The sequence below is a fragment of the Paenibacillus sp. P46E genome (assembly GCF_001909095.1).
In the GTDB taxonomy this organism is placed as follows: Bacteria; Bacillota; Bacilli; order Paenibacillales; family Paenibacillaceae; genus Paenibacillus_AQ; species Paenibacillus_AQ helianthi.
Genome location: NZ_LVYZ01000063.1, coordinates 1 through 54,592, shown reverse-complemented (window position 1 = coordinate 54,592; position 54,592 = coordinate 1). Strand labels below are relative to the sequence as shown.

Below are 54,592 nucleotides of genomic sequence, written 5' to 3'. Positions count from 1 at the left end.
GTCGGTGCCGCTTCCGTTAGCGGCGGTGTTCCAGCCTGCGAACGTATAGCCCGTTTTTACCAGCGTTCCGGTATTCCCTAGTACTGTCACCACATCACCCTGCGGATAGCTGTTGCTGTCGGTCGGAACCGTACCGCCGGTGCTGCCGTTTCCGTGATACGTTACGGTGTAGGTCGGATTGGCCGTCCACTTCGCATAGAGAGTGGCATTCGCCGTGCCCATGCTGAAGGTAGCATTCGCTGCGTAGTCGGTGCCGCTTCCGTTAGCAGCGGTGTTCCAGCCTGCGAACGTATAGCCCGACTTCACCAGTGTTCCGGTGTTCCCTAGTACTGTCACAGTGTTGCCCTGCGGATAGCTGTTGCTGTCGGTTGGAACTGCACCGCCGGTGTTGCCGTTTCCGTTATACGTTACGGTGTAGGTCGGATTGGCTGTCCACTTCGCATAGAGGGTGGCATTCGCCGTGCCCATGCTGAAGGTGGCATTCGCCGCGTAGTCGGTGCCGCTTCCGTTAGCGGCGGTGTTCCAGCCTGCGAATGTATAGCCCGTTTTTACCAGCGTTCCGGTGTTCCCCAGCACCGTCACGGTGTTCCCCTGCGGATAGCTGTTGCTGTCGGTCGGAACCGTACCGCCGGTGCTGCCGTTTCCGTTATACGTTACGGTGTAGGTCGGATTGGCATTCACTGTAACTGTAATTGTCCTTGTCACAGTTGACGTACCGTCACTAACTCGAACAGTAAAACTGTCAGTCCCTGCATATCCACTGGCAGGTGTGTAGGTAATGGTTCCTCCTGGTGCGATATCAGTACTGCCACTGGCTGCTGTTGCGCTTAAGAAATGGAGTGTCCCATGATTTGGCGGCGTACTTTGTGACCATGTCTCTACCTGACTGGAATCAGTATCGCTTACATGTAGCAGACCTTTGATATCTGTTGCACTTGAATCTTGAGTTACGATAAAACTGGTGGTTGCACCAATAAAAGCAGGTGCTGTGTTTATGTTTCTGAAATTAACTGCATTGATATTGTCGATTCCGAAAGCCCCGGTAACTTGATAAGAACCATCGGTCTGGATACGAAATTTATCAATTCCTACAAACTTAGTATTGGAAGACACATTAAAAGTAACGGTTTGACCTCCATAATTTGCATCGATTACAGTTAGAGACATCACTGCTCCAGAAACGACTGAGCCATTTAGATATCCTATAAGTTGAATAGTTCCACTTGATCCCATACTTGCACCAGACATTGCAATCTCTACGGACTGAAGATCAAAAATTTGTCCGCTGTTTGAAGACACTTCCATATAGGATAATGGAGTTCCATCATTGGTCGCTCCGCTTATAAGATTGGTTTGACCTGTTAGGACTTCTGCAGCAATGTAGCAATTTGTTGCGCTGCTTGACTTGAGCAGAAAATCATATCCATTAATATCAGTAGCCATTAGTCCTGAACCAGTAGACGATCCAGATATGATGATCGGTCCACTAACTGAATTGAAATCTGTATTTCCGTTTACGGGAGTATTAGCACTTGCAATCATTAACGTGTTCGTTCCAAATATAAGGACCAATACGAGGATAAAAACCTTCTTAACTACGTTTACTTGCGAACTGAGAATTCTTGCTTTTCGCCTTAAACTATTAGTCATAATTACCTCCACTGAAGTTAGTCACAGTATCACCAATTCTACGGGTGGCTTGATTTAGCCCCTATACAACATAAGACCGGACAAGGGTTTCCTTACACCCTCATCATTTGTTAGGAAGTCGGGAAACACTTAACTTTTTCAAAATTGTTCGGCAAAACTCCCTCCCTTTCCTGGTACGTATATATATATTTTGGCGTATTCCTTTCGTAGTTTTAAGTAAAACCGCCCAGCGATTCCTACAAGATGATCTAGCCCTTCCCCCATATCTCTTCATGCTGTTAACAAGATAGATCAGGCCCGATAAATTCACTATACCTATTATGGAGTATCTTCCTTCAAATAGAGCAAAAAGAATGGCAAGGAATGGATTTCCGAGGTGTTTATAGCTACGCGGAATAGCTTCGATGTGAAGTTCCTCGGCGAATGCTGTGAACTTCTTTCGTTCCATAAAAAAAATACTCCCCATACAGTAACAGGTTTTTATTATTTCACCTGTCTACTATATGGGGAGCATATCACTCACGGGACAGCTCTTTATTCACTTCTATTCCAGTATTCATTCCTTAGAGCTATTCTCCGCTGCCCTCACGAGCCCGCTCTAACGCGGCAATGTCCAGCTTGCTCATCTGGAGCATCGCCTGCATGACTCTTTGTGCTTTGACAGGATCCGGATCACTCAGCAATCTCCCCGCTTCGGCCGGGAAAATCTGCCAGGACAAACCGTATCTGTCTTTCAGCCAACCGCACGGCCCTTCCGAGCCGCCTTCGGATAGCTTCTCCCACAGCTCGTCTACCTCCTCCTGCCCTTCACAGTTGACCATCAGCGAGATCGCTTCCGTAAATTTGAACTCCGGGCCACCGTTGAGTGCAGTGTAGACCTGTCCGTCCAGTACAAACGTCACTGTCATCACCAATCCGGCAGGACGTCTGCCGCCTTCTCCATAATAAGAGGTATTCAGGATTTTGGAATTTTTAAAAATTGAGGTATAGAATTTCGCCGCTTCTTCCGCTTCCGTATCGAACCATAGATTCGTGACAATTTTCGGCATTACAGATCCCTCCTAAATGTTGTTGTGCATTGGAACGTTCTGCTGTTCTACATACCGGCAATGGGTCTCACTTCGACACTGGTCCCCTCACCGAGCAGAATCGGACAGCCCTTTGCAAGCTGAACCGCTTCCTCCATATCCACTGCGTTAACCAGGATATACCCGGCCATGGATTCTTTATGCTCAGTGTAGGGTCCATCCGTTGTTATGCCATGGGGCCGCAGCACTCTGCCTTCGGCGGATAGATGATTCCCGCCTGCTGCAAGTCTGTCCTGTGCAGCAAGACTGTTGATCCATTCTCCCCACTGCTCCATGTAACCTTGCATTTGCACGGGCGTAGGCTGCGCTTCCGGGGTGGTGATATCCATACGGAATACGAGCAGGAATTTGTTCATTGACTTGCCTCCTTGGCTTCTAGCGTTCCCCATGACCCAAATCTTAAGACGTTCCCCTTCATTATAGAACAAAGGCTGGCTTTCATTTCTTATGGATTGCTAAAATAACCCCAAAACCGTATAAGATCTAACAGAACAAAAAACGAATTGGCCTACTGGAAAGGGATGCAGGAACGTTCGACTCCACCATGTAAATCCACAACCGCATGAGATTGTGGATTTTCGCATTTCTTCCGTCTTAATCTTTAGAATTACATCTACAGGATCTTTACCCTTATACATATCGCTGACCTTTTCACCTCGCGGAGTATACGCTCAAAAAGGAACGGAGAGTCAAAAAGAAACGACCTCGCCGTCTTCAGGAACCCAAACGGAGCCCTCCAGATGTTGTTCCTTCAGAAACTTGGCAAGCTGATTTCGGCTCAATTTACTTTCTACGATAATTTCGAGTTAAAGGCACAGGTGAAAGTTCGCCCACATCACTCAACATCGGATCAATCAGTATACGTTTACCGTTTATGGTTAAAATTGATGTAGCGTGCCGGATATGTTGAACTGAAATGAGCATACTAGACAACTCCTCTAATTTAAATGCCGACCGGTCTATTTTGAAAATATCATATTAATTTCATAGTATATAGGAAGCCGTTTCCCTCGGATGGCTAAGAGGAAAATGATGACCATATGGAACAACATCAATCTCACCAAGATGTAATGGAGCAGAATAGCTTCTATCATGATCTCCCCAAATAATATGAAGCTTATACCTTGGTACTTTGGTGAAATCGCCTGGATAGTCTTTCGATAGAAAACGATTTAGCTGAAGAGTTGTATTTAAAATTCTAGGCGAAGTAAAGCTGCTGCTTACTTTTGCAATATAATGTTTCGGAATGCTCTCCGTATTTTCAAACAGACCATTACCAATTACATAACGTTCTATTGAATTAGCAGTTGCTAACTTCAATGCCCATTTGTTCATAAATTGAGGAACATTAAACGATTTAGAATTTCTTTTCGCAACAGGGGGCTGAAGTAAAGTAATAGTATTCTTCATATTTATGTACTCTCGCACTAATGCTTCCAGCAGAATAATTGCTCCGAAGGAATGGCCGATCCAATGTGCACCATCAGCAGCTTTTCCCAATAACTCTTTCACTAAATTCAAATAGAGATCTAGAAGATTTTTCTCTCGTTTAAAAGGGGAACGTCCTAAACCAGGAAGATCTGGAATCCATACGGGTTGACCAGTTTTTTCATGAAGCTCTAATCCTAAAGGAAATAAATCCTCTCCATCACTCAACAAACCGTGTAATAAAATAAATGGCTTACCCTCTCCTGGTATTTGATAAATCACAGTGTTTCCGATTAAGGTTCGTTCAAATGCATGATTATGCTGGTCATTTTGATTCATCAAGCGATAATCCAAATCCGCTACTACGACTGGGAAAAAATTCATAACCCCCGTCTTATTAAACCAATCTTCTCCCATGACTTTTTTCGATAAATCATTTGAAAACTTTCTATTTGTAATAAAGTTCAGTCCATCAGATGGAATTGTTGTTATTTTACTTATCCCACTTTTCATAAGTGCCTTCATAAAACGAATGGGCACAGAGATTTTAGGTGCTGCCATATTCATACTTTCTGACATAACGCCTAATAATTCAGATAGATCCGGATCAAGCTGTTTGTCTTGAATAAGTGTATATGTTTGAATAGACGATTGCTCCAGCTTAAAAACCTGAACAATAAATTTTGCTAGCTCATCGTTTGAAATAAGTGGTAATTTATACCCCTTGCCTCCAGGAATAACTGGCATTAGCCCTCTTCGCATACTCGCCACAAGCATGCCTAAGCCTGCTGTTTGTTCCGTACTCCCTGTTTTACTGCTGCCGACTACAGTTGGCGGATTAATCACAGAAAGCGGATAGCCTATTGCGGATGCCTGCTGGCGAATATAAAGATCTGCTAAAAATTTTGTTCTTTCATAAGGATTTTTTATTTTCAAATAGTCGTGACCCTCTTTAAACACATCAATCGCAACCTTGCTATTCTTATCATCAAAGGGGGTCATATATCCAACTACATGAATAAATTGCTGCAAACCCTTCAATTGATGGATACGTTTAGCGAATTCACTGATATGCTTGGCACCGTTTAAAAATACAGATGTTGCCTCTTGCTGTGTCGCTTGAATATCCATTTGTCCACCTGCGTGAATAATAACATCCGTGTTCGATACCCTATCCTTATCTTCATCACTTAAACCTAAATCTGTTTTCGTCAAATCACCTTCAATAAAGTGCATGGTTTCCTCGTTTAAAATATTTTTTTCCTGAAAAACACGTGTTGCTTTACCTTTCGACCGCACTAAAAGAAAAATCATAACCTCCTCTTTAAGAAGCTCCTCCACGAGTTGCCTTCCAATAAAGCCTGTTCCACCTGTTAAAAATATTGTCCTCATATCATCCGCTCTCCTTTTTAGTACTGATTGGTACTAATTTTGCGCAAAAAAAAGTGCTTCGCTTATCGAAGCAAGTTGAAAAAGTGGCTGGCTGTTTTCGTGATAACAGTTGCATCCTTCAATGTCTCTGAGAGAAACAGCGCTCCTTCAAGATTCGTTATAAAAAGTGCCGCTACCTCGTCAATATGAATCGTATTTCTAAACTCGCCTTTCTCTACTCCTTGTTTTAGTAATAGAGAGACTTTCATTTGTAATCCTGTAAAAAAGAGACCTATTTTTTCTTTTATGTGTGTAGCTTGTGCAGGACTTTGAATATAAAGAGTAATAAATGGACAGCTGCCCTTATACTCTCTTGACTGAACCCCCTGTGATAAATGCTTTAAAAACATCTGGACACGCTCTTCAACGGATAATTGGTTCTGGGAAAGGAATTCATCCATTGCATGCTCATACGTCTCAATCCAATAATCAACGACCCCTGCTAACAATTCCTCCTTATCAGCGAAGTGATAGTACACATTAGATTTTGATACTTTGCTTACACGCACTAATTCATCCATGCTGGTATAAGCAAATCCCTTTTCTAAAAATAAGGCTGCCGCGACTTCAAGCACACGTTTTTGATTCATTATTTTTCCCTTTGTCATAACTAGAACTATACAGTACTAATTTGAATGTTGCAAGTGAGAAGATAGTGCAACTGAAATTTCATGTTTCTTGAACATGTAAAATTTGGAAAAAAGGGTTAGGAATCAGGGCTAGAGATGATAAGTAAGCAAGCTTAGACCACCTCCCCAAACAATCTAATCATCACGCGGCGGCGAATTGTGGTTTTCTTTGCCCCGGCCTGGGAAGGACCCAGAGCACTAAAAAGACGGAATGCGAAAGCCAAGAAAATTCATCAAGCTTCTAGTTTTATGTAGTTTGGTCGCTGTAATTATTTTTCCTGCAGGAAACATCGAAATCGTAGCAGATAGTACTCAAGCGTTGATCCAAACCATGTCACATGGTATCGGCGGTAGTTAAATCTCATTATCACCGAAAGTCCGCTGGCTAACCAACCGACGTTCTCGATTTTTTCGAGAGCGTTTTTCATTTTCTTCCTTATAGCTATAAGCTTTCCTGAACCTCCAGTTGAACTGGGGAGGGCTTATACAAAAAGTCCGGGCCACTTCGCCCGGACTTCATAGTTAAATCTATAAGATAATTATTTGCTATCCATCCATTGAAAATGGAAGCTCCCCGGCTGATCCAGCCGTTCAAAGGTATGGGCTCCGAAGTAGTCCCGCTGCGCCTGCAGCAGGTTGGCCGGAAGACGTTCGGAACGGTAGCTGTCATAATAGGCCAGTCCGGAGGCAAACGCCGGGACCGGAATTCCTCTTTTGACGGCAATCGCAACTACATCTCTCCACGCTTCCTGGTAGTTATGAACTACACCGCTGAAGTATTCATCCAGGAACAGATTTTTGAGTTCAGGGTCGCGGTCATAGGCGTCCTTGATATTCTGCAGGAAGCCTGCACGGATGATGCAGCCTCCACGGAAGATCATCGCAATACTGCCATAGCTCAGGTTCCAGTTATACTCGTCTGAAGCCACTCTCATCTGGGCAAAGCCCTGGGCGTAGGAGGCGATTTTGCTGGCATACAGCGCTTTGCGGACCGCTTCGATGAATTCTTTGGCATCGCCGTCATAGCCCTTAACCTCAGGACCCTTCAGACGTTTGCTTGCCGCCACACGTTCTTCCTTCATCGCCGAGATGAACCGGGCAAATACGGATTCAGTAATGATGGACAACGGAACACCCAGATCGAGGGCATTTTGACTTGTCCATTTGCCTGTTCCCTTTTGTCCTGCGGAATCCAGGATCACATCAACCATCGGCTTGCCGGTATCCGGGTCAGCCTTGGCGAAAATATCAGCTGTAATCTCAATAAGATAGCTGTTTAGCTCCCCGCGGTTCCATTCCGAGAAAATCTCATGCAATTCATTGGTGTCCAGGCCCAGTACATCCTTCAGCAATTGGTATGCTTCGCCAATCAGCTGCATATCGCCGTATTCGATGCCATTATGCACCATTTTGACATAGTGTCCGGCACCGTCTTCTCCGATGTAGGTTGAACAAGGATCTCCGTCCACTTTGGCGGAAATGGCTGTCAGGATCGGCTCCACCAGCTCGTAGGCATCCTTTTGTCCGCCCGGCATAATCGCCGGTCCCTTCAGCGCTCCTTCTTCACCGCCGGATACCCCTGCACCGATAAAGCGGAAGCCTTGGGCCTGCAGCTCCTTATTCCGTCTTTGCGTATCCGGGAAAAAAGCATTCCCGCCGTCAATCAGGATATCCCCTGGAGACAAATGCGGTACCAGCTGCTGAATCGTATCATCTGTCGGCTTGCCGGCCTTGACCATAATCATGATTTTGCGCGGTGTCTCCAGAGATTGGACAAACTCTTCGATGCTGTAGGCACCGGCGAAGTTTTTACCTGCTGCTTCTGCCAACAGCTCATCCGTCTTCTCCCGCGAACGGTTGTACAGGGCTACCGAGAACCCTTTGCTCTCCATATTCAAGGCCAGATTCTTACCCATGACGGCCAAGCCGACCACACCAATCTGCTGTTTACCCATCGTTAATAGACCTCCCTATATATGTGCTGGACCAAGAATACGATTAGGGGGCTTATGCTGTGACTGCGGAGAATGTTTGGACTTCCGGCCGCTGTTGTCTGCAGATTTCTTGATTTATACTGCTGTTCGCAGTGGAAATTCGCAGACAAAGGCGGTCGCTTTCGCTCCTCCAGTTCCAAACTTCCCCTCCGTCACTTCAGCCCCTTAATCATTCTTTGATTATTTTATTAACCGTATTAGACCTGCGGTGCTTTTTTCCAGTCGGCGGCGAATTTCTCCAGTCCTTGATCGGTCAGCGGATGCTTGGAGATTTGCTCAATGACGCTGAATGGAATGGTGGCAATATGCGCACCAGCCATTGCTACGCGGGTTACGTGATCCGGATGGCGGACCGAAGCGGCGATAATCTGCGCGCCCAAGTTATGAATACGGAACAGTTCAGCGACTTTCACGATCAATTGGACTCCATCCTCCGAAATATCATCCAGGCGGCCCAGGAATGGCGATACATAGGTAGCTCCTGCACGGGCAGCGAGCAGCGCCTGGTTCACAGTGAAGATCAGGGTTACGTTAGTTTTCACGCCTTTTTTGGTGAGGTAGCGGCAGGCTTCCAGACCTGCAAGCGTCATCGGAAGCTTAATGGTAATGTTCTTGTCGTTATTGTTGATCTTGATCAGTTCGTTAGCCTGTGCGATCATCTCTTCAGCCGTAACCGCATCTGGTGTAACCTCGGCGGATACAGATTCCACCTCAGGCACGAGACGCAGAATTTCTGCAATGCGGTCTTCGAATTTCACGCCTTCTTTAGCGACCAGGGACGGGTTCGTGGTGACACCGGACAGGACGCCAATCTGGTATGCTTTTTGGATGTCTTCCACATTGGCCGTATCGATAAAAAATTTCATATTCATAAACCTCCATTTTTATTTGAATTAATTACAGTATTAAAAATTTGAAGCATCAGGCAATGGCAATTCCATTTCTTCTTCAATTGCAGAGTCGAGCCACCAGTGATGTCCATCCTTAGCCAGCAGCTGGTCCGATTCGGCGGGTCCGAACGTACCCGCAGCGTACGGATAAAGAGGAGCAGTATTTTGGGCAAAAGCATTCAGGATCGGCTGCACCCATTTCCAGGACAGCTCCACCTCATCCCAATGTGCAAAGAACGACGGATCACCGTGTAAAGCGTCATAAATCAGATTTTCATAAGCCTCCGGCACTTCAATAGAGCTGGTATGAAAATCTATGTGCATCGCCTTGAACTTCCCTTTTTGCTGGGGATCTCTTGCCTTGAGCTGCAGAGTAATGCCTTCGTTCGGGCTGATCTCGAACACCAGAAGATTGGGGATATCATCCTCGGCCGCTGACGAGTTCTGCTTGAGAGGCTCTTTGAACTCAATCACAATACGCGTCGATTTCTCTTTCATTCTTTTCCCGGTCCGGATATAGAAAGGAACACCCTTCCAGAAAGGATCATCGATCTGCAGTCTGGCTGCAATAAAAGTATCGTTCTTAGATCCTGCTGTAATTCCCGGTTCAGACGTATAGCCTGGGGCTGGTTTACCCTGGATATAGCCTGCACTGTACTGCCCACGGATCACATTGAACTGGACATCTGCTTCTTTCAGAGGCTGCAATGCTTCCATAACTTCTTTCTTTTTAAAGCGGACTTCTTCGGCAGAGCTGTCCTTCGGCAAACGGATGGCCAGCATCATGAGCAGCTGCAGCATATGATTCTGGAACATGTCTCTGAGCGCACCCACATGATCGTAATAGCCCGCTCTTTCCTCCACGCCCACAGTTTCCGCTGCGGTAATCTGCACATTGGCAATGTATCGGTTGTTCCACAGTGCATGAAGCACCGGATTCGTCTGCTGGAACACATCCAGCTCCTGCACCATCGGTTTGCCGAGATAATGGTCGATCCGGAAAATTTCATCCTCCGAAAAAGCTTCGCTCAGCTTCAAATTCAGCTCCTGCGCAGACTGCAGATCATGGCCGAAGGGCTTCTCGATCACGAGACGTTTCCAGCCTTTGGCGGCACCCAGACCACTTTCTTTAATATTTAAGGCAATCGGTTCAAAAAACTCAGGACCAACGGACAGATAGAACATCCGGTTAGGGGATTTCCCCATGCCCTCTTCCTGCTGTTCAACGCGCTGCAAGAGCTTGAGATAATCCTCTGTGTGCCCTACATCCAGCACATTATATCGGAAGGCCTTCAGGAAGCTGCGCACGGACGCAGAATCATTTACTTCCCGCCGGGAAAAGTCCCGGATCGACCGCTCCACCATAGCCTGAAAGGCTTCATCAGCCACTTCTCTTCTGCCAAGACCAATCACAGAGAATGAATGGTGCAGCTTGTGATCGAGATACAGATTATACAGCGCAGGGTAGATTTTTCTTCGGGCTAAATCTCCTGTCGCTCCAAACAAAACAAATGTGGTTGCCTCCATCTCCATTCTCCTTCTGCTCTGGTTTATCTTTCCTGGTTACACTATAATACAAATACGACCTATACAAGTAATTAATATATTTCACAGGAGCTATAGACCATGTCTATGAACAATTTTGAACTGTACAAGGTTTTTTACTGGGCTGCCAAAACCGGAAGCCTGACCCAAGCCGCCAAATCCCTGTATATTACCCAGCCGAGCGTCAGCCATGCCATTAAGCAATTGGAGGATAGCTTTGGCCTGACCCTGTTCACCCGGAATTCCAAAGGTGTCGCCCTGACACCGGAAGGAGCCACCCTGTACTCGTATATTGAGCAGTCGCACATCCTGATCACCCAGGCGGAGAAGAAGATGACCGAGCTCAAAAACCTCGACAACGGAGAGCTGCGGATCGGCGGCAGTGACTCCCTGTTCAAGCATTATCTGCTGCCCTTCATCGAAATCTTTCATCAGCGCTACCCCGGCATCCGGCTGCATCTGATCCACGGAACCACACCGGAAGTCATCTCCTACTTAAAAGAAGGGCTCGTCGACCTGGGCGTAGTACGCATGCCCATCACCGATCCCCAGCTAGAGGTGCGGCAGGGTCTGCAGTTGCAGGACTGCTTCATCGCGGGCTGCCATTATGCCGAGTTGAACCAGAAGGTGCTCTCGATCAAGGAGCTGCTTCAGTATCCCATTATCCTCTTCTCCCGCAGCAGCCGGGCACGAATGGCGATCACGGACTTGTTCCAGGGGTACGGCTATGATCTGAAGCCTGAGTTTGAGGTCGGCAGCGTTGGCCTGTTGATCGAATTCGCCCGCAAAGGGCTCGGCATCTCCTTTGTCACACGTGAATTCGTATCCAAGGAGCTGGAGGAAGGCTCTCTGTTCGAGATTAAGCTCGACGTACAGCTCCCCCCTGCCCAGGTGGGCATGATGACAATGCGCAACATGCCGCTAACGACGGCGGCTAGTAAGTTTATTGAGCTTACGAAGTAGGATGGTTGGACAACAGGAGCCTCCCTTTGGGCTTCAACAACGGCATTTCTGCCGGTGTTCCACCGCAAACCCATCCCCGGGGCTTCAATAACGGCATTTCTGCCGTTGTTCCGCCGCAAACCCATCCCCGGGGCTTCAACAACGGCATTTCTGCCGTTATTCCGCCGCAAACCTATCCCCGGGGCTCCAATAACGGCACTTCTGCCGTTATTCCCGTACGATTTCATCCTTGGACGATGAACCAGAACGAAAGAACATCATCCTTCCCTATAAGACTCTCAAAACCCGGTTCCTTCAATGTGCGCTCTTGGAAAAGCTGCCGCTTACGAAGCAGACGAAACACTCCTTCCCATTTCTTTGCAGTGTGAACATTATGGGAAAAATGTATTTTTTAATTGAAAAATACAAACAAGCGTTCTATGCTAAGGATCTACATTAATGGGGAAGGTGAATCAAGGGGATGAATATTATGAATCCATTTGAACATTGTCCAATCTATGAAACCGATCATTTAGTATTCACAAAGGTTAAAGAAGAAGATGCAAAAGAACTTTTTGATTGTTATTCCGATCCGATAACGAAAGGTCATATGAATAATGATAATTGTGGCGGCGAATGGGATTGTCCCAGTATAGATCATGTTAGACAAGGGATTAATGCATGGAATAAAGAATTCGACGCCGGATTTTTTATTCGATGGAGTGTCCGTTACAAGCAGCTGCATAAAATAATTGGCACCATTGAAATAGCACCTATCCCTAATACAACAAGGTTTCTGGATGGTGTTTGCCAATCAGGCATTCTAAGAATTGACATAATTTCATCCTTTGAGGATCGGGCTATTTTTTCCGGGATTCTACAAATAGTAACTGATCATTTTTACATGGATTTTGGGATACAAAATATTATTACCAAAGCCACAACAGATGATATCCAAAGAATTCAAGCCTTAGAGGATAACCATTTTATTAAGCTTGTGGATAACCCCTTCATACCTTTTGATCATTATTATCTAAAAAAGAATACGGATTAATATCAGCATAATAATAAAAATCGGCATTCAAACTTTATCAGTTTGAATGCCGATTTTAATATCAAGCGCCTACCCTATTATTTCAACGGAATAGAATAAAATAACCGGCTGCCCTTGTTGTTGGTATACCATACAATTGTATCACCAACAAGAATAGGATTGGTCTCCGATAAGGCGAAATGCGCGAGGGTCTGAACGCCTCCTGTAGCCTGCCCGCTTCCATCAATATATACATATTTCAGGTCGCCAGGATTCCCTTTCTTATCGAATTCCTGCCACAGTACCATCAGCTTGTCATCCGAGATTTTAACTAATTTAGGAATGGATGCGATCTTGTCTGTTCCAACATACTTAGCCAAAGTGATGTGCTGGACAGAAGCGCTGGACATACTGGACTTGGGCAGCACACTAAGCAGGATATCCCGCTGGTCTGTTTCCAGACCTACCATCTCATAAGAGGTATATTCCGTAACAGCTGAATGGTCCACGCTGTTCATCGCGACGATATAACTGCCCGAGGACATTTCAAATCCGCCGATAGATACACCGGTAGCATTCGCTCCAATCGCACCTGGAATAGCAAATAAATCCACCTTACTGTAGCTATTCCCGTCCCCTTTACTCAGCACGACCGAACGGGGATAGGCGTCCCCATGATCCACAAGAACCTGAGCACTGCCGTCGAACAATACATATTGATCGAAGGAATGGCTGACATGATTTTTCTGGAATCTCCCCAGATCATTAGTCACCTTCATGGTTGAGGTATTCACCATAATCGTAAGCTGGGACTGATGATTTAATCCATCGGGTGTGGTATATCTTTTACGTGCGGTGTGTAACACCAGGGTATCCCCGTACTCCGCCATCCGGCCGGAACCCGCTTCAAAAGGTTCAATCGTAAAGCTCTCCCCGCCTTTAATGGAGACACTGTCGATTCGGTTGAAGCTTTTATCATACCGGACAATACGAATCACTTCTTTATCGTTGTTCTCCTCCGTATTCTCTTGCCCAAAAGCGATATAGTTATATTTCACGCCGCTATAAAAACCCCCGAACAACGGAAGCTCGTACTCCAGCTTGTTGCTGGTAATCAACTCATATTTCTCATTATAGGTTTCAATCGTAATCTCTTTATTCGCCTCTATGACACTCACCGTCTGATCCTGATTATGGACCAGGTAGGAGGTTACCGGACTTTTCCATCTCGGGAAATCAGAAGTTTCTCCGTTATCCTTGGCCCCAAACGCTGTCTTCACCCGATAAGCGTTGTCAGGAATCTTCGAGAAGACCGATATTCGATTGGCTTGGTTGTCGTATTCAATATCAAATGGAATCTTGCCCGACAAATCTCTTAATTGAAAATAATTGCTGCCGTCTATTGTATAGGCTGTAATCTGCTGTTGCTTTCCATCGACCAGGATCTTGGAAGTGGAGAGTGCGGCTATGTATTTTTTACTGCGGCTGTAATAGCTGCTGTTGGGCGATGCTTCAGGCGTATAGGCTTGTCCTGTTATAATCTCTACTGCATTCTGCTGTTTGTTCCAAGTCACATCGAACTTACTGGCCGTACCCGATAATTGCTTCGCAATATCCCGCAGACTGTAATAATTGCTGCCCGCTATGTTGAAGCCGTACAGTGACTGTTCCTCTCCATTAAAGTATGTCTTGCTGTCTGTCAGCATAGCCTGGGCAGTATTGCCGGCAAGCGCTGGCCTGCTTAGTAGCGGTGCAAGCAATAACAGGACCAGCAGTAACCTCATCAACCTTTTCATTCTTCATTTCCTCCATTACTTCATTCAAAGTACAGAAGCCGCTTGGGCTTCATATAGTCTTTATCGGTTATCCGGAAGCATCCAATCACCCCACCATGGAGCCCTCCACCCTTGACAAAAAAGGTCTACTCCAATAGACTCTTAGTCAAAGGTCTATTGCAATAAACTTAAGGCTTGAGGTAAGAGAAAATGGAGCCATATAAACTGTTTGATGCGGAATATAAATTTGTATCGCTCATTTGGGAGCATGAACCGGTGAATTCAACTGAACTGGTGAAGCTGTGCCAAAGCGAATTAGGCTGGAAAAAATCCACGACCTATACCGTGCTAAGGAAGCTGTGTGAACGCGGGGTTCTGCAAAATGAAAAGACTATAGTGACAGCCCTGATCAAACGCGGGGATGCCCAAAGATATGAGAGTGAAGCCCTGCTCGACAAAGCCTTTGACGGTTCATTGCCGAAATTTCTAACCGCTTTCTTAGGTAACCGCCGGATCTCCCCCACAGAAGCAGAGCAGCTCAAACGCATCATTGAGGAGGCCACCCAATGACCGCATGGTTCACCGCCATCCTGAATATGAGCATTACCGCCAGTTATGTCGCCGTTGCAGTGATCATCGTCCGCCTGTTTTTGCGTAAAGTCCCCAGAACCTTTTCCTATGTACTATGGGCGGCTGTGCTCGTAAGGCTGATACTCCCTGTTAGCTATAGTTCCGGCCTCAGTCTTCTAAGCTTGCTGGTACCTAATGTTCAGACGGGGAGCGGGGCGATGGAATATGTCTCAGGTCAGATCGGCCTAATGAATACCCCTGTAGTCAACATCGGGACCGATATCGTCAACCAAGTAGTTAATGCTTCGCTGCCCCCTGCCACCCCTGCCGGAAGTGTGAATTCCATGCAAATCATTATGGAGCTTGCCGCCGTAGTCTGGCTGGTTGGCATCGTGCTGCTGCTGGGCTACAGTGTAGTTTCCTACCTTAAGCTCTTGGACAGGGTGAGAACGGCTACGCTTGTGGATGGACCTGTTTTTGAATCGGACCGGGTCACTACGCCTTTTGTCTATGGCTTCATCCGGCCCAGAATCGTGATTCCAGTTGGCCTCAGCGACAACGAGCTGACTTATATCCTGGAGCATGAGCTGACGCATATCCGAAGACGGGATTATCTGATTAAGCCGTTTGCGTTCCTGGTGCTTACTCTTCACTGGTTCAATCCGCTGGTGTGGATCTCTTTCATGCTGATGAGCAAGGATATGGAGATGTCCTGTGACGAAAGTGTGCTGCGCAAACTGGGTAATGGGGCAAAAGCCGGTTATTCCCGCTCGCTGCTGGCTTTTTCCGTAAAACGGAGGCGTCCGCTGTCCGGCAGTCCGCTTGCTTTTGGCGAGAGCAGCATTCATGCCAGAATTAATAATATCCTGAACTATAAAAAGCCAAAGGTTGGCGCCGTTGCCGCAGCCTGTGTGGTATCGCTGGTCTTCATGGTAGGGTTTACCGCCAACCCGGCCGGCAAGCAGGAAGGTTCAGTGGATCAGCCGGGCAAGCTCGCTTCCGTCTGGGCGAACGCCCTCGTCTCCCGTGACGGTCACCCCCGCTACGAGATGATGTCGGCTGCCATGAAGGAGCAATTCAAGCAAGAACAAATTACAAAAAGCGGCCAGGACTGGAATTACAACATTGGCGTGTCCAGCCCTTGGGTAGTCGATTACAAAATTCACATGGAGGGCCACACCGCCCGCATCACTTACCTCACCCAAACCAGCGAGCCAGCCCATTACCAAACGGAAGAGAGCCTTACCTTCACGGTTGAAGACGGGAAACTTGTGGTTACAGAGTATCACACGGTTTATGAGGATAGGCTTTTTAGTGCGGAGGCTAGTATCTCTGCTTTTAGTTCGTAGGTTAAGGGCAGATTGTGAAATGTCAAAGCGTACGGATTGATCTCCACTTCCTTGCCTTCCTCAGCCATCTTTTCAGCCAAATAGAGCAACCCTTTTAATGGACTCGTTGATTCATTCAACAGATGGACCGTTAGTTCGTCTAATAACTGCTGTTCATGGACAGTTTGGAACTGCAGCAACCCGTGAGTGCTCCGGAGCTGTAATTCATAATCACTATAGTTCTCAATGACATCCCAGTCGGGCCATATACACTGAAGCTGCCTGGATAAGTCGGAAATCACATCAGCATGCCAAAATTCCAATCGTTTCTGCGCAATATCCAGATGGAAGCCACCCAGAGGAAAGTCTTTCTTCCATTCGCTAAGCGTAAGCTTGGGATAGCCATATGCTCTATTGATCTTCTGGACCATTTCAGGGCCATGAAATAAATACTCATCTATCCCTCCCCCTAAAGGGAAAATTAGCATTTCATTTGCTGAGAAGCTTACACTGGCTATGGTTTCAACCCAGTCCCGGTATTCAGGAGGAGCTAAACTTATATCTTTTAAATCATCCTCATGATCGGTTAGCACCTTTTCCTTGGGGTAACCTACATAAGAGGCAATATCGGCAATGCCGCCGGAAGCCCATTCCACTTCCCAACCCGCCCACGTCTTCCCCAAAAGCTGTAAATATAGATTTCGAAGCGGAATGTCAAACCGTATATCTTCACCGCCGTAGATCAACAATTTCTTCATGTCTACATCAAGAACCGCACCGCCTTCAGCCCATATATCATTGAGCCACCCGGATTCATCTACCTTAGTTTGCAATTCAATAAATGGGGTAGCATACTCCGGCCCCCAGAACAGGTCACGTGGCAGCGTATTCGCACACCAATGGCTATAATACAACTCATAAGTTCGATTCCTGACAATGACGAGATTTGCCCTTTGACCCACTTGTACCCTCCGTTCAAAATAAATTCTAATACCTAGCCATTACTACTGTTAATTTGAAACTCAACCGTCTTTCCATTTCTGGAATCAAATCTGTTAATTCATCTTCATTCCCTCTACCTTCAATAACAAACCTAGCGAACCCCGCAGGCAAGTGATAGTCCAGACGGTTAAGATCTGTTCCCTGATTGCAGCAGGGCATATGTATGCTTAAGTCATCAAAATCATGGGCGAAGCTCCTTGTCATCTCTTCCTGCCACCATGCCACATCCAGTGTTTCAGAACAAAAAGGGCAGGCCACATACTCGAAATCCCCTCCTTGATCAATAAACTGTACCGAATCAAAGACATGAATATCGTAAGTGATCGCGTGGTCATCCAGAAGACTTCTCAGATTCTGAATCATGTGTGCAGCCGGTATCAATCTATAGTTCTCCTCAGGGATCAGCCTTATAATGTTCTCGGACATTTGATGCTCCCTTCGTTCAAGCCATATGATTTCTTACTAATAAGTCTTTTCCATAGGTTGCGTAGGAATTTAAGAAGCTGTTATCAATATGAAGATGCTTAATGGCCTCATGTCAGAAGAAAATAAGGCATTAGACTGAAAAATACAGTGTTAGACTGGCACGGCGCGTCAACCGGAAGAATTGTTGTGTTGGATTCTTGGATGGGGGGCAGATGCGTTAATCACTAAACCTGAATCATTCAAAACCCGAATAGTAGAAACCGAAAATTGAAAGAACGCTACTGACATACTGTTGGCAGTAGGGGGGTTATATAATCAAAACATACAAAATGAAAGTGAGGTTATTTACATGACATGTCTTTAAAAGAAACGAATGGTGCACTGAAGGCTGATGAGCGTCAATTGTACTTCCCCTGCTGGAGAGCTACAGGGTACCGCATCTTTTCGCGGATTCCATGAGAGATTTATACAAATGCTTAACAAACTCACGTTAGTTGATACTTTCGGTAATGAATGCGACTCCTTTTGTACAGGGCAGTACAAGCTAAACATTTACACACTCCGTACATTGGTCATTAATGAACACCTGTAACATAAACTACCGCATATACTAAGGAGGACACTATGTCAGTAATTGGACCCGACTTCATTTCACTTCAAGTGAGCAATCTCGAAAGCTCTGCGGAATTCTATCAAAACTATCTCGGACTTGTCCGCTCACAGGCGGGACCACCTCATGCTGTGGTCTTTGAAACAAAGCCTATTGCATTTGCTCTTCGTGACCTAATGCCAGGAGTAGAACTCGGTTCAGGTACTCAGCCTGGACTTGGTGTCGCTCTCTGGCTTCATGCCCCTGATACGCAAGAAATCCACGACAAGCTTATTGCAGCAGGCGTAAAGATTACATCCGCACCAATAGATGGACCATTCGGGCGAACCTTTACATTTGCCGACCCAGACGGTTACCTAGTTACCCTTCACAGTAAAGCCTAAATCCGTAAATGTATCGAGCAAGCTTATGATAGTGATGACTTCCTCTGTAACAGAGAGCCATATGATTATTACCAAGTTAAGATTGTTTTCCTAAAAGTGATATGCTCCCCGTACGGTAGACAGGTGAAATCATTAAACCTGTTACTGTAAGAGGAGTTTTTCCATGTCTAAGAGAAGCATAGTGCAACGGAGAAGTTAGCTATCCTTCAAGAGATTGAAAGCCGCCATAGTGGAATAAAGGAAGCATCAGTTACCGCTTGAGACTTATGTTTGTCAGATTGTATTTCTATCCTTCCAATCGAAGGTCAGGAATAACGATTATGAATACTCCAAATCACTGCCCCAGCTGAATTCACATAATCCCCATAATTAATCATCTATCAGCTTCCCTTCAGCATGTCCGTTTTTGAACCTATTATAATATGCCGTTGGTTTACAATACCAATATTTTCATGCTATATGCTCTGAAGCGAAGTGGAAAAAGTAAAACTAATTCCCTGAAATTACAGTCAAAAAAGGGATTAGTTGGATTTTGGACACCTAATTCTAGACGATTTCCGCCTTTCGGCTGGTTTCAGCAGAATTAGTGAGACTTTTTCCAACTAAGAGTCCTCCACGAATCCAATGAGTTCAATTAGTGAGACTTTTTCCACTAAGAGCGTCTGCAATTCACCCTCAAGTCCTCTCAATTCCTCAATTTCTCTCAATTCCTCTCAATTCCCCAATTCAACTCAATATACGCACTCCCAAACTATCTATACGCCAAAAGCACACAGAAAACCCGGCTACTCTCCCTCCGCGGAGATACCCGGGTTATGTGTTAATCCATAGGATCAGGATAAATATGACATATTGCTGTCACTGCTCTATGATATAACAAAAATAAAAACGAGGTGCGCAAGCTATGGCGAGCTATGAGTATTTGTCCAAGGAGGATCTGCTAGAGGCCATTCACACTAAATATATCCTTCTGGATGCAGAATTCGAGGACATCGACAATAGCCAGAAAGATGTGAGAATACCCGAAGCAGATAGAACCCCTGCCGAGGCCATTGCCTACCAGTTAGGCTGGCTTCAGCTTGTTATGGGCTGGGACAAGGATGAACGGGCAGGCCGGGCCGTGAGTATGCCCTCTCCGGGCTACAAATGGAATCAGCTTGGCGGACTATACCAGTCTTTTTACAGAACATACGCCGAATATTCCCTTCCCGAGCTGCGGGACTTATTCCGGCAGATGGAACAGCAGTGGTTAGACTGGGTGGGCACTTTAACGGAAGAAGAGCTTTTTACGCAGGGCATCCGGCATTGGACCGGCAGCAAGGAGAACTGGCCCATGGCAAGATGGATTCACATTAATTCGGTGGCACCCTTCACCAGCTTCCGGGCAAAGCTCAGAAAGTGGAAGAAACACATACACATTCACTTGGTACCCGTTGATCCGCTGGTTGATCCCCTAGTTGATCCGCCTGTCGATCCACCGGTTGATCCGCCGTCCGTCCCTTGACCGCCGTTTCTTTGCGTCCTGCCATTCATTCCAGGAAAGCCGCCGTTCCCCCGGCCTCCACCATTAAAGTTCTTGCCGCCGTTCATTCCCGGGAATCCGTTCATCCTTGAACCGGAGTCGGTACTCGGGATTTGTTGGGCAGTAATGGCGTCACAGGAGACAAGCACCATCGAACAGCTAAGCATTAGAAGCAGCACTGAGATACAGGCTCTCTTGCTCCGCATCCTATGACACCTTCTTTCTGAATATATAATCGTATATGTCCTTGAATCCCATGTATGAAAATATAATCAGCAGCGGATACACCGGATAAATATAGCGGGACTTGATCTCCCACAACAGATAGAATCCGATGAAGCCCAGAATCACCAGAATCAGAGGGGTTTCGGTATACCGTCCAGCCTTTATTCCGCCGATCAACCGAACAAGAATACCAGCGTACATCACCATATTCAGGATATACATCATCCAGATCAATCCTCTTCTGGCATCCGAATCGCCCTTGAACCAGTCCGAAGCAAACGTATGATATACATAGCTATCCATGACAAAACCCATTCTTCCGCCATTGCTGGACGAGCCGTCATTGCCTATTCCATACCGCTCCATCTGATACGTGCCTTCGGTCCAGGTCCAGATCAGCTTTTTATAATACATATTCACTAACTCGCCCGCCGTGGCCGCAGAGAACTTATTCGCGATGGATTGCTTGAACAGCTCCGTGCTTTCCGCCTTGTTATAGCCCGCATCCTGCTGATAGATGCTATAGCTCTCCCGGTTATCCCAGAAGCCGAACGTCTCCAGGTTGATGCCCATATTCAGCCACATGTAGACAGGCGCTGAGTTGGTATTGACCGGTTCTTCCACGATATGTGTTGCCTGAAGCACAGCATTTTGCGTCCAGCCCGGAACATTGAAGAGTACGACTGTGATGCCTGCTGCGATGATGAGTTTTTTGAGCCCCAGGGTCCGCATGTGAAACAGAAGGGTTAGCAGCACCGTAATCAGAAAAATAACGCCAACACTCCGGAAATAATTTCCTACTGCCAGCAGAATAGCTGCGAAGAGGATATCCCTCAGTGAATGAGTTCTTACGAACCGTATTGCAAAATATAATGCACTGGTCAGAAAAGCAGTGGCAATGACGTCGTTATAGATGAGATTACTCATAAACAATGAAGGAATGTAAGTCGCAGCAAACACCAGGACTCCATAGTCATTGCGCTTGGACTTCATGTTGAGCTCTTTGTACAGCAAGTAGATCATTAGCGTGGTCACCAGTGAAAACAGGATATTGAAACCCTTAATCACCAGATAATTATCCGGAAACAGGTACAGCAGTGTCTTCAAATACAGCACGATGGAGAACTGGAACGGAAACATATGCAGATAGCCGCTTGTGTCAAAGGAAGAATAATCATTCCGGTACAGCATATCCATAGCCAGTGAGAGCACCGTCTGGGAATCATCCGTGGGCAAGCGGGTGAACAGGAAGATGATCACGATTTGGATGGCACACGAAAAAAGCAGCGTAAGCTGAATGACAATCCCCGGACGGTACTTATCGAGCTTCAGGCACATTCTATACAGAACGATGCTTGCAGCAAGGACGACTAAGATCAGCACAATGAACATAAGCAGCTTTTGCTGTTCCAGAACCGGCGTGTCGCCGTATGCAAAATAGTTGTACTCCGCCCGGAGAAAAAAGGAGGACGCGATAAACAGGCTTATAAAAAGAGCCAGCATGACATACAATGTTCGTTGAATTCCCTTGACCATGGACAACCTCCCTAGCAGCAGTGCCTGTGCTCTAATCATCACATGCCTGGATATATAGAAGCAGTATAATGGTCTAATCTGAAAATTAGATGAAAGTCCCGCAGGTCTGAACAGGAACGGCAGAGATTGATCATACGTAAGAGATCATAGGAAACAAAATACGGTCTAGACAAGGAGTGTATCCGATGAAAGAGCCCTATTCCGCCAAGCTTGAATTATTTGCTGAGAATGCACAGCGGGTCAAAAAAGGATTTGCCTGGAAAAATGCACAGGTCAACCGCCTGGCGGCACTGCTGTATACTGCCGAGGACAAAATAGCCGACAGTGACGCGATCCATGCCAGCTATGAATTGATTAAGGAACATACCGGAAGCTTTTCTACATTTAGAGGCACTACCGCAATCAGCATTGCCGCCCTGCTCTCCCTTTCTGCTGAACAAGAGCGGCTGCTCACAGACACACTGGCTGTCTATGAAATGCTCAAGGATGTCAAATTCAGAGCTTCTGACTATCTTGTCGTAGCCGCGTATCAGATCGCTGTGAATACAGCATCGGATCAATATCAACGGACGGTGGAACGGGCAAAAGCGTTCTATGACCGCATGAAGTCCAAGCACCCTTTCCTTACGGGCCGTGACGACTATATCTTCGCTGCCATGCTCGGCCTTTCTGATATCGACGTGGAGAGCGGAGTAGAACGGATGGAACAGCTATATGCGGTGCTGAAACCCGAGTTTCTGTCCGGAAACAGCGTACAGGCACTGACACAGGTGCTGGTTCTTGGGGAAGATGCATCGGAAACTGCAGCCCACGTACTTGCCCTTCGAGAGGCGTTTCGCACAAGAGGAATCCGGATGGATAAAGAATATACCTTATCCTCTCTTGGCGTATTATCGCTGCTGCCCTGCACCCAGGGGGAGATCGTGAATGATGTTTCGGAGACTTATGAGTTTCTGCGCACCCAAAAGGGCTTCGGCAGCTGGTCGATTACGAAGCAGGAACTGCTCCTGCTGTCGGCTGCTATGGTAGCCTTCAAATACGTAGATGAGGCCAAAAACGGTGTGGTCACCACGACGCTGACCACCAGTATTACCAACATTATCATCGCGCAGCAGACCGCAATTGCCGCCGCTGCCGCCGCATCAGCAGCCAGCGCCTCTTCAGCTTCCAGTTAGTCCATTGGTTGCGCATTCAAAAGTTCAATCGATTGTAACAAGAAAATTATTCGATTCCAGTTACTGGCTGCATGTAAGTGTTATAATCACTTTGATTTATTCACTCACTCCTGTATGGCAGGGGTGAAAGAACATGCAGAAACAGGTGATCAAATGTTTGAACTGAAATGGCTGTGGCAGAATCTGCAGGGAAACCGGGCCCGGTATATTCTGGCGCTATGCCTATCGGTGGCGGGCTCAAGTCTGACGATTGTGAATCCGTACCTCAGCCAGCGTATCGTCGATACGTTCATTGCCGGAGACGATGCCGTGCAGAATCTGACGGATAAGCGCGGGCTGCTCATTATGCTATGCCTGGGGATGATCGGCTTTTCCCTGCTCCGCACAGGTCTGGCTTATTTTACGACCATGCAATATGAGCGCTCTTCGCAGAACATGCTGTACCGCATCCGTATCTATTTGTACAACAAGATTCAAGGACAGGACCGGGAGTATTACGACCATAACCGCACCGGTGATCTCATGACCAAGATGACAGGGGATCTGGACATGGTCCGGCACTCGATGGCGTGGATTTTCAAAACGATCATCGAATCGCTCACGATTTTCGCGGCCGCCGTGATCTATTTTTTCAGCATCGATACCGGCCTCACGCTGTGGATGCTCACCCTGTCACCGCTAATTTTTGTCGTAGCCTACATATTTGCTAAGCACGTACGCCCCATGTATGTGGACCTTCGCGAACGTCTGTCCCAGCTTAACACGACCACGCAGGAGAACATTTCCGGCAACCGGGTGGTCAAGGCTTTTGCCCGTGAGGCTTACGAAATCGAGAAATTCACAGAAAAGAATGTCAACTTCTCGACCGCGAATAAAAAAGCCGCACTCGTATGGCTCGATTACTTCCCGTATCTGGAAACCTTAGCACAGGGCTTCAATGTCATCCTGCTGCTGGTGGGCGGGCTCTACCTGATGGATGGCCGGATCACCTTTGGTGAATTCGCTGCCTTCTCCTCACTGGTCTGGGCCATCTCGAACCCCATGCGCAACATCGGCATCATTATCAACGATATTCAGCGCTTTTTTGCCAGCTTGACCAAGATCGTTGAGATCTACTACGCCCGGCCGGCTATTGTCAACGAGCATAAGGCTACCACCAAACGCCGCTATGATGGCCGGATCACGTTCGAGCATGTCACCTTCAAATATGACAGCGCTACAGTTCTTGATGATGTCAGCTTCACGGTGGAGCCCGGCGAAACCCTTGCAATTATGGGTTCGACAGGATCAGGCAAAACAACTCTCATCAATCTGATCCCGCGCTTCTATGATGTGTCCGGCGGGCGTGTGCTGGTAGACGAGGTTGACGTCCGTGAGCTGGAGCTTGACGAGCTGCGCGGCAATATCGGTATGGCCACTCAGGACGTTCTTCTGTTCTCCGACACCATCGACGGAAACATTGCCTATGGCGAACCCGAGCTTCCGGAGGAAGAGGTCGTAGCCTATGCCGGACTCGCAGCCGCCCATGACTTCATTGTCCGGATGCCCGAAGGGTATGATACCGTGGTCGGGGAGCGCGGTGTCGGCCTGTCCGGCGGGCAGAAGCAGCGCATTGCACTCGCCCGCGCCCTGGCCGTCCAGCGTTCCATCCTGATTCTGGATGATACCACCTCCGCTGTGGATCTGGAGACGGAGGAGCACATTCAGAACAGTCTGCGCGGGCTGGATTATCCCTGCACGAAGCTGATCATCGCGCAGCGGGTATCCACCACTGCTGAGGCTGACCGCATCCTCATCCTGGATGGCGGACGGCTGATTGAAGAAGGCACCCATGCCGAGCTGCTGGCACGCCGGGGTTATTATTATGATGTATTTATGCTGCAGAATGAGGGTATTGGAAGGCAGGTGACGGCTCATGGCCAGGAATAAATTCGACGTCGACGAGAATCTGGAGTCGCCTTTTGACATTAGGCACTTCCGCCGTGCGATGATCTATATCCGGCGGAAGAAGACGCCGATGATTGTCGCATTTATACTGAGTGCTCTCTCGGCAGCCATCGCATTGTCAGCACCGCTGATCCTGCAGCATGTCGTTGACGTAACTATCCCCGCCAAGGAGAAGCTTCACTTGCTGGGGTGGTCGCTGCTGATGCTGCTGACCATCGTGGTCAGCGTCATTCTGGCTACCATCCGCTCCCGGATCATGACGAGCGTCGGGCAGGATATTATTTTTGACATCCGCACGGATTTGTTCGCCCATTTGCAGGAACTGCCCTTCAAATATTACGACGACCGCCCGCAGGGTAAAATCCTGATCCGGGTCGTGAACTACGTCAACGCGGTTTCCGATGTGTTATCGAACGGGATCATCAACTTTATTCTGGAGATTGTCAATTTAATCTTTATCGCCGCCTTCATGTTCGCCGTGGATGTGAGGCTCTCCTTCGTCATTCTTGCAGGACTGCCTGTGTTCCTAGGCATCATGCTGCTGATCAAAACCCGGCAGCGGCGAGCATGGCAGGCCGTATCCAACAAAAGCTCTAATCTGAACGCCTATACCCAGGAGAGCATTACCGGTATCGGCGTGACACAGATCTTTTCCCGTGAGCAGCAGAATGAAGGGATTTTCACACGCCTGTCGGGCAATTTCCGCAAGGAGTGGATGCGGGCGGTATCTTACAATATGCTGATTCCATTTTCGGTAGATAACCTGTCCACCATCGTTACAGCCTTGATCTTTCTTGTAGGTCTGCTGACCCTGGACCCCAAGGATGTAACCTTTGGTGTCATTCTGGCCATGAGCAGCTACGCCGCCCGCTTCTGGCAGCCGATTCTGAATCTCTCGAACCTGTACAATAACTTCATTAATGCCGTAGCCTATCTGGAGCGTATCTTTGAAACGCTGGATGAGCCGGTTACCGTCAGTGATATTCCGGATGCCCTGGAGCTTCCACCCGTTCAAGGCCGGGTCACCTTCGATGATGTGACCTTCGCCTATGACCCGGGGCTCAACATTCTGGAGAATATCTCTTTCGACGTCAAGCCCGGAGAGAGCATTGCCCTGGTTGGACCGACAGGTGCAGGCAAAACGACCGTCGTCAATTTGATCTCGCGTTTCTATGACTTGACCGGGGGACGAATTCTGATCGACGGCCAGGATATCTCGCAGATTACGCTAAAGTCCCTGCGCAGCCAAATGGGGATTATGCTTCAGGACAGCTTCATCTTCTCCGGTACCATTCTGGACAATATCCGTTACGGGAAGCTCGATGCTACCGAAGAAGAAGTCATCGCTGCCGCCAAAGCGGTCTGCGCCGACGATTTCATCCGTGAATTTGATCAGGGCTACCTGACCGAGGTCAATGAGCGCGGCTCCAAGCTGTCGCAGGGACAGCGGCAGCTCATCTCTTTTGCCAGAACGCTGCTGGCTGATCCGCGGGTTCTCATCCTGGATGAAGCCACTTCGTCCATCGATGCGAAGACGGAACGTCTGCTGCAGAAAGGCCTGAACGAACTGCTCAAGGGACGAACCTCATTCATTATTGCGCATCGCCTCTCCACCGTTAGGAACTGCGACCGCATCATGTATGTATCCAATAAAGGTATCGCGGAGAGCGGCTCGCATGATGAATTGATTGCCCGCCGGGGTCTGTATTACCGGTTGTATTCGGCGCAAAAGATGGAAGCCTGAGACAAGTAAGGCTCCATTAGCAGAAGGAAGACCCCGGTTCCTGGAACCGGGGTCTTCTTATGTCCTTTTAAGGGATAACAGGTAATCCTTTACACGTCCGGCTGACCGCATCCGGTTTAACTGATCTCATAACCAACCGTCAGTCTGAATCCATACAGCTCGTAGCCGATCTGCGTATAGAGTCGAATGGCCTTCTGATTGTTACCATGCGTGCCCAGGGTCGCGGTGGTTTTCCCCTGCGTTTTCAGGTAATCCAGTGCAGTACAGATGATGCTCCGGGCAATACCATGCTTCTGCCATTCTGGAATGACAAATACATTCTCCGTTGCACTTCTCTCCTCTGCTATTCTCCAGGTCGAGGTATTGGCGATCAACTCGCTGCCATGAAACGCACAGAAGTTGACCATTTCCTGCGCTCCCTGCATCCAGCTTAATTGGTTCATGCTCCACGCCACACCGTCAAAGGAAGCAAGTTCCGCTTGGTGATACTTCTCCAGAGCCTCACTGTTATCCAGTACAAAGGGCTGTACCTGCACACCATCAGGTAATGGATACCTCGGAATCTCCTGCTCCAGATCATACTTGAATACCACAATCGTATCAAAGATGGTAAATCCGCGTGCGAGGTAATAGCTCAATTCTTTTAGGTTATCCGTGTCATAATAGTTAGCCATCACAATACGCTTATCCGGATACTGCGCTTTGATGTCTCTGGACCGTCCGATCAATGCAGCTGTCAGTGCATCTTTGACACGCTCATCCCCCTTATTGTCCGCAAAGATAATATCAAAAGTCAGATAGCGGACAAAGCTGCTGGCATCCGTCTGCCGGACCGCATGAAAGGTATCATGCTCCATCAGATGGGCCACGGCTATAATTTCCCCAGCTCCATTGACTGCGCAGAACATATTTCGCTTATCCAGATCGCCATGATACTTAAACAGCATGTTAAGAACAAAATCCAGACTTTCAATTTGCGCTGCATCTTCCTCTTGCGGATTGCGGATTACAAAATCATTCATTTACGAACACCGTCTCCCATCATTTGGAATCCTTTAACCTAAATAATGGGCTTACAAGCTCAATCCGGCAAGGTAGAGTTTTAATATAGGCATTTTCACCTGGATATCTTCTGGCTGCATACCTTGACCTTGAAGTATACTTCAACCTTTATACTGTAACTATCGTACTTCAAACGGAAAAGGTGGTCTGTCTATCCCATGGAAATATATAGTAAAGGGCGTTCTGTAAGGAGCTTCCTATTTGAAAAGTACATCGGATTATTAGATACGAAGAAAAATTTATCCAGCAGAGAGAACACCCTGAAGCACCTTGAGCACATGGGCGTGGAGAATATAAAGCCTTACCGGATAGGCAAAGTTAATTTATCCAGCGGTGTTGCGGAGCACTCCTTTGAGGACATGCAGGTGTTCACATTAAATGATAAGAAGTCTTCTGATCAGAAGGTGATTCTCTATATTCATGGCGGTGCCCATACCCATCAACCGTTAGCTTTTCACTTCAGGTTCATGGATTACATGGCTCAAACCTTGAATGCCAAAATCATTGCGCCCATTTATCCCAAGGTGCCTAATTTCAACTATCAGCATACCTATCCAAGACTCCTGAACTTATACAGAGAAATTCTTGAATCCACTACGAATCCTGAACAGCTAACCATCATGGGAGATTCGGCAGGCGGAAATATCTCGCTTAGCCTCGCACATTACATCCAAATGAATCATCTTCCGCAGCCCAAAGATATTATTTTATTATCTCCATGCGTGGATATGGTATTGGATAATCCGGTGCTGTTCGACTATGTGACAAGAGACCCTATGTTGGCTGTGGAAGGATATGATGTGATTCGGCGGATATGGGCGGCGGACAAGAACCTGGATGACCCCATAATTAGTCCCATACACGGAGATTTCAAAGGCCTTGGGAAAATTACGATTTTCATTGGAACACATGAAGGACTGTTTCCCGATAACATGAGGCTGGATAAAATCCTTACAGACCAAGGCATCGCTCACAACACCTTTGTGTATCCCAAAATGAATCATGTTTTCGTTCTTTTTCCTATCCCTGAAGCCCAGGATGCAAAACGTAAAATAATTGACATTATTAACAGTTGAATGAAGGAGCCTATGGTATACTCTTTACGCCAATTGGGATGAACTCCCAATCAACTAGGACTGGAGATGAAGCAATGATTATCACACCTACGTTACATTTTCACGGAGAATGCGAAGAGGCCATCGGACTATATCAGCAAGCGTTTGACATCAGAATAGACTTCATATTGCATTATACCGACGCTAACCAACAGGACTGGAATCATGAATTGACAGAAGAACAAAAAGGCTATGTCTATCATGCTGAAGCTTATCTCGGGGAACAGCGCATCATGCTCTCGGATGAACTAGCCCCGGCAGCAGCTGCAAGCACATCATTATTTCTTACGATCACCTTTGAAACCGCCACTCAAGTAAAAAAGGCCTATGAAGTTTTGAAGGCTGGAGGTACGATCATTCATCCGCTGCGCAGTACGACCTATAGCTCCTGTATGGTTTCCCTTGTCGATAAGTTTGGCATCCGCTGGGGACTCATGACGGAACAGACCGATGTATAGAATCCAGGAATACACAATGAAGGTCACTTACTGCGAAACACGCGAAAGCCCTGATCAGGGGCCATGCCACTAGCCTCGAACTTCCCCTGAAAAGTTAACTCGCTGCTGCTGACATCGCCCACCCAACCGCCGCCTTTTAGAACCCGGTAGGAGCCGCTGTTATTACTATTCAAGTCTCCGTACCAGTCCCAGCACCATTCTCTGACATTGCCCGACATATCATAGAGTCCCAGCTCGTTGGGCTTTTTGTTACCGACGGCCTTGGTTTGATTATGATTATTTTCTATCACCGGCCAGTTCCAATCACCAGATAAGTATTGATCTCCGGTGTTTCTCCAATACCATGCCACTTCATCTGCATTATTGCTGCCGCTGTATGTATAGCTCTTGCTCATCCGGCCTCCGCTGGCAGCATATTCCCACTCTATTTCTGTCGGCAACCGGTAACCATTAGCTCCTGCATTGACCGTCACTGTCCATTTGACATTATCGATATCACTCTTATTATTCGGGTCCATTGTATTCTTGTCTATATTGTAATAGGGTTCTAAGCCCTCTTGTATACTCCTTTTATTACAGTACTCCACAGCGTCATACCAGCTTACCCTCTCTACCGGCAAATTGTTGCCTCTAAAAGCTGACGGATTATTCCCCATGACCTCAGACCACTCTTTTTGAGTGACCTCATATTTCCCGACATAAAAGTCGGTTAGAGTTACATTCTTCCCGTAGTAGCTGGACTTAGTATTCATAAAGGTCCCGCCTTGAACCCATATAAAGTTTTCTGGTTGTTCTTGCGGATTGTCAGGATTCCCCTGCGACTTGTCAGGCTGTTCTTGCGAACAAGCGCTGAGAACAATCATAATCATCACTAAAAGGATACTGGATAGCTTTCTCATGGATTCAGCCCTTTCACTCAATATTGTAAAATGAAACCGCCGGCCGTGAGACCGGCAGGACTCACCTATCAGTAGTTTAATAGACTGTTACCACACCGTTACGTTAGAGCTGCCGCTGCTCTGGTATCCCTCTGTCGCCAACACCTGGTAAGCCCAGCTGCTGCCCAGATTCATTCCTTTACTCTTCCAGGCATTAACGTGGTTGCTAAATGTGATAGCGGCGTTGCTGCCCGTTGCCCGCTTAGACTGTCTTACACTCCAGAATTGGGTGAATGTTTGGTAGCCGTCAATGGAAGGCGCATTGGTTCGCAGAGTCGTATAGATGTCATAAGTGCCCCCATCACTGGTCACAGTGCCTTTATACGTTCCAGTAGGTCTATATGTGCCCCAGCTATCAACAACGTAATATTCGATGAGTGAGTTTCTCGTCCACCCGTAGAGAGTCAAATATCCATTACCGTTAGGTGCCCAGACACCGGCATTATAGTTAATGGTCCGGTTGGGAGATCCGGTAGTCCAGCCTTTGCCGATCACGAAATTGCCGGTATTGGACCAATTAACACTGTAGTTTCCGCCAGATCCATTCACAGCATTTACTGTTCCACCGCCATCGGTCCAATTTTGCCAGTAATCTGTATCTGCACTGGCAGTTGCTGCAAACAGGCCTGTCATTGAAACGGCCATCACTAACGTCAAGATTTTCTTGTTAAACTTAAACATGATTGTACCTCCCATATTTTCTGATTTGTAATTCCGTACTTAAATCCACTAGATTATCACTCTAAGTAAATCACTCCCTCTCATTGGTGAGCCATCCCCAGCTAAAAAATGTATCTAATATATGCAAGACAAGCTACGTCTTGTATATGTAAATTATAGGAAGTAAGCGCATACATTTCAAATTACCAAATTCAAGATTTACCCCCTCTTTTTTTCACTAATTTTTGGAAAGTCATCCATATCCTTTTGTCTTCTAACGCAAAAAGCCGCCCCCTTAAAGGGACGGCTAGGCATTTGGGGAACTAATCCAGCGCTGTCCAAATGTTAAGCGCATGTGAGCGAACCGCAATGTTCGTGTGATTTCTGTATAGCCTCAGACGGTCTGCGCACTCCGGACTCCACAATAGGGCACTTCCGGAAACTTCGAGCACAGAAAGCCCAATATATTGAGACTCATATCTATTACCTTCAGCTCCTAGCAGATCTACTATTTCCAATAGGGTTTCCGGATTCCAATAACCCCTACTGTCATTTAAATAATATGCGACCTGCTGATAAGCATCCCTTAACAGCTGTGGCTGATTTGAAATACAGTTAACCATCCGGTTGAGATAAGCGGCGGATTCCTCCACGACATTCCAGTCTATGGCTGCTATATATAATTTCATCACCAGCTGCTGCAAGGTCTCATCCAATGCCAGAACATCAATAATCTCCATATACAAAGGAATCAGGTTTACACGTGTGATCTTCGGCAATGACGTCAGCTGGTCTGCAAATCTCAGGAGACGCTGCCGATGAGGCAAATCTCTTGTAGCAGTTGCATTCCATTCTTCACTTATCGCTGCACTGGCCAAATTCCGACAAACACTGATTACCACCTCATTGACCTTCCCATCACGGCAGGTTTCGATCAGGGTGTTCATGGCAAATTCCCACCTGGTGCTATCCTCCAAATCCGTAATAGCCCGGGCCGTAGCAGCTGCAATGATTTCTTCATTTCCACTTATCCACTGCATCATACAACTGAATGCATACCTGCCAACAAACACATCCGGATGACCTGAAATTTCAATGATTAATGCTAAGTAGCGCGCTCTATAGTCTAGCGGAAGATCATGAGGCTGTTGAGATAATAAACTTCTCACGATGTCACTTTCTGCTGAAGAAGCCATTGCCTTTAATATAGTCCAGCCGCGTTCATCATCCAAAAGCTGTCTCGCTGCATGACCTATGGATATCATTACATCCTTGTGTACATTTGTTTTTGCGAACTCATCCATCAATAGCGGGATGCTGTCACTGCTTCTATAGGCACCCAGTAACCGGATGGCCTCTTTTCTGACTGTGATTTTCAGCTGATCCCGGTTCAACAGCTCTCTTAGCATTGCAGTCAGTAACACCGGGTTCACCCTGCGGATACATCTGGGTATAGAGTACATGGCTACACGGGCCCGGTCCCCATCCAGATGCTCCAGCAGAACAGGAAGCGCCTTTTCCGGCTCTTCCAGGAGTGAAAGGGCATGAAGTGCAGCTTCTGCTACGGTTACTTCTTCATCCTGCACAAGCTTCAGTAAGGGACCCGGACCAAGATCTGGCATACTTGCCATGATCCTGATGACGCTTGAACGTTCGGTCAGGCTGCGCTTGGCATCGAAGGCGACTTTTGTGAATAAGGAGCTTAATGATTGTTGCTGCCTTGGCAGCCACCTGTTAAACCCTTCAGCAGCCGGCAGAAGATAAATTGTTTTCCCCGATAAAAACCTGCCTTTGATCGCAGCCCCCGAAATAAAGGGGTCCAGCCACTCTTGACGTTTCCGGTGCAGATGGAGGAATACTTCATAGACTGTAATGAACGATTTATCCAAAGCCAGTAACTCTTTCACTCTTTCATCACGCGTGGTATGCGGGGCAAGCCAATGTCTGGCCGCTTGTATAGCTGTGGAATCTGTTTTTGCTCCCGTGGCTTCCTTTAACAGATTCTGAAGTCTGTTGATGCCGTAACCCCGTTTGCCGAATGAATTAGCCAGGCTAATTACCAGATTGTAGTCTTCTCTCCGGTTGGCTTGCACAGCTAATGGATAAATGGCGTCGAAGATGCCCCCTTCAATCCCCCGGGGTACATTCTTCTCTAAGGATGGCAGTGAGAGCTGACCACTCTGCTTGCCCAGTTTCCGGATCGTATCAACAGCGAATTGGAACAGCTCACCCTGAGGATCGAAGGCATGATGCCGCAGAATTGCGAATGCCATCTGTTGGACGCAGTACTTTGTACCATATGAAGTATCTCTCGCATCTATAACACTATCAACGAGCAAGGTAAGCTCTTGGACATGGGCATCCGCGAACACAGACGCAGGACTATCCGACAGCTCTTTGAACACTGCGCCCCGGACAGGGTCCTGGTCATTTTTGATCCGGCTGAGGAACAGCAGCGTCTCATCCATGCCCTGTCTCGATAGAACCGTACTCCTGATCAGCTGCATAAGCGCCGTAGCGCGTTCGTCTGCATTCGATACCTGTGTGGCTTGTTCAAGCTTCTCTCTGGAATATTGAATAGAACGGCAAGCGGTAATTCGAATCGTCCGGTCCCGGTCATCCTTGATTTCACGAAGTCCCAGCATCCGGGCAGCTTCCTTGTCACGCAACGTATGCGGCAATACATACAGTAATCCTTCCGGAAAAATACGCTCTTGGCGTCTATCCTCTGCATACACCGCATCAAAAATCACTTTGCGGCTGGAAGGGGGCATATGATGGAGCAGCTTCGCTATTTGCATAGGACGATCTGCTAGTAACTTAGCCAATTCAATCCATTGATCGATGGATAAATAATTTCTTCTTTGTAGAATCCCGTCAGGTACGCCATGAGCAAGCAGATCGCTGCGCGATTCGTTTCTTGTAAGCAGCCTATACACCGCATCAGGATGGATTCGAACTAAAATGCCGAGTTGTTTTTTCAGCACAGGATGTATGGTCCCCAGGGGTCCATGATTCATAGCACATTCTAAAAGCAAATCCGCCTTGGAATGCCCCAAAATTTCGATAGCCGATGAGAATCTCCACCACAGATATCCCTTTTCTCTAGGAGGTGTGCTCTCCAAAGTGGTTCTGAAATACTCTGCAACCACGTCTAGATGACGACTAGCCAGCTTGCGCCAATTGTGAATGACATATCCAATATCCATAAGCCATTTTCCAACTGTTTCCTTATAACATGCAGATAGCAATAGGGACGCCTCTTCCGCTCCCCACCCGGCATATACAGAAGGCAATAAGCGTTCCGCCAATTCCTGACGATTGATCAATGAAACACGGCGCAGCAGCTTCAGGCGGCAATCATGCGATAGGTTAGGAAGCTCGCGTTCAATATCCAGGTCTGAACCCACTTTGGCCAAAAGCCCCGCTGCCGTATTTCTGACACTTGCCACAGGATGCCGGAGGGCTGACAACACAACCTTGGCATCTTGAGTGACATCCGCACCGGCTAATGCAAGCTGTGCCTCATAGGCACCCCCCTCCAGTAAGGAAGACAGCAATTCGGAGTACTTCGTGGAGCCATTATGATCACGGCCTAGAATGGCTACTGTATGGATTCTGTCTGAATATTTAAGTGCATCCAGTTCTTTAAGCAAGTTCTTTTTATCCATGGGATCTTTTTTGAAAATCATAAGCCGCCTCCTCCGCTGTTCTCGTTTCATTCAACTGGATCAACTGGAATATTGGTTCTCGTTCATGGTGTTATACTGTACATTTAAATAATAACTAACTCCGGGAGTTTCCAAATATAGATTCAGAGAAGCTTGTTCGTAGGGACCCGACTCTACTTTGAACTTTCCTTCACTGTCTAGGGTTACAGTCACGTCTTCTATCTGTTTAGGATGCTTTCCCCCTGTTTGTACACGCACTTTGAGGCTTTGGCCGGCGAATTGGGTGAACTTCCCTTCAACAGTCAGCGTATGATCTTCATGGAAATCTGCAAAGAGGGTTTGATTGGTGAACGTATCCGGCTTAACGTACACTACCTTTGGGGGAAGCTCTGCTAACACTGATGTTGGTGTTGCACTCGCCGGCCGTCCCCGTAATTCAGTAAGCTTAGGCCGCAAATATTGAAGGATCTGAGCAGCCTCCGCACGGGTAATTCCCTTATCCCCCTGGTACCCTGACAAGGATAGCTCGGTAACCCCCCTCACATAATCCTTCCCTAACACGAACTTCACAGCATCATAGTTTTTGAAATTCAGCCCATCTGCTGCAGCTATGATCTCAGCGATCTTTAGCCGGGTAATCCGACTGTCCCTTGCGGGCAGTTTGGATATCCCATCCAGCGGGAAGTTCCGGTCCTTGGCGATCAGGTAAGCGGCATCTGCCCAATGCTTTATTTTGACTGGCTGATAAGCTTCAATTTTCACATTGTATGCTTTTAGGAGCATGGTCCAGAATTCAGCTTCGCTTACTGCTGCATCGGGTTTAAAGAGTCCCTTTCCCGCTTCGGTCATGATGCCTGCCTTCAGTGCCCATTCAATGGCAGGGAACGCCTTGTTCCCGGCAATATCCGTCAATTTGCCCGGGTCGGCAGCAGGGTAGATCTTTGATTTTAATTTTGGATATACTTTTACTTTAAGCTGTGAAGATAGGGCACCTAAGGATGCTGTAATGATGTATTCCCCTGATTTAACACCCATTATTGCTCCCGTGGAGGATACACTTAGACCATTTGTCTGGTTAACGGAATATTTAACCTCATCGCCCAAGAGCACATCCTTTGTTCCATCATCATAGTTGCCTTCCATTTGAAGCTGAAATGGTCCGCCTTCATTGATCACGATTTCTTTATAGGTTGGAACCAGCTGTGTCAGTACATGACCTTTTCCGGTGGTGAAAGACCATACTTTCGTCTGGGTATCCAAAGAACCTTCTACTTGATATTCCAGGGATACGGTGTACTTGTGATTCCCTTTTAATACCGACTTGGGATATATAAAAAGAGTATCATCGTTTTTAAATTCTTCATAATAAGGAACCTCCGTTCCCTTCTCATCAGTAAGTACCGTTTGGTGTGAGATCATATCCTTATCTGTAGCTGCAGATATAATATAACCCGAGTACTTGGCATCAAATTGTTCAAGTGGATTCGGTATTTCACTTCCGTAGAACCCGACAGGTACGTTGGCCTGCTGATCGTAAGGGTATACGGAGATCCCTCCATCTACAGGCTGTGTCTTTCCAGGACCGCCGGCATCCAAGACGGCAGTACCGTGAACCAGACCAATTCCAATCTCTGTATAGCGGGGGTCCAGTATAATGTCACGGTGATAGGCTGTATCGAGCCACCCTTGAATAGCTGCTTTACTGCTCTTTTGTTGGAAGTGCATGACCTCTCCAAATGCATAGCCCTGCGATCCCGACACCCAACCCGCAGCCTTCATCCGTGCCATTACCGACTGTCCCGTATAGCCGGGCTTTCCCGATATTTCGGAGTGAGCACTCAGGCCTGGGAGATCCGCTTGATTGTTATTGTAAAATTCAGCATGCGAGATTGCCGCCTTAGTAATCGCTGCATTCAGTTGAACGGGAGGAATCCCCGCCCGGGTTCTCACCTCGTTGAGGAATTGCAGACCTTCCAGCTGATCTGCGGTATACCCGGTCCCCTCACTGGCTGGATCTGCTGCGGCAATATTGCCTGCTGTACTAAATAACCCTGTACTTACAATTCCGAATACCAGTACGAAGAGGACAGTATAATGGATGAAGCGCATACGAGGACTGCGAACTGCCTGATTTCGTTTTTTTTCGACAAATAACATGATAATCCCCCTTTTTTTCTGAAGTTACCTATTCGACGTTTTTCAATATTTTTCCTCTATATGAGCAGAGGTCTCCTACTCCAGCAAAGTAAAAACGCAAAAATAAAGACGCTGGGGATGTAATTCCCGAGCGTCAGTCAATGGACGAACTGCGTTGACGATGTTTATGAAGTAGCCATGTTCAAGTATTTTTGCAGACCCTCCTTTGCACTTGGGTTACTTGTCCACGCCCCCAAATTCCAAGTCATAAAACGTAGGCCAAGATACCGCGAAGCAATCGCATACAACGGTTCAAATCGGTCAACAGGTATCTCTAATCCAAGCGAAGCCAACACATCATGATAGGCTACCGCTTGTTTCAATTCAAATCTTAAGGGGATGTCTAAGAAAAAGGACCCGTACCTGGCTTCCTCCCAGTCAATGAAAAAAACATCATCATTATTGTGCACCAATACATTTCCGGGATTAAGGTCATTATGGATTAACGTGTGCGAACGTTCATCGTTCAACACCACTTCAATGTCATTAACTATACTGCCAGACACAGCTTCGACTTCAGAAATATACTGACCGAAAGTCTCAATAAACTGTTCATTCTGTTTAGCTTCTTCCCATACAGGTTTCCATCGCCCGTAGATCATTTGTTCGATATGGTCATGATTAGCTAAGGGAAGCCACGATAACTCCTCTTTTAATCCGTGATTCATTTTGTGAATATAAGCCAAGGCATGCATTTCCTTTTTTTGAAGCATCTCCACATTAAGGTTCTGGTAATTAGTCTTATAATCCACATCCTGAATACAGAGAAGGGCCCGGTCATCTGAATCGAGGTCATGCGTTCTACTGTAGGGTACGTTAGCTGACTGCAATAATAACCGGTGGAGGATTCGGCGTTCCGCTTTATTCGCCATCTTCGTGATCAATGAAATGTATTCCTTGGTGCCTTGGTCTTCAATAAGAACTTTATGCCGGGACAGGTTGACCGCTTGATATCCCATATTTAGCGGAGTGCTTTCCATTTCAAGAACTGTTGCCGTACTGGAAATGAATTGCTTCGCCGTTTCCTGTATCAACTCTACAATTTCGTTATCTTCGTGCTTCATATATTGGTTATATAATTGCTCAAAGGTATCGTATCGCTCGACCTTTCTCCCTACCCTGTTGTATTCTTCCAGATATTCATCCATGGCCTGCAGGAACTGATCTTTAAATAAATTAAGATGATCCGAATCAAAATACTGCATTAACTCAAACTTTTTTGTCCCTCTCGTTTCTGTCATTTCATCAAGAAAATTTTGTGTACTCATTGCTGTAAGATAAGCATAGGATTTATCACCTAATTCTACACTTACTATAATCTTATTGCGCAGGTTACACCATAACTCCTCATAGGTACCAGCCAGATTATCATAGCCCGGGACAGGTTGCACTACGAAATCCTTATCCATTTTATGATATAAATCATTCATGCTCTTAAGAATGTTATAGGATGCATTTCTGATTTCCTGGGGAGTCTTCGCATCTATCACAGCCATATATATCATTTCAAAATCCCCAGGAATATAACGGTATGTACCTATTTCCTCCAGATATCTCTTAAGCCCCCGTTTGAAATAGGTATTGTTCAAATTCGTTAGAGCATTTACCAAATTGAATAAAACTCCGCATGAAGCATACCTTATTGCTCCTAAATCTTCAGATAGTAGGGTATTCGTATATTCCTGTTTTGCTACGTCTAAGTACTTTTTCGCTCTACGGATACATTCTCTTCCTATGGGCTTGGCTAAAGCATCGAGTGCTCTCTGTTTATATAGGTTAAACTTATCCATGTATTCGGGTTTTGCACAATATAATATCTGTAAATCTACCAGATGTGAAATCATGGGACTCTCGAGATTCGCTTCATCCTCTATTCTTGTTTCCCACGGCGTACAATAGATGTCATATCCAACATCCTCCAGGATAAAACAAGAAGAGATCCCCCAGCCCCGGTCCGTGTTATTAATGATAATTAGATCTAGGTCGCTTTTTTCATGAAAATCTCCGGTACTAAAAGAACCTGTAAGCCCAATGATTGCAATATCCTCAGGAAAATCTCTCTTCGCACGTTCAATAACCATGTTAATCAGTTTTTCATTTTTAATTAAAATCTTCTGTTTATTCCCATCATCCATATTCCATGTCCCCTCTCAGTCAGGTCCAACGATTGATTGTATTGTATCAACCTGCCTGAATAAGGGATATCCCGACTTTAGCTATAAATCAATCTATACCAAAGGCTACGGGATGCAGTTCCCGGGCAGCTATGGACTAATTCATCAGCTCCTGGTACGCATAATTCAATTCCACGTCCTGCCCTTCGATAAATTTCATTTTAAAGGTCTGCTCGTTCATGGGAACTGTAATGTCGGGAATTGCTCCTCCTTGTCCGTGTTCATCGCTATCCCCTTGAATCTTTTGGTCTTGATTAAGGGACCTGCCATCCGGGAACTGTACGACATATCCTCCCGGCATCTTCATCTCTATAGGAGCGGATACGACACCGAACGAACCATTCGTAGGCGTAAAGCCGATAATCTTAACATTAGGCATTCCTTTTAAGAACAGAGGTAATCCTTCCCCCGAGCTCGCGGTGTTATGATTAATAAGGACAGCTATTTTCCCTGAAAAGTAAATGCGCGAAGTTTGAACGGTTCTGGTCTCGGCACGGTTGAGCTCGAAGCGTCCTGTGTTCCGGTTATAGTAACTGACGTATTCAAAGATCCTTTTCCCGTTCACGAAATGTCCTGCCATTTGGGCAACCAGGTCATCATCCCCGCCCGGATTATCCCGTAGATCAATGATTATTCCTTTTACTTGTTTCTCCTGAAACTCTTTTATTGTATCTTCCAGCACTTTCGCGGGATCAGATTGCGTTGTACCGGGAAGGAAATATCTGATTTTTATATAGCCGTAATTGTCCTTAAGGATCTGACCCTCCACTGGCGGATCTTCTTTCTTCAGCTTTACCTTTGTTTTCTTCAAGGTTTCGAACTGATCATCATAAGCTGTAAGCGTTGCAGTTATGGCCGCCGGATCGTCCGGATTCTGAAATTTGACTTGGATGTCTTGGCCGACCGGGGCCCTTGCTAAGAACCGTCCTTGATTCTGAATCCGGACTCCTTCCGTTGCCGGCGGGTTCTCACTCCAGAACGTCTGGTCCAATGCCTTGTGAACGTCCTTTCCATCCCAGGTAATGATTTCGGCTCCGAGCTTGATGCCGCATTTGTCAGCCGGGCTGCCCGGTACCAGCAAGCTAACCAACACCTTGCCGTTATCCAATTGAGTCACGCTGATTCCGACTCCGCCGCCAGCTTCTTTCTTAAAAGTGCTATTCCCGTCATACAGATGTTCGTTCACGATTTGGATATGACCGTCACGGAAAGAAAAGAGGTAATCCCTTAAAGTTTTATAGTAGAGGCTGGAATTCCGGTTGATCTCTGCTTGGAGGATTAATGGCTCGTATTTATTCCGCTTAGCTTCCCAATCGACTTTTTTCCAGTCTCCGAAAGGATATTCGGCGGATAATCTTTCGTTCATCGCAATGAAGGCCTGGGTATAGCCCTTATGGCTGAAATCGCTCACTGGATTATATCGGACTTCGCCCGCAATGGTTAATGCCAATAGCGTTGGCAGGGAACCGAGGACGAAACCGATAACCATGAAGGTCCGAACCTTCGGGGATATGGGTTTAACGGACGGTTTAAAGATTCTTCTAACAGTGAATAAGAAAAGTATGGCCGTTGAGGAGTAAATCAACAGAGCCAGTATAGAGGCATCACCACGGATAAGACTTATAACCGCAATGATTACGCCCGCGCCGGGAATAAAATAAAACCACCGGTTATTTTTGAGAAAAACATACCCCAGCAAGACAAACAAGTACAGGGCGCACAAAATCATTTCCCAGCCCGTTAACCATTTCAATGAATCGAAAATATTAAGTATAAAGCTCATCGTTCATATTCCTCCAATCGGTTCAATGTGTTTCGTAGTGAGCTTATTGGAGAAATATGAACGGAGCGTGAACTTAAAGAACAGAATCAGAAGGAGAGACAACCGGAAGTGTTACGGTGAACGTTGTGCCCACCCCGACCGTACTCTTCACCTCTATGCTTCCATGATGGAGAGCAACGATCTTGTGGGAGATGGCAAGGCCAAGACCATTGCCGCTCCGGTCTTCCGCCCGCGACTTGTCCACTTTGTAGAAGCGCTCAAAAATAGAGCTAATCTCCTCCGGCGCAATGCCGATCCCGGAATCGCTTACTGCTACGGCAATCTCATTAGGATGGGGCCGGCTGATCACGATGAAGACCTGTCCTTCGGAAGGTGTGAACTTGATGGCATTCCCGAGCAAATTCATCCACACTTGATTGAGTTGATCCTTATCTGCCGTTATTCGGACTGCAGCCCCTGAAGGAGACTCCATATCGACGCGGATGTTTTTGGCCGACCACTGGGGCTCACAAGAGACAATCACCCGCCGAATCTGCTCATCCAGGGTATAGGATTCCGCCTTGAACGGATGATGCTCCGATTCGAGGGAAGCCAGCTTCAGCAGATTGTCGCTTAGTCTGGATAACCTGTCACTCTCCGTAACGATAATATCCAAGTAGCGAACGCGTTCACCCTCCCCGATAACAAGATTGCCATCCCTAAGCGCCTTCGCAAAACCAGAGATGGAGGTTAACGGGGACTGGATTTCATGAGACACGTTCGATACAAAATCCTGCCGCATCCGCTCCATTTGTCTGATATCCCGGGCCATATCGTTAATGCTCCGCGAGAGGGTTCCCAGTTCGTCTCCGCGGTTTATTTTCAGCTCAACCTCGAAGTCGCCTTTGGCCAGCCGCTTAGTCGCATCCGTCATCGCTTGGAGGGGCTTCACCACATATCTGCCAGCAATGAGAATGCCCAAGCTTCCGATCGCGAGCATGAGAAGAAGGATGGTAAAGAACAAACGGATAAGCGCGCCTTCGTTCTTAGAAGAGCTCTGTAAAAATAAGGCATACTGTTTCCCTTCAGATACAAACGGAAGGCCGACAAACGTTCCGTTATCTTTTCCCTGCGAACGGTACAGCTCTCCCTGCAGCACCTTGCGCACAGATTCCGGGTTAATCTTGCCGGCCTTCCTGCCTTTGGCCGGTACATAGGATTTCACCCCGCCATTGCCGTCGTACAGCTGGAGGGTATAGGAAACCAATTCGGCCATATTATCCATTAATATATCCAAATCCGGAGGATTCGTCTGTTCATACACGCTTATGATACGATTGCCGGCCGCGAGCATATCGTTCTTCCCTGTAGCGTTCAGAGTCTTCTGGAATAGAGCAAGGGAGATTAACAAGGATGAGACCAGGCTGATGACGATGACGGCCAGAAAAGTCAGCACGACGCGGACATATAACGTTTTCACCCCGGATTCACCGCCAGACGATAGCCTACACTTCGTGCCGTTTCAATGCGGAAATGGCGGGCATCCCCGGCAAAACGTTCCCGCAGCCGCTTGATATGAACGTCAACAGTCCGGTCGTCTCCTTCGTAATCCATGCCCCAGATCTGGGTGATCAGCTGCTCCCGCGTGAAGATCTGCCCCGGGTGGCCGGCAAGCATGAATAACAGTTCGAATTCCTTTAGAGGCAAAGTTAATTCCTGGTCTCCCCGCATGACCTTATACGTTTTCCGGTTCAGTACGATATCCCCCAGAGGGATGACCTGGGAAGAGGCAATCCGGGATCGCCTCAGTAATGCCTTAACCCTCATCACAAGCTCCCCCGGATCGAACGGCTTCGTCATATAATCGTCGGTCCCGAGCTGGAAGCCTTTGATCTTTTGACCCGGTTCACCCTTGGCCGTTACCATCAGAAGCGGAATATCAGGATCACTTGTCCGAATCGCCTGGCATAACTCCCATCCGTCCATATGCGGCATCATAATATCGAGGATAACCAGATCGATTCCCGAACCTTTGATGATGGCATGTGCATCGATGCCATTATCCGCCTCAGCGAGATCGAACCCTTCATTCTTCAAGTAAAGGCAGATCAAGGCGCGAATATGCGGATCGTCATCCACGATAAGAATTTTGACCATATAAACAGTCCTCCAGCCTTTTGTATTCATAACCTCACTGGACTGATTCCATCAGCTCATAGAAATACTGGGAATCGTGAGTCTTATTAAGACTATACCAAGCATCTAATGTTTTTGTAGAGAACACACCCAGTGCTTTCAAGAAATGCGCTGCAAATTCCAAAGGCGCTATTCCTGAAGATGTGATCAGTTTTCCATCGGTTACAGTGGACTCCTTTTTATAATACTGTTCGCCCGTATAAGCGGGACAGATCATTTTTAGATATCCTAGATCATTGCTTGTATGACAGCGTGAATTCAGCAGTCCAGTTTGGGCTAGTCCTATTGTAGCACCGCAAATGGCTGCAACCAGTACCCTGTCCTGTAAACACCGCTCAACAAATTTTAAGATGGGGTGATGAATGGACTCTGTCCATGTATTTCCACCGGGTAAAATTAATGCATCTGTACTTTCAATGCTGCACTCATCCAGTTGGAGGTCAGGCAGTATTTTCAATCCGCCCATTGTAGTTACAGGTGTCTTTTCAATTCCCACGGTAACTATTTTGGATGGGGAGAGTCCCTTTCTGAAATATCTTCCCGAGTTCAGTTCGGAAGTTAAGTAACCTATTTCCCAGTCTGCCATGGTGTCAAATACATAAAGATATACCGTGCTACTCATTTGTAAATCCTCCTAATATATTATCAAGTGATAATCAATCATCAACATCGATCAATTATTATCCCTATTATAAAACGGCTTAACTGACAACTACTGTCAGTCAAGCCGTTTTATTTAATCATATATTATTTAGCCAATGAATTCTATTCACCGCCTATAGTCAGGATAACCGTGTCATACGGAGCCAATTCCATGGTGTGTTCTCCATACTCCGTATGGATCGTAGTTCTTTGCAGCTGGCCGCTATTGTTCATCACAACGAGCTTCTTACTCTCCGGATAATAAGCACACTCTGTATATAAGTTATCCGTAATGTACTTTGTCTCCTGCAGCTCATTGCCCGCATAACGAAGCAGATTCAGCAGCAATCGTGTATTTTCCCAGCTGAATTCGAAAGAAGGAAGATAGATTCCCTTACCTTTACCGAAGGCATGAGTGGATAGGGTTATGCTTCCGCTTGCTTCATCCATCACTGTAGCGGTCCCGTCGGTAAGATAAATGTTAGGCTTAGGTGTTAGGCTGGCCCCTTCAGGCACCAATCCCTCCTCCGCCTTCACCTCATAGGTCCATCGGCCATGTGCTACTCTTGAGCCTGTGTCCTCATCCAGACCGAGAACATGTGCCATTCTGAAAAAGCTGTCGTACCCGTTGACCGCCGAAGGCTGGTTAATACCGATAAAGGTACCGCCCTCATACACCCACTGGGTCAGGACGTCCACGCACTTGCTGTCTCTCCAGCAGTCCCCGCCGCTCCAGGCTGAACCGGCAGCGCCCGCATTGATCACTACATCACATTCTTGCAGCTTCCCCTGACGGATATCCTCGAAATCAATAAACTGCACATCTACCGGCAATCCGGATAAGGCCTCATTGATATGAATCAGATCATGCATGAGTGTTTCATGAAAATGGCCGGACAGCGTCCACGATCTCAACTTGCCCCAAGCATGCAGAATGGCTACCTTCGTCTTGATCTGATACGGCTTGCCCTGTTGATGCAGCTCTTGAATCTCCCGGAATTCACCCGCAATCTTCTCGATATAATCACAGAAATCCGGGTAAGGTTCTACCAGATGCAGGTATCCGCCTAGTCCAATCCGGTCGACCGGCTCGCGCAGGAGGGCCCGCCGGATATGAATCCAGTATTTCTTGGCATCCAGCGTAGGGTCCCCGCCCTCCATGAAGGTAGGCGCTCCGCCTAAACCAACCGGAAACAGATACGGATGCAGCCGGATCTCATGCGTATCCACTTTTACCCCGGAACACAGCCTTGCCTCATAGCCTGAGAACACGCATTTAATCATCCCGTCCAAGCCAAACTCCTGAAAACGGTCGTTGTACGGCTCCATGCCCACCCAGCTGTCATCATAAAAGACATACGCCAGCTTGCCGTGCTTATGCACAAGGTCAATCAATTGCTTGCCAAATCCGATGACAAAATCATTGATAAAAGCCATATAATCGAGCTTGCGCTGCTCAGCCGGGGTATGACTGACGCGGTATTTCCCGCCATTCACAAAATCCTCGGCCGACAGCGAATAACCGTATCTCTCAGCAAACAGATCAAGTGCTCTTGCACTTACCGTGAAGTCATATGAACCCCAGTCCGAGAACAGATGGCGGTTGCGCTCACTGCTGCCCCAGATCCAGGCGAAATTATAAAAAAGCGAAGTGAACCGGACAACCGTTGTTTCCTTATGCTGCAGACACCAGTCCTCTATCCAGTCCAGCAGATACTTTTGCGTGTCTGCATACATGGGATCAATCTGCATCAAATGCTCTTTATCCCAATGATTCGTGGTGTGATTGTACATGGAAATCTCTTCCCAGATCCGGTAGGCCATGAAGCTGACCGTGTATTTATGCCAAGGCGCAATTCCGGTAAGGACCACGTTTCCCGCTTCCCGTTCATAATTCCACTGTTCTCTGGGAACCTCCTCCCCGGTCGTCCGGTCCACAACCTGCCAATACTTAAACGCCTCTTTGGAATCATTCACTCTGAATTGTTCAGCAAAAAAATCCTCCATCAGATAGATGGATACATATCCCTGCACCGCTACCTTCGGATTCGTAATGAGAAAGCACTGCTGCAGCTTATCCGAATTGCGCGAAGCCCACACGTTATGATCCCTAATAATACAGAGGGTAGAATAGATGCCGTATCCTGCGTGGATAATCTCATCGGACAACTTCGTGCCGTCACTGTCACGGATGACATCGGCACCCCAACGTTCAGCGAGTTCCAGGGTCAGCGCCTCATAACCGGATTCTCCCGGCAGCGTAAAGGCTCCCGCTCTATGTTTGGACAACGTGTTCCCTCCTATTGAAGCATGTCGGACAGAAAAGCGAGTGCTAAACCTTGTCCCCAGCCCTGAATCCAGTCTTTGGGAATATTGCGGTACCCTTCCCGGTCCTTCATCACTGCTGTTCCGCCCGATACCCCCAGTACCCGTCCATCTTCGCTGATATGGTCCAGAATGCCTTTCAGGGCCTTTTGCACATATTTGGTATGGAGCGGATTGCCGTTACCCACCATCGCCGCCGCAATCCCGCAGGATGCAGATACTTCTTCATAGGATTCCACGTCATCCAGTACCGTCCGCCATAAGCCGTTCTCCGTCTGTACCAGCTTCAGCGCGGCCAGCTGATCACGCAGCGAACATTCCACGTCCATACACTGCGGATACAGATACCAGTCATTGAGCAAAGGTTTGACCTGAGACATGGTATAGGCACCCCAGGCATTCGCTCTCCCCCAATACAATCCGGACATGTGATCCTGCTTCATATTATTGTAGCCATGGAACCAGAACCCGGTGCTAGGGTCTTGCAGGTATTTGATGTGCCAGTAATATTGATTCAGGGCATCCTGGATCATCGCCTGGTCCTTCAGTTTGCTTCCCACCCGCAGCAGGAAAAAAGCCGCCATGAACAGCGTATCCGCCCAAGCCTGCTCCGGAAAATCATTCGATACGGATACCGTATGCTGCAGCACATGGTCCCCGAACCTCAGCGCATGATTCTGGAGATAATCCACCTTGCTCATCACAATATCCCAATATTTCTGGTTGCCTGTCTCTTCATACAAGGTGATCAGCATATGGCCCATGGCACAGGTGTTCACCGTCCAGTCCGGCAGGCCAAGCTCTATATATTCATCCACCCACTGGATCAGCATGTTCAGATAATCCTTATTGCCTGTGGTCTGATAAGCTCTGGACACCCCATAATACGCCACCCCGCAAGGCCATTCCCACGTTAAATCCATGGCCAGGGTTTTTCGGGTCACTTTGTCGATAATGCGTAGAATTTCTTCCTTGTCATACGTTAATTTATCCATCTTAATCCCCTCTCTTGTCGAACACTTCATATCCGTCCATATGCGTGCAAGCGCTTTACAGACTCTATTGTAAGCAGTAAAATGGTCTACATCTAAGCATATTCGCAGTAAAAGTGTGCAGTTTCGACCATTTATGTTAGGGAGAAGGAGTAGCCACAGATGCCCAGAAAAAAGAAACCCGTCATCGAGTACCGCCACTACAGCCTGCCGATCCATTTCCCTATCCTGCTGCTGAGCGGAGACCGCTGGAGGATTTCCGATATCAAATCTGAGCATTTGCATTTCCATAACCATTTGGAGATTGGTATTTGTTATTCAGACAGCGGCATCATGGAGATCAAAGGAGAAGCCGTCCCCTTTAAAGCCGGGGATGTGACCTTTCTCCCCCGGTATCTTCCCCATACGACGTACAGTTCACCGGGTGAGGCCAGTCTGTGGTCCTATCTCTTTTTCTCCCCGGAGGATCTGTTCCAGCATTCCTTCAAAAGTGCCTACAGCAGCTTCGAACCGAATCTGTGGCGGGTGCAGGGGAAGAACTGTATTTTGAACAAGGCGCAGTATCCCAAGGTCTATTCCCTGGCCACATCCGTCGTCGAGGAATTGAAGCAGCAGAACCCCTACTATCAGGAAAGTGCCTACGGCTTGTTGTTATCGCTGTATATCGAACTCCTTAGAATCCATTCCACGAATGAAACACTGGCGGAACAAGACACCGAGCATAGCCTGAAGGGCGATTTTATCATTTCCCCGGCTTTGGAATATATCACCACAAACTACATGACCCCCATGACCATCAGTTTCCTGGCAGATCTGTGCCACCTGAGCACCACACATTTCCGCAGAAAATTCCATGAGATCATGGGCACCGCCCCTCTCGATTTCCTGAGCAGTACCCGGATTGAAGAGGCCTGTAAGCAGCTTAAGAGCACGGAAAATTCCATTCTCTCCATCTCCGAACAAGTGGGGTTTCACTCCATTTCCAGCTTCAACCGCTCTTTCTCCAGGCTAATGGGGGTGTCACCCAAGGAATGGCGTAAAGGTGCACAGTCCGAGGCGCATTCCGCGAAGGCGTCTATTCTGGAGTATACAGGGTGGGTGTAATCCGGCTCACGGATTGTGAAGTTCTCCGGGCTCCTGCTTCGGCAGAGTGATAAAGATGACAAATCCAATGATAAATAACGGGATCACCGATAGAATACTTAGGTTGGCATTGCCCGTTAAGGTAGTTGTCAGAGACATAAGCGCAGGACCGATGATCGCCGCGAATTTGCCAAAGATATTGTAAAAGCCAAAGAATTCATTGGATTTTTCCTTAGGGATAATCTTCGCATAATAAGACCTGCTGAGCGCCTGAATGCCACCCTGAGCCGAACCAATTAACGCTCCAAGAATAAAAATATGCCAGACGGAAGTGATAAAGAAAGCCGCGATACAGGCAATGATATAGGTGAATATCCCCACAATAATCATCGTCCGGGCGGAGTAGGTTTTGGCCAGATTGCCGTAGAGAATCGCACATGGAAAAGCAATAATCTGGATCACCATCAGAATGCCAAGCAAGGAAAATGTGTCTAAGGCATCAGCGCCCAGAACGGACGTCGCATAAGGCACTACCATTTTAATAATCGTATCTACCCCGTCAATATAGAAAAAGTAAGCCAGCAAGAAAACAAAGACCATTTTGTGCTGTCTGATATTCCTGAAGGTGTTAGCCAGTCTTCTGAAGCTGCTCATCACCGGTCTGGGCTCAGGCTCAATATAGTGTCTCTGCTTCACGTCTCTGATCATGGGTATGGTCAACAGCCCCCACCAAAGGGCCGTAATGATGAATCCAATCTGATAACCGGTAGCCTTATCCATCCCCATAGCAAGAATCAAGAGCAGGCTGATCCCAAACGGAATAACGCTGGAGATATAGCCAAAAGCAAACCCCCGGGTCGATACCTTATCCATCCGTTCATCCTTCGTAACATCCACCAGAAAGGAGTCATAGAAAATGTTAGCTCCGGCAAAACCGATGGCTGACAGGATATAGAATACAATTAATAGCTGCCATTGTCCGCTCGCAGGTGCGACGAAGGCCAGCGAAGCGGTAGCCAACACCCCGATCATAGTAAAAAACACGAAGAAACGTTTCTTCGTGTCCTTGTAATCAGCTATCGTCCCTAATACCGGGCTGAGGATCGCCACCAGAATACTAGCGATGGAATTAAAATACCCCAGATCCATGCTGCTGCTCACATTCGTAAACATACCAAAGACTATGGGCAAAAGCGCCGTGGTCACCGCCATCGAATACGCCGAATTGCCGCAGTCATACAGAATCCATGATTTCTCTTCTTTGCTAAGCTTCATCCAACATCCACCTCTTATCACTAGTTAATTACTGTTATATCACGTGATCATATGAGGCATGTTAAGCGGATGTAAAAATCACCAATGCTACCTATAACGTCTCCGTACTGAGTGTAAATCCTTCGATCACGACATCCTCGTCCACCTCGATCATGATGCAGCGTTTCCCTTGATAATTCACCTGCTTCACATATCTCAGGTCCTGCGGACTAACCGAGATGGTTGCGACCTTTGTCTCAATCTTAATGGACTTCGAGGTGAACTTCGGAATCACACTGGTAGCTTTAAGTTCGTAGTTTCTGTCATCGATGATCGTCTCGAACGCACGCTCCACCTTTTCCGCCGTCACATCCTCCACTCCGCTTACCTTCAGGACGCGTTCCACATCTTTAAAATCCAGCTTGGGAGCTTCCTCCTCCTCGTTATCTTCGATGACCTGTTGGATTTCCTCATACATCTGGGCAAGAGTGGTCGTATCGAGCTGTTCGCCCGCCACTTCCTTCACGATCTCCTCAAAGATGGTTCTCACTTCCAGAGCCGTTGCGGATCTTTCGGCATTTAAGACCTGCTCAATGAACTGAGGATCGGGATAATTCGATTTTCCCGTACAATACAGAATGCGGTTCACATCCGAATAGTTGTCCGTCACACTCGGATAAAAGAACCCCTGCTCCGGCGTACTGAGCTTAACAATGGGATCGACGATAATATTGTACTTAAATTCCCGCTCCACATAATCGAACATGAGGTTCTTGCGCTGTTGCTCCGTGGAATTCACGCTGCACAGAATGAACGGATGCGCGAACATCTCGTTCTTCTCACTCTCTTCGGCTTCATCATTTCTGGTCTTGGTCGGACGGTAATACTGCCCGCGCACAAAAGTGACCACCATGTCCTTTTCATACTTGGCATCTGCCAGCATTTTGTCCACCAGCAGCATCATCAGGTCCTGCCATTCTTCAGGATCACCTGTCACCAGGCCTTGGTGAAGCATGACCCGCGCCGGATCCTCCGCATCCTCCTGAAACTTCAACTCGAACAGCTTATGATCCAATTCACCGGTGAGCAGTTTTTTGAAATTGCCAATATACAGCTCCTGCTTCTCTCTGTCCACGAGGCCAAACGGCAGGCGCTCCCAATGATAAATCTCGTTCGTCTCCTTCATAATATACACGTTAAGAATATCAAACAGCTTGAGCATTTCATGGTCCAGCTTGAATTGTTTGCGAATGTGCGCGACTTCTTTCTTATTCATAATCGGTTCAGCAGCTCCTTAGTTGTGTTATGCCTTATTAGTATAAACGATAGGGGCGGAGATGGGTTAGACTACTTCCGTACGGAGCAGCCTCACACCTAGAACGACAAACCATGCTGAGAACAATAACTGAGAAGCGAATACCGCACCGGTCCCAATCAACCAGGGAAACGCGCCAATCAAGTCCATGATCCCAGTCACCAATCCCAGAATGGCTGTAAGCTTACCGATCACGCTTTTTCTTATGACGAGACACAAGATGATAGTAGCCATGCTCAGGATGATCGATACGCAGTGAATGCCGCCATAGTATATACTGAGGACCAATTTGTAGATATCAGGGGAGAGTTCAATACCATATACCGGATAGACCAATCGCCCCAGAATAATGACCAAGAAGATATTTACAGGTATGACGACAGCCAAGAGGCCACACCCCAGAAGGGTTTTGACCTTATCCACCTTCACCAGAATCCGGTACAAGGCAACGATGGAAGGGATCAACAATAAAGTGGCAAAGAACAGCAATTCGTCCGCCATCGCAATATTAGTCTTCCAGTTCTGCAGCCATGTCATCAGATCTGCATCGGATAGCGGAGGAATAGGCATCGGCAGAACAAATAGATACTGAACAAAAAAGAGAATACCCGAAAGAATCAATGAAATTCCGCCAAACTTAATCACACTGATTTTTGGTTTCATAGGGCTTATCCACTCCCTCTCGTCTAATCAAGTGAAACCTATGGTATTGATCCATAGCTGCCTTACTATCGTAATCTATATGGTTGGGTTTGGGATAGATCCCCCTCCGTAAACAACAGCATAAAAGCGGGTTCAGACTGGGTCTGAATCCGCTTTTTCGCTGTTTATTCCGAATTTAATTCGTAAGATCCGACTTCTGTAGCAGCCGTTGAATCAGGACTGCCACTTCTGCACGGGTGACATTGGATTTGGCCTCCAGTTTGTTACCGCTGCGGCCGCTGATCAAGCCTGCTTTGAAGGCCAGTGCGAGACTGTCCTTAGCCCAGTCTCCTACACTTCCTGCATCCTTGAAGCTGGCAAGCACGCTCGCAGCATCTGCAGCCCCGGTCCGCTCAGCAAGTCCGGTCGGCTTCATCGCTTTGGCAATAATATTCATCGCCTGCTCACGGGTGATTTTGGCATCCGGACGGAATGATCCGTCTTCGAAGCCGGTAATCAGACCGAACTCAGAAGCTGTTTCTACCGCTCCTGCATACCAGGCATCCGCAGATACATCCGCAAATGCCGTTTTTCCTTCCCCAAGCTTCAGTCCCAAGCCGCGTACGATAATTGCCGCGAACTCCGCCCGGGTAATATCAGAATTCGGATTAAATGTTGTTTCGTTCACTCCGTTAACTATCATACGTGAGCCCATATCATTCACCGCATCCTTAGCCCAATGGTTCTCCACATCAGCAAAGGTCATTGGATGCCAGACCACCGAATAGGAGCTGTTCGTCAGGCTGTTAATCTCTGCATAATACTTTCCGTCCTTCAGGATGATTTTGGTCGGTACATGCCGCACTGTTCCATCAGGGTCTACAACAATCCCTGTTGTAATCCGTTTCGGGTCAATGCCGGCCGGAAGTGCTACTGTCCGCTTAACATACGCGTTAAACCGGCTGATCTCCACTGTCGAATTGCTGTAAGTTCCGGTAATAGTGAAATCCAATGAAGGAGCAATGAGGGTAAAACCACCTCTGCTTGCTGCCCCTGTTATCACCTGGCTCATGGTCGTCGAAGTCTCACCAATGGTAATCTTCAGCTTGATATCTTCCAGCTTCACACCGGTACCGAATTGCTGAGCCATCGCCCCGATGTTGATTTCCTTGGCCGGCAAGATGTAGGAAGCATTATTCGTCTGAAGCACTAGTGTTGACGATACATTCTCCATGTTTTTAATCATCTGACCATTCAGTTCGCCGACGAAAATGTTGGAATCCAGCGATACCGGAATTGTAACCACTGCCCCGTTGCCTTCCGTATCCAGCTTCGCTTGGAGTTTGGATGGATCAACAGTGATAATAGTTGTTTTTATGGTACCGGTGGTTGTGGTCGTCGCTGTGCCTGCGTTCTCTTGCTTGCCGTTAACAAGGACTATTACTTCGGTAGTCCCCCCGGTGCCACTGGGCGTGCCGCCGGTATTGCTATTCGTGTTGCCTGGATCAGTGCTAGGAGCCGTCGTTTCAGCAACTACAACTGCTATCACGCTTCCATACTTCACTACCTTGCCGCCCGCATCAACTTCAGCAATACCAATTCTTTCACCATTCGCCGCAGGAACCAATCCATCACTTCCCACAAGCGTGTAGCCTGCAAGGATGTCTCCTACATTCGGCACTACGGCACTGCCTGTGCCAAAGTTCTTATAGTATAAATTATGTCCAGCTGCAGGTGCAGGTGTGACTGTGATTTGGGTTTTACCGTTATTGCCCGTGCCGCTTGGATCGCTGGCGCTCAAGTTGAGACCGCCAGCTGGAGCAGGCACACTATCCGTAAAGGTCAGTGTAGTAGCCGGTCCTGCCGGTAAAGAGCCACTGGCAGCCACCCTTACTTTAACGATATGATTGCCGCTTAAATCCGGCAGGTTAGTACCGTCATACCGTACATAAGATTTATCATCTACTGCAAATTCCATGCTCGTATCGAGACCGACAATCGCATTGTTCTGATCGTCAGCTGTGACTTCAGGTGCGGCTGGAATGACTGCATTGGAGTTATGCACGGTAACTTGAAGAGCAATGGAAGCAAAGGATGTTGGCGTCGCCTTTACCCGGATGTAGTAGGTATCAGGGGCAAGGCCGGTTATCACAGTATCCTCCACAATTGTCCAAGAGCCTGCGCTGCCTTTCTTGTACTCCATCTGGAGTGTCACATTCTGAATGGAACCGTTGTTAGCCCCGCCGTACGTGATATCTGTGACAGTCACTCCAACCGGAGCTGCAGAACGGGACGGAACATTCAGCGTCTGCGCCGTACTGTCTGTAGTCGTCGTGCCGTTGCCCTTCTTCACGATGCTCAGCGGTGTTCCCAGCCAGCTGCTATCGATCGCCAGCTTGCCGTTAGCGTCTGCCGTGACTGGATTACCATTCACGGTGTAGGAACCGTTTGCCGTCAGGCCGGTCAGCTGCTCGGCCGTGTAGTCGATCACTGCCGCCGGGGTGATTTCCGGTGTGGCCATGTACGCGCCGACCGTCACTTGTACGGGAGCTGAAGCGAATGTTGTTGGCGTCGATTTTGTCCGGACATAGTATGTGTCCGGTGAAAGTCCGGTTACGCTTGTACCCGTTACGTCTGACCAAGCCCCTGCGGAGCCTTTCTTGTACTCCATTGCAGTGCTCACATTCGTGAGTGAGCCGTCGTTCGCATTTACTGCTGTTTCATTCGTCTTGCCGACACTGCTTGGTGCCGCCGGACGGGACGGAACATTCAGCGTCTGCGCCGTGCTGTCTGTAGTCGTCGAGCCGTTACCCTTCTTCACGATGCTCAGCGGTGTTCCCAGCCAGCTGCTGTCGATCGCCAGCTTGCCGTTGGCGTCTGCCATGACTGCATTACCGTTCACGGTGTAGGAACCGCTTGCCGTCAGGCCGGTTAACTGCTCGGCGGTGTAGTCGATCACTGCCGCCGGGGTGGTTTCCGGTGTGGCCGTGAACATGTCAACCGTCACGCTTTGCGCTCCTGACGCAAATGCCGACGACGTTGCTTTTGTCCGGACGTAGTACGTGTCCGGTGCAAGTCCGGTTACGCTCGTGCCCGATATGTTCGTCCAAGTCCCTGCGGAGCCTTTCTTGTACTCCATTGCAGTGCTCACATTCGTGAGCGAGCCGTCGTTCGCATTCACTGCTGTTTCATTCGTCTTGCCGACACTGCTTGGTGCCGCCGGACGCGACGGTA

41 protein-coding genes and 1 pseudogene are annotated in these 54,592 nt (G+C 47.5%); 14 read left to right on the top strand and 28 right to left on the bottom strand.

What is annotated here, in order from left to right; genetic code table 11:
* The 8 genes from A3849_RS23950 to zwf all read right to left on the bottom strand — a co-directional run.
* Window positions 1-1,443: InlB B-repeat-containing protein (locus A3849_RS23950; RefSeq protein ID WP_218619258.1), on the bottom strand; the 1,443-nt coding region annotated here is incomplete at its 3' end.
* A gap of 776 nt (window positions 1,444-2,219) precedes the next feature.
* The gene (locus A3849_RS23940; protein ID WP_074084357.1) at window positions 2,220-2,699 is read right to left on the bottom strand and encodes a VOC family protein; all 480 of its coding nucleotides are present in this window, start codon (window positions 2,697-2,699) and stop codon (window positions 2,220-2,222) included.
* A gap of 47 nt (window positions 2,700-2,746) precedes the next feature.
* Window positions 2,747-3,094 (bottom strand): YciI family protein, encoded by a 348-nt coding sequence (locus A3849_RS23935; RefSeq protein ID WP_074113644.1) that lies wholly within the window; start codon window positions 3,092-3,094, stop codon window positions 2,747-2,749.
* Between the two features lie 628 nt (window positions 3,095-3,722).
* The gene (locus A3849_RS23930) at window positions 3,723-5,558 is read right to left on the bottom strand and encodes an alpha/beta fold hydrolase (protein WP_074113643.1); all 1,836 of its coding nucleotides are present in this window, start codon (window positions 5,556-5,558) and stop codon (window positions 3,723-3,725) included.
* 62 nt (window positions 5,559-5,620) lie between these two features.
* On the bottom strand, window positions 5,621-6,187 hold the full coding sequence (locus A3849_RS23925; RefSeq protein ID WP_074113642.1) for a TetR/AcrR family transcriptional regulator: 567 nt from the start codon (window positions 6,185-6,187) through the stop codon (window positions 5,621-5,623).
* A 578-nt stretch (window positions 6,188-6,765) separates the two neighbouring features.
* The gene (gndA, locus tag A3849_RS23920; protein ID WP_074113641.1) at window positions 6,766-8,181 is read right to left on the bottom strand and encodes an NADP-dependent phosphogluconate dehydrogenase; all 1,416 of its coding nucleotides are present in this window, start codon (window positions 8,179-8,181) and stop codon (window positions 6,766-6,768) included.
* 236 nt (window positions 8,182-8,417) lie between these two features.
* Window positions 8,418-9,086 (bottom strand): fructose-6-phosphate aldolase, encoded by a 669-nt coding sequence (gene fsa, locus A3849_RS23915; protein ID WP_074113640.1) that lies wholly within the window; start codon window positions 9,084-9,086, stop codon window positions 8,418-8,420.
* 39 nt (window positions 9,087-9,125) lie between these two features.
* Entirely contained in the window at window positions 9,126-10,637 is a 1,512-nt protein-coding gene (gene zwf / locus A3849_RS23910) for a glucose-6-phosphate dehydrogenase (RefSeq protein ID WP_074113639.1), read from the bottom strand.
* Between the two features lie 99 nt (window positions 10,638-10,736).
* Between zwf and A3849_RS23905 the strand changes: the two genes are divergently transcribed.
* From A3849_RS23905 to A3849_RS23895, 3 genes are all read left to right on the top strand, one after another.
* Complete coding sequence (locus A3849_RS23905; protein WP_074084350.1) at window positions 10,737-11,618, top strand: LysR family transcriptional regulator; 882 nt, start codon at window positions 10,737-10,739, stop codon at window positions 11,616-11,618.
* Window positions 11,619-11,644: 26 nt separating this feature from the next.
* Entirely contained in the window at window positions 11,645-11,986 is a 342-nt protein-coding gene (locus A3849_RS33090; protein ID WP_074113638.1) for a hypothetical protein, read from the top strand.
* A 101-nt stretch (window positions 11,987-12,087) separates the two neighbouring features.
* Window positions 12,088-12,651 carry a GNAT family N-acetyltransferase gene (locus tag A3849_RS23895; protein ID WP_074113637.1) on the top strand — a complete coding sequence of 188 codons (564 nt, stop codon included), beginning with the start codon at window positions 12,088-12,090 and terminating at the stop codon, window positions 12,649-12,651.
* 77 nt (window positions 12,652-12,728) lie between these two features.
* Here the strand turns inward: A3849_RS23895 and A3849_RS23890 are convergent, their stop codons facing one another.
* On the bottom strand, window positions 12,729-14,426 hold the full coding sequence (locus A3849_RS23890; RefSeq protein ID WP_074113636.1) for a hypothetical protein: 1,698 nt from the start codon (window positions 14,424-14,426) through the stop codon (window positions 12,729-12,731).
* A 189-nt stretch (window positions 14,427-14,615) separates the two neighbouring features.
* Between A3849_RS23890 and A3849_RS23885 the strand changes: the two genes are divergently transcribed.
* Both A3849_RS23885 and A3849_RS23880 read left to right on the top strand, forming a co-directional pair.
* Window positions 14,616-14,975 carry a BlaI/MecI/CopY family transcriptional regulator gene (locus A3849_RS23885; RefSeq protein WP_074113635.1) on the top strand — a complete coding sequence of 120 codons (360 nt, stop codon included), beginning with the start codon at window positions 14,616-14,618 and terminating at the stop codon, window positions 14,973-14,975.
* Window positions 14,972-16,324, top strand: coding sequence for a M56 family metallopeptidase (locus A3849_RS23880; RefSeq protein WP_074113634.1), 1,353 nt, complete (start codon window positions 14,972-14,974; stop codon window positions 16,322-16,324). The genes A3849_RS23885 and A3849_RS23880 overlap by 4 nt, the downstream gene beginning before the upstream one ends.
* Here A3849_RS23880 and A3849_RS23875 read toward each other — a convergent pair.
* A complete protein-coding gene (locus A3849_RS23875) occupies window positions 16,270-17,265 on the bottom strand; it encodes a hypothetical protein (protein WP_074113633.1) in 996 nt (331 codons plus the stop codon). The two genes, A3849_RS23880 and A3849_RS23875, sit on opposite strands and share 55 nt — an antisense overlap.
* 25 nt (window positions 17,266-17,290) lie before the next feature.
* Complete coding sequence (locus A3849_RS23870; RefSeq protein WP_074113632.1) at window positions 17,291-17,731, bottom strand: hypothetical protein; 441 nt, start codon at window positions 17,729-17,731, stop codon at window positions 17,291-17,293.
* 172 nt (window positions 17,732-17,903) lie between these two features.
* On the opposite strand from A3849_RS23870, the pseudogene A3849_RS34105 reads away from it, so the two are divergent.
* The 3 genes and pseudogenes from A3849_RS34105 to A3849_RS23860 all read left to right on the top strand — a co-directional run.
* A pseudogene (locus A3849_RS34105) lies at window positions 17,904-18,002 on the top strand (WCX domain-containing protein); the annotation flags it as partial.
* A gap of 353 nt (window positions 18,003-18,355) precedes the next feature.
* Entirely contained in the window at window positions 18,356-18,724 is a 369-nt protein-coding gene (locus A3849_RS23865; protein WP_074113631.1) for a VOC family protein, read from the top strand.
* Window positions 18,725-19,628: 904 nt separating this feature from the next.
* Window positions 19,629-20,228, top strand: coding sequence for a ClbS/DfsB family four-helix bundle protein (locus tag A3849_RS23860; protein WP_083613642.1), 600 nt, complete (start codon window positions 19,629-19,631; stop codon window positions 20,226-20,228).
* Between the two features lie 225 nt (window positions 20,229-20,453).
* Here the strand turns inward: A3849_RS23860 and A3849_RS23855 are convergent, their stop codons facing one another.
* Window positions 20,454-22,007 carry a glycosyltransferase family 39 protein gene (locus tag A3849_RS23855; RefSeq protein WP_074113630.1) on the bottom strand — a complete coding sequence of 518 codons (1,554 nt, stop codon included), beginning with the start codon at window positions 22,005-22,007 and terminating at the stop codon, window positions 20,454-20,456.
* A 185-nt stretch (window positions 22,008-22,192) separates the two neighbouring features.
* Between A3849_RS23855 and A3849_RS23850 the strand changes: the two genes are divergently transcribed.
* The 3 genes from A3849_RS23850 to A3849_RS23840 all read left to right on the top strand — a co-directional run bounded on the left by A3849_RS23850 (window position 22,193) and on the right by A3849_RS23840 (window position 26,873).
* Window positions 22,193-23,182: a DUF4003 family protein gene (locus A3849_RS23850; protein WP_074113629.1), complete on the top strand. Its 990-nt coding sequence runs from the start codon at window positions 22,193-22,195 to the stop codon at window positions 23,180-23,182.
* 153 nt (window positions 23,183-23,335) lie between these two features.
* Entirely contained in the window at window positions 23,336-25,111 is a 1,776-nt protein-coding gene (locus A3849_RS23845; RefSeq protein WP_074113646.1) for an ABC transporter ATP-binding protein, read from the top strand.
* Entirely contained in the window at window positions 25,098-26,873 is a 1,776-nt protein-coding gene (locus tag A3849_RS23840; RefSeq protein WP_074113628.1) for an ABC transporter ATP-binding protein, read from the top strand. The genes A3849_RS23845 and A3849_RS23840 overlap by 14 nt, the downstream gene beginning before the upstream one ends.
* A gap of 116 nt (window positions 26,874-26,989) precedes the next feature.
* Here A3849_RS23840 and A3849_RS23835 read toward each other — a convergent pair whose 3' ends face one another.
* Window positions 26,990-27,895, bottom strand: coding sequence for a GNAT family N-acetyltransferase (locus A3849_RS23835; RefSeq protein ID WP_074113627.1), 906 nt, complete (start codon window positions 27,893-27,895; stop codon window positions 26,990-26,992).
* Window positions 27,896-28,093: 198 nt separating this feature from the next.
* Between A3849_RS23835 and A3849_RS23830 the strand changes: the two genes are divergently transcribed.
* Both A3849_RS23830 and A3849_RS23825 read left to right on the top strand, forming a co-directional pair.
* On the top strand, window positions 28,094-29,011 hold the full coding sequence (locus tag A3849_RS23830) for an alpha/beta hydrolase (RefSeq protein WP_074113626.1): 918 nt from the start codon (window positions 28,094-28,096) through the stop codon (window positions 29,009-29,011).
* A 74-nt stretch (window positions 29,012-29,085) separates the two neighbouring features.
* Window positions 29,086-29,508, top strand: coding sequence for a VOC family protein (locus A3849_RS23825; RefSeq protein ID WP_074113625.1), 423 nt, complete (start codon window positions 29,086-29,088; stop codon window positions 29,506-29,508).
* A gap of 23 nt (window positions 29,509-29,531) precedes the next feature.
* Here the strand turns inward: A3849_RS23825 and A3849_RS23820 are convergent, their stop codons facing one another.
* From A3849_RS23820 to A3849_RS23770, 11 genes are all read right to left on the bottom strand, one after another.
* Window positions 29,532-30,407 carry a formylglycine-generating enzyme family protein gene (locus tag A3849_RS23820; protein WP_074113624.1) on the bottom strand — a complete coding sequence of 292 codons (876 nt, stop codon included), beginning with the start codon at window positions 30,405-30,407 and terminating at the stop codon, window positions 29,532-29,534.
* A gap of 87 nt (window positions 30,408-30,494) precedes the next feature.
* Window positions 30,495-31,127 (bottom strand): glycoside hydrolase family 11 protein, encoded by a 633-nt coding sequence (locus tag A3849_RS23815; RefSeq protein ID WP_074107209.1) that lies wholly within the window; start codon window positions 31,125-31,127, stop codon window positions 30,495-30,497.
* A gap of 302 nt (window positions 31,128-31,429) precedes the next feature.
* Window positions 31,430-34,798 (bottom strand): HEAT repeat domain-containing protein, encoded by a 3,369-nt coding sequence (locus A3849_RS23810; protein WP_074113623.1) that lies wholly within the window; start codon window positions 34,796-34,798, stop codon window positions 31,430-31,432.
* Window positions 34,799-34,837: 39 nt separating this feature from the next.
* Window positions 34,838-36,934 carry a CAP and S-layer homology domain-containing protein gene (locus A3849_RS23805; protein WP_074113622.1) on the bottom strand — a complete coding sequence of 699 codons (2,097 nt, stop codon included), beginning with the start codon at window positions 36,932-36,934 and terminating at the stop codon, window positions 34,838-34,840.
* 164 nt (window positions 36,935-37,098) lie between these two features.
* The gene (locus tag A3849_RS33085; protein ID WP_074113621.1) at window positions 37,099-39,108 is read right to left on the bottom strand and encodes a phosphotransferase; all 2,010 of its coding nucleotides are present in this window, start codon (window positions 39,106-39,108) and stop codon (window positions 37,099-37,101) included.
* Between the two features lie 136 nt (window positions 39,109-39,244).
* Window positions 39,245-40,930 (bottom strand): S41 family peptidase, encoded by a 1,686-nt coding sequence (locus A3849_RS23795; protein ID WP_074113620.1) that lies wholly within the window; start codon window positions 40,928-40,930, stop codon window positions 39,245-39,247.
* Between the two features lie 73 nt (window positions 40,931-41,003).
* Window positions 41,004-42,389 carry a sensor histidine kinase gene (locus tag A3849_RS23790; protein WP_074113619.1) on the bottom strand — a complete coding sequence of 462 codons (1,386 nt, stop codon included), beginning with the start codon at window positions 42,387-42,389 and terminating at the stop codon, window positions 41,004-41,006.
* Entirely contained in the window at window positions 42,386-43,066 is a 681-nt protein-coding gene (locus tag A3849_RS23785; protein ID WP_074084326.1) for a response regulator transcription factor, read from the bottom strand. The genes A3849_RS23790 and A3849_RS23785 overlap by 4 nt, the downstream gene beginning before the upstream one ends.
* Window positions 43,067-43,100: 34 nt before the next feature.
* Window positions 43,101-43,727 (bottom strand): type 1 glutamine amidotransferase family protein, encoded by a 627-nt coding sequence (locus A3849_RS23780; protein WP_074113618.1) that lies wholly within the window; start codon window positions 43,725-43,727, stop codon window positions 43,101-43,103.
* A 143-nt stretch (window positions 43,728-43,870) separates the two neighbouring features.
* Window positions 43,871-46,036 (bottom strand): 1,3-beta-galactosyl-N-acetylhexosamine phosphorylase, encoded by a 2,166-nt coding sequence (gene gnpA / locus A3849_RS23775; RefSeq protein ID WP_074113617.1) that lies wholly within the window; start codon window positions 46,034-46,036, stop codon window positions 43,871-43,873.
* A gap of 11 nt (window positions 46,037-46,047) precedes the next feature.
* Window positions 46,048-47,067 (bottom strand): glycoside hydrolase family 88/105 protein, encoded by a 1,020-nt coding sequence (locus A3849_RS23770; protein ID WP_074113616.1) that lies wholly within the window; start codon window positions 47,065-47,067, stop codon window positions 46,048-46,050.
* Window positions 47,068-47,226: 159 nt separating this feature from the next.
* On the opposite strand from A3849_RS23770, the gene A3849_RS23765 reads away from it, so the two are divergent.
* Entirely contained in the window at window positions 47,227-48,168 is a 942-nt protein-coding gene (locus A3849_RS23765) for an AraC family transcriptional regulator (RefSeq protein WP_074113615.1), read from the top strand.
* Between the two features lie 6 nt (window positions 48,169-48,174).
* Here A3849_RS23765 and A3849_RS23760 read toward each other — a convergent pair whose 3' ends face one another.
* From A3849_RS23760 to A3849_RS23745, 4 genes are all read right to left on the bottom strand, one after another.
* Complete coding sequence (locus A3849_RS23760) at window positions 48,175-49,422, bottom strand: MFS transporter (protein WP_074113614.1); 1,248 nt, start codon at window positions 49,420-49,422, stop codon at window positions 48,175-48,177.
* Between the two features lie 91 nt (window positions 49,423-49,513).
* Window positions 49,514-50,677: a DUF4317 domain-containing protein gene (locus A3849_RS23755; protein ID WP_074113613.1), complete on the bottom strand. Its 1,164-nt coding sequence runs from the start codon at window positions 50,675-50,677 to the stop codon at window positions 49,514-49,516.
* A gap of 66 nt (window positions 50,678-50,743) precedes the next feature.
* Window positions 50,744-51,379: a hypothetical protein gene (locus A3849_RS23750; RefSeq protein WP_074113612.1), complete on the bottom strand. Its 636-nt coding sequence runs from the start codon at window positions 51,377-51,379 to the stop codon at window positions 50,744-50,746.
* Between the two features lie 175 nt (window positions 51,380-51,554).
* Window positions 51,555-54,592: DUF4073 domain-containing protein (locus tag A3849_RS23745; RefSeq protein ID WP_143191889.1), on the bottom strand; the 3,038-nt coding region annotated here is incomplete at its 5' end.

Excerpts from the sequence above, each read along its gene's own strand:
- fsa (WP_074113640.1), bottom strand. The coding sequence starts at position 9,086 with ATGAAATTTTTTATCGATACGGCCAATGTGGAAGACATCCAAAAAGCA.
- A3849_RS23825 (WP_074113625.1), top strand. The coding sequence starts at position 29,086 with ATGATTATCACACCTACGTTACATTTTCACGGAGAATGCGAAGAGGCC.
- A3849_RS23935 (WP_074113644.1), bottom strand. The coding sequence starts at position 3,094 with ATGAACAAATTCCTGCTCGTATTCCGTATGGATATCACCACCCCGGAA.
- A3849_RS23890 (WP_074113636.1), bottom strand. The coding sequence starts at position 14,426 with ATGAAAAGGTTGATGAGGTTACTGCTGGTCCTGTTATTGCTTGCACCG.
- A3849_RS23855 (WP_074113630.1), bottom strand. The coding sequence starts at position 22,007 with ATGGTCAAGGGAATTCAACGAACATTGTATGTCATGCTGGCTCTTTTT.
- A3849_RS23805 (WP_074113622.1), bottom strand. The coding sequence starts at position 36,934 with ATGTTATTTGTCGAAAAAAAACGAAATCAGGCAGTTCGCAGTCCTCGT.
- A3849_RS23870 (WP_074113632.1), bottom strand. The coding sequence starts at position 17,731 with ATGTCCGAGAACATTATAAGGCTGATCCCTGAGGAGAACTATAGATTG.
- A3849_RS23820 (WP_074113624.1), bottom strand. The coding sequence starts at position 30,407 with ATGAGAAAGCTATCCAGTATCCTTTTAGTGATGATTATGATTGTTCTC.
- A3849_RS23750 (WP_074113612.1), bottom strand. The coding sequence starts at position 51,379 with ATGAAACCAAAAATCAGTGTGATTAAGTTTGGCGGAATTTCATTGATT.
- A3849_RS23830 (WP_074113626.1), top strand. The coding sequence starts at position 28,094 with ATGGAAATATATAGTAAAGGGCGTTCTGTAAGGAGCTTCCTATTTGAA.
- A3849_RS23925 (WP_074113642.1), bottom strand. The coding sequence starts at position 6,187 with ATGAATCAAAAACGTGTGCTTGAAGTCGCGGCAGCCTTATTTTTAGAA.
- gndA (WP_074113641.1), bottom strand. The coding sequence starts at position 8,181 with ATGGGTAAACAGCAGATTGGTGTGGTCGGCTTGGCCGTCATGGGTAAG.
- A3849_RS23930 (WP_074113643.1), bottom strand. The coding sequence starts at position 5,558 with ATGAGGACAATATTTTTAACAGGTGGAACAGGCTTTATTGGAAGGCAA.
- A3849_RS23860 (WP_083613642.1), top strand. The coding sequence starts at position 19,629 with ATGGCGAGCTATGAGTATTTGTCCAAGGAGGATCTGCTAGAGGCCATT.
- A3849_RS23905 (WP_074084350.1), top strand. The coding sequence starts at position 10,737 with ATGTCTATGAACAATTTTGAACTGTACAAGGTTTTTTACTGGGCTGCC.
- A3849_RS23780 (WP_074113618.1), bottom strand. The coding sequence starts at position 43,727 with ATGAGTAGCACGGTATATCTTTATGTATTTGACACCATGGCAGACTGG.
- zwf (WP_074113639.1), bottom strand. The coding sequence starts at position 10,637 with ATGGAGGCAACCACATTTGTTTTGTTTGGAGCGACAGGAGATTTAGCC.
- A3849_RS23845 (WP_074113646.1), top strand. The coding sequence starts at position 23,336 with ATGTTTGAACTGAAATGGCTGTGGCAGAATCTGCAGGGAAACCGGGCC.
- A3849_RS23815 (WP_074107209.1), bottom strand. The coding sequence starts at position 31,127 with ATGTTTAAGTTTAACAAGAAAATCTTGACGTTAGTGATGGCCGTTTCA.
- A3849_RS23895 (WP_074113637.1), top strand. The coding sequence starts at position 12,088 with ATGAATCCATTTGAACATTGTCCAATCTATGAAACCGATCATTTAGTA.
- A3849_RS23850 (WP_074113629.1), top strand. The coding sequence starts at position 22,193 with ATGAAAGAGCCCTATTCCGCCAAGCTTGAATTATTTGCTGAGAATGCA.
- A3849_RS23840 (WP_074113628.1), top strand. The coding sequence starts at position 25,098 with ATGGCCAGGAATAAATTCGACGTCGACGAGAATCTGGAGTCGCCTTTT.
- A3849_RS23810 (WP_074113623.1), bottom strand. The coding sequence starts at position 34,798 with ATGATTTTCAAAAAAGATCCCATGGATAAAAAGAACTTGCTTAAAGAA.
- A3849_RS23880 (WP_074113634.1), top strand. The coding sequence starts at position 14,972 with ATGACCGCATGGTTCACCGCCATCCTGAATATGAGCATTACCGCCAGT.
- A3849_RS23770 (WP_074113616.1), bottom strand. The coding sequence starts at position 47,067 with ATGGATAAATTAACGTATGACAAGGAAGAAATTCTACGCATTATCGAC.
- A3849_RS23755 (WP_074113613.1), bottom strand. The coding sequence starts at position 50,677 with ATGAATAAGAAAGAAGTCGCGCACATTCGCAAACAATTCAAGCTGGAC.
- A3849_RS23865 (WP_074113631.1), top strand. The coding sequence starts at position 18,356 with ATGTCAGTAATTGGACCCGACTTCATTTCACTTCAAGTGAGCAATCTC.
- A3849_RS23835 (WP_074113627.1), bottom strand. The coding sequence starts at position 27,895 with ATGAATGATTTTGTAATCCGCAATCCGCAAGAGGAAGATGCAGCGCAA.
- A3849_RS33085 (WP_074113621.1), bottom strand. The coding sequence starts at position 39,108 with ATGGATGATGGGAATAAACAGAAGATTTTAATTAAAAATGAAAAACTG.
- A3849_RS23760 (WP_074113614.1), bottom strand. The coding sequence starts at position 49,422 with ATGAAGCTTAGCAAAGAAGAGAAATCATGGATTCTGTATGACTGCGGC.
- A3849_RS23940 (WP_074084357.1), bottom strand. The coding sequence starts at position 2,699 with ATGCCGAAAATTGTCACGAATCTATGGTTCGATACGGAAGCGGAAGAA.
- A3849_RS23785 (WP_074084326.1), bottom strand. The coding sequence starts at position 43,066 with ATGGTCAAAATTCTTATCGTGGATGACGATCCGCATATTCGCGCCTTG.
- A3849_RS23885 (WP_074113635.1), top strand. The coding sequence starts at position 14,616 with ATGGAGCCATATAAACTGTTTGATGCGGAATATAAATTTGTATCGCTC.
- A3849_RS23795 (WP_074113620.1), bottom strand. The coding sequence starts at position 40,930 with ATGAGCTTTATACTTAATATTTTCGATTCATTGAAATGGTTAACGGGC.
- A3849_RS23765 (WP_074113615.1), top strand. The coding sequence starts at position 47,227 with ATGCCCAGAAAAAAGAAACCCGTCATCGAGTACCGCCACTACAGCCTG.